46 protein-coding genes, 2 tRNA genes and 1 pseudogene (1 of these 49 only partly in view) are annotated in these 57,671 nt (G+C 43.7%); 29 read left to right on the top strand and 20 right to left on the bottom strand.

The features are described from left to right. Positions 1-11: 11 nt before the first annotated feature. Complete coding sequence (locus AAJP47_RS01845) at positions 12-671, bottom strand: YcxB family protein (protein WP_346716202.1); 660 nt, start codon at positions 669-671, stop codon at positions 12-14. 503 nt (positions 672-1,174) lie between these two features. Here AAJP47_RS01845 and serS point away from each other — a divergent pair. From serS to AAJP47_RS01825, 4 genes are all read left to right on the top strand, one after another. Beyond that, on the top strand, positions 1,175-2,461 hold the full coding sequence (gene serS / locus AAJP47_RS01840; RefSeq protein ID WP_346716201.1) for a serine--tRNA ligase: 1,287 nt from the start codon (positions 1,175-1,177) through the stop codon (positions 2,459-2,461). A 290-nt stretch (positions 2,462-2,751) separates the two neighbouring features. Next, a complete protein-coding gene (tkt, locus tag AAJP47_RS01835; protein WP_346716200.1) occupies positions 2,752-4,749 on the top strand; it encodes a transketolase in 1,998 nt (665 codons plus the stop codon). Between the two features lie 356 nt (positions 4,750-5,105). Beyond that, positions 5,106-8,843 carry a hypothetical protein gene (locus AAJP47_RS01830; protein WP_346716199.1) on the top strand — a complete coding sequence of 1,246 codons (3,738 nt, stop codon included), beginning with the start codon at positions 5,106-5,108 and terminating at the stop codon, positions 8,841-8,843. Between the two features lie 70 nt (positions 8,844-8,913). Continuing rightward, positions 8,914-9,960, top strand: coding sequence for an NERD domain-containing protein (locus AAJP47_RS01825; protein WP_346716198.1), 1,047 nt, complete (start codon positions 8,914-8,916; stop codon positions 9,958-9,960). 68 nt (positions 9,961-10,028) lie between these two features. On the opposite strand, the gene AAJP47_RS01820 is transcribed toward AAJP47_RS01825, so the two are convergent. Next, complete coding sequence (locus AAJP47_RS01820; RefSeq protein WP_346716197.1) at positions 10,029-10,985, bottom strand: LysR family transcriptional regulator; 957 nt, start codon at positions 10,983-10,985, stop codon at positions 10,029-10,031. A 317-nt stretch (positions 10,986-11,302) separates the two neighbouring features. Here AAJP47_RS01820 and AAJP47_RS01815 point away from each other — a divergent pair, with 317 nt between their 5' ends. Continuing rightward, a complete protein-coding gene (locus AAJP47_RS01815; protein ID WP_346716196.1) occupies positions 11,303-11,722 on the top strand; it encodes a nuclear transport factor 2 family protein in 420 nt (139 codons plus the stop codon). A gap of 56 nt (positions 11,723-11,778) precedes the next feature. Here the strand turns inward: AAJP47_RS01815 and AAJP47_RS01810 are convergent, their stop codons facing one another. The 8 genes from AAJP47_RS01810 to exaC all read right to left on the bottom strand — a co-directional run bounded on the left by AAJP47_RS01810 (position 11,779) and on the right by exaC (position 21,706). After that, on the bottom strand, positions 11,779-12,750 hold the full coding sequence (locus AAJP47_RS01810; RefSeq protein ID WP_346716195.1) for a peptide ABC transporter ATP-binding protein: 972 nt from the start codon (positions 12,748-12,750) through the stop codon (positions 11,779-11,781). Further along, the gene (locus AAJP47_RS01805) at positions 12,747-13,820 is read right to left on the bottom strand and encodes an ABC transporter ATP-binding protein (protein ID WP_346716194.1); all 1,074 of its coding nucleotides are present in this window, start codon (positions 13,818-13,820) and stop codon (positions 12,747-12,749) included. Before AAJP47_RS01805 ends, AAJP47_RS01810 begins: the two co-directional genes overlap by 4 nt. Before the next feature lies 1 nt (position 13,821). Next, on the bottom strand, positions 13,822-14,736 hold the full coding sequence (locus tag AAJP47_RS01800; RefSeq protein ID WP_346716193.1) for an ABC transporter permease: 915 nt from the start codon (positions 14,734-14,736) through the stop codon (positions 13,822-13,824). Positions 14,737-14,877: 141 nt separating this feature from the next. Next, entirely contained in the window at positions 14,878-15,894 is a 1,017-nt protein-coding gene (locus AAJP47_RS01795; RefSeq protein ID WP_346716192.1) for an ABC transporter permease, read from the bottom strand. Between the two features lie 168 nt (positions 15,895-16,062). After that, positions 16,063-17,703: an ABC transporter substrate-binding protein gene (locus AAJP47_RS01790; protein WP_346716191.1), complete on the bottom strand. Its 1,641-nt coding sequence runs from the start codon at positions 17,701-17,703 to the stop codon at positions 16,063-16,065. A 562-nt stretch (positions 17,704-18,265) separates the two neighbouring features. Further along, a complete protein-coding gene (locus AAJP47_RS01785) occupies positions 18,266-18,592 on the bottom strand; it encodes a DUF779 domain-containing protein (protein WP_346716190.1) in 327 nt (108 codons plus the stop codon). Positions 18,593-19,019: 427 nt separating this feature from the next. Continuing rightward, positions 19,020-20,048: an alcohol dehydrogenase AdhP gene (gene adhP, locus AAJP47_RS01780; protein WP_346716189.1), complete on the bottom strand. Its 1,029-nt coding sequence runs from the start codon at positions 20,046-20,048 to the stop codon at positions 19,020-19,022. 131 nt (positions 20,049-20,179) lie between these two features. Further along, the gene (gene exaC, locus AAJP47_RS01775) at positions 20,180-21,706 is read right to left on the bottom strand and encodes an acetaldehyde dehydrogenase ExaC (protein ID WP_346716188.1); all 1,527 of its coding nucleotides are present in this window, start codon (positions 21,704-21,706) and stop codon (positions 20,180-20,182) included. A gap of 347 nt (positions 21,707-22,053) precedes the next feature. Between exaC and AAJP47_RS01770 the strand changes: the two genes are divergently transcribed. From AAJP47_RS01770 to AAJP47_RS01760, 3 genes are all read left to right on the top strand, one after another. Then, complete coding sequence (locus AAJP47_RS01770) at positions 22,054-23,997, top strand: AAA family ATPase (protein ID WP_346716187.1); 1,944 nt, start codon at positions 22,054-22,056, stop codon at positions 23,995-23,997. 164 nt (positions 23,998-24,161) lie between these two features. Further along, complete coding sequence (locus tag AAJP47_RS01765; protein WP_346716186.1) at positions 24,162-25,340, top strand: type I glyceraldehyde-3-phosphate dehydrogenase; 1,179 nt, start codon at positions 24,162-24,164, stop codon at positions 25,338-25,340. A 62-nt stretch (positions 25,341-25,402) separates the two neighbouring features. Beyond that, a tRNA-Ser gene (locus tag AAJP47_RS01760) sits at positions 25,403-25,493 on the top strand. A gap of 76 nt (positions 25,494-25,569) precedes the next feature. Here the strand turns inward: AAJP47_RS01760 and AAJP47_RS01755 are convergent. The 3 genes from AAJP47_RS01755 to AAJP47_RS01745 form a co-directional block, all read right to left on the bottom strand. Beyond that, a complete protein-coding gene (locus AAJP47_RS01755) occupies positions 25,570-26,298 on the bottom strand; it encodes a hypothetical protein (RefSeq protein ID WP_346716185.1) in 729 nt (242 codons plus the stop codon). Positions 26,299-26,607: 309 nt separating this feature from the next. Further along, on the bottom strand, positions 26,608-26,937 hold the full coding sequence (locus AAJP47_RS01750; RefSeq protein WP_346716184.1) for a CopG family transcriptional regulator: 330 nt from the start codon (positions 26,935-26,937) through the stop codon (positions 26,608-26,610). Between the two features lie 206 nt (positions 26,938-27,143). Next, positions 27,144-27,219: transfer RNA gene (locus tag AAJP47_RS01745), tRNA-Asn, on the bottom strand. Positions 27,220-27,486: 267 nt separating this feature from the next. Here AAJP47_RS01745 and AAJP47_RS01740 point away from each other — a divergent pair. From AAJP47_RS01740 to AAJP47_RS01695, 10 genes are all read left to right on the top strand, one after another. Then, positions 27,487-27,831 carry a DMT family transporter gene (locus AAJP47_RS01740; protein WP_346716183.1) on the top strand — a complete coding sequence of 115 codons (345 nt, stop codon included), beginning with the start codon at positions 27,487-27,489 and terminating at the stop codon, positions 27,829-27,831. Between the two features lies 1 nt (position 27,832). Further along, entirely contained in the window at positions 27,833-28,396 is a 564-nt protein-coding gene (locus AAJP47_RS01735) for a TetR/AcrR family transcriptional regulator (protein ID WP_346716182.1), read from the top strand. A 38-nt stretch (positions 28,397-28,434) separates the two neighbouring features. Beyond that, positions 28,435-28,923, top strand: coding sequence for a M48 family metallopeptidase (locus tag AAJP47_RS01730; protein ID WP_346716181.1), 489 nt, complete (start codon positions 28,435-28,437; stop codon positions 28,921-28,923). Between the two features lie 158 nt (positions 28,924-29,081). Next, the gene (locus AAJP47_RS01725; protein ID WP_346716180.1) at positions 29,082-29,504 is read left to right on the top strand and encodes a tetratricopeptide repeat protein; all 423 of its coding nucleotides are present in this window, start codon (positions 29,082-29,084) and stop codon (positions 29,502-29,504) included. Between the two features lie 38 nt (positions 29,505-29,542). After that, the gene (locus AAJP47_RS01720) at positions 29,543-30,478 is read left to right on the top strand and encodes a DMT family transporter (protein ID WP_346716179.1); all 936 of its coding nucleotides are present in this window, start codon (positions 29,543-29,545) and stop codon (positions 30,476-30,478) included. A 186-nt stretch (positions 30,479-30,664) separates the two neighbouring features. Then, entirely contained in the window at positions 30,665-32,425 is a 1,761-nt protein-coding gene (locus AAJP47_RS01715) for a TrkH family potassium uptake protein (RefSeq protein WP_346716178.1), read from the top strand. 65 nt (positions 32,426-32,490) lie between these two features. Further along, a complete protein-coding gene (locus AAJP47_RS01710) occupies positions 32,491-33,192 on the top strand; it encodes a potassium channel family protein (protein ID WP_346716177.1) in 702 nt (233 codons plus the stop codon). A gap of 43 nt (positions 33,193-33,235) precedes the next feature. After that, on the top strand, positions 33,236-33,778 hold the full coding sequence (locus AAJP47_RS01705; RefSeq protein ID WP_346716176.1) for a DUF3124 domain-containing protein: 543 nt from the start codon (positions 33,236-33,238) through the stop codon (positions 33,776-33,778). A 151-nt stretch (positions 33,779-33,929) separates the two neighbouring features. Next, entirely contained in the window at positions 33,930-34,355 is a 426-nt protein-coding gene (locus AAJP47_RS01700) for a PaaI family thioesterase (RefSeq protein ID WP_346716175.1), read from the top strand. 96 nt (positions 34,356-34,451) lie between these two features. Continuing rightward, entirely contained in the window at positions 34,452-35,267 is an 816-nt protein-coding gene (locus AAJP47_RS01695) for a hypothetical protein (protein ID WP_346716174.1), read from the top strand. 259 nt (positions 35,268-35,526) lie between these two features. On the opposite strand, the gene AAJP47_RS01690 is transcribed toward AAJP47_RS01695, so the two are convergent. The 4 genes from AAJP47_RS01690 to AAJP47_RS01675 form a co-directional block, all read right to left on the bottom strand. Then, a complete protein-coding gene (locus tag AAJP47_RS01690; protein WP_346716173.1) occupies positions 35,527-36,525 on the bottom strand; it encodes a glycosyltransferase family 2 protein in 999 nt (332 codons plus the stop codon). 73 nt (positions 36,526-36,598) lie between these two features. After that, positions 36,599-37,795 carry a hypothetical protein gene (locus tag AAJP47_RS01685; RefSeq protein ID WP_346716172.1) on the bottom strand — a complete coding sequence of 399 codons (1,197 nt, stop codon included), beginning with the start codon at positions 37,793-37,795 and terminating at the stop codon, positions 36,599-36,601. 2 nt (positions 37,796-37,797) lie between these two features. Next, on the bottom strand, positions 37,798-39,150 hold the full coding sequence (locus AAJP47_RS01680) for a glycosyltransferase (protein WP_346716171.1): 1,353 nt from the start codon (positions 39,148-39,150) through the stop codon (positions 37,798-37,800). Between the two features lie 68 nt (positions 39,151-39,218). Continuing rightward, complete coding sequence (locus AAJP47_RS01675; RefSeq protein WP_346716170.1) at positions 39,219-40,886, bottom strand: glycosyltransferase family 2 protein; 1,668 nt, start codon at positions 40,884-40,886, stop codon at positions 39,219-39,221. Positions 40,887-41,876: 990 nt separating this feature from the next. Between AAJP47_RS01675 and AAJP47_RS01670 the strand changes: the two genes are divergently transcribed. The 3 genes from AAJP47_RS01670 (at position 41,877) to AAJP47_RS01660 (ending at position 46,355) form a co-directional block, all read left to right on the top strand. After that, positions 41,877-44,231 (top strand): sensor histidine kinase, encoded by a 2,355-nt coding sequence (locus AAJP47_RS01670; RefSeq protein ID WP_346716169.1) that lies wholly within the window; start codon positions 41,877-41,879, stop codon positions 44,229-44,231. Between the two features lie 36 nt (positions 44,232-44,267). Continuing rightward, positions 44,268-45,206: a response regulator gene (locus AAJP47_RS01665; RefSeq protein WP_346716168.1), complete on the top strand. Its 939-nt coding sequence runs from the start codon at positions 44,268-44,270 to the stop codon at positions 45,204-45,206. Positions 45,207-45,914: 708 nt separating this feature from the next. Beyond that, positions 45,915-46,355 (top strand): hypothetical protein, encoded by a 441-nt coding sequence (locus AAJP47_RS01660; RefSeq protein WP_346716167.1) that lies wholly within the window; start codon positions 45,915-45,917, stop codon positions 46,353-46,355. A gap of 394 nt (positions 46,356-46,749) precedes the next feature. On the opposite strand, the gene AAJP47_RS01655 is transcribed toward AAJP47_RS01660, so the two are convergent. Next, positions 46,750-47,214, bottom strand: coding sequence for an MgtC/SapB family protein (locus AAJP47_RS01655; protein ID WP_346716166.1), 465 nt, complete (start codon positions 47,212-47,214; stop codon positions 46,750-46,752). A 366-nt stretch (positions 47,215-47,580) separates the two neighbouring features. Here AAJP47_RS01655 and AAJP47_RS01650 point away from each other — a divergent pair, with 366 nt between their 5' ends. After that, the gene (locus tag AAJP47_RS01650; protein ID WP_346716165.1) at positions 47,581-47,904 is read left to right on the top strand and encodes a CsbD family protein; all 324 of its coding nucleotides are present in this window, start codon (positions 47,581-47,583) and stop codon (positions 47,902-47,904) included. A 447-nt stretch (positions 47,905-48,351) separates the two neighbouring features. Beyond that, positions 48,352-48,828: a CinA family protein gene (locus AAJP47_RS01645; RefSeq protein WP_346716164.1), complete on the top strand. Its 477-nt coding sequence runs from the start codon at positions 48,352-48,354 to the stop codon at positions 48,826-48,828. Here AAJP47_RS01645 and AAJP47_RS01640 read toward each other — a convergent pair. Further along, a pseudogene (locus AAJP47_RS01640) lies at positions 48,825-49,513 on the bottom strand (DUF421 domain-containing protein). The gene AAJP47_RS01645 and the pseudogene AAJP47_RS01640 sit on opposite strands and share 4 nt — an antisense overlap. Before the next feature lie 729 nt (positions 49,514-50,242). Between AAJP47_RS01640 and AAJP47_RS01635 the strand changes: the two are divergent. From AAJP47_RS01635 to AAJP47_RS01610, 6 genes are all read left to right on the top strand, one after another. Then, complete coding sequence (locus tag AAJP47_RS01635; protein ID WP_346716163.1) at positions 50,243-52,447, top strand: TonB-dependent receptor; 2,205 nt, start codon at positions 50,243-50,245, stop codon at positions 52,445-52,447. A 113-nt stretch (positions 52,448-52,560) separates the two neighbouring features. After that, positions 52,561-53,610: an ABC transporter substrate-binding protein gene (locus AAJP47_RS01630; protein ID WP_346716162.1), complete on the top strand. Its 1,050-nt coding sequence runs from the start codon at positions 52,561-52,563 to the stop codon at positions 53,608-53,610. Next, complete coding sequence (locus AAJP47_RS01625; protein WP_346716161.1) at positions 53,607-54,626, top strand: FecCD family ABC transporter permease; 1,020 nt, start codon at positions 53,607-53,609, stop codon at positions 54,624-54,626. Before AAJP47_RS01630 ends, AAJP47_RS01625 begins: the two co-directional genes overlap by 4 nt. Next, positions 54,619-55,656, top strand: coding sequence for a FecCD family ABC transporter permease (locus tag AAJP47_RS01620; RefSeq protein ID WP_346716160.1), 1,038 nt, complete (start codon positions 54,619-54,621; stop codon positions 55,654-55,656). The genes AAJP47_RS01625 and AAJP47_RS01620 overlap by 8 nt, the downstream gene beginning before the upstream one ends. Before the next feature lie 19 nt (positions 55,657-55,675). Continuing rightward, positions 55,676-56,518 (top strand): ABC transporter ATP-binding protein, encoded by an 843-nt coding sequence (locus AAJP47_RS01615; protein ID WP_346716159.1) that lies wholly within the window; start codon positions 55,676-55,678, stop codon positions 56,516-56,518. Beyond that, a complete protein-coding gene (locus AAJP47_RS01610) occupies positions 56,515-57,318 on the top strand; it encodes an IucA/IucC family C-terminal-domain containing protein (protein WP_346716158.1) in 804 nt (267 codons plus the stop codon). Before AAJP47_RS01615 ends, AAJP47_RS01610 begins: the two co-directional genes overlap by 4 nt. A 272-nt stretch (positions 57,319-57,590) precedes the next feature. Here the strand turns inward: AAJP47_RS01610 and AAJP47_RS01605 are convergent, their stop codons facing one another. Continuing rightward, a protein-coding gene (locus tag AAJP47_RS01605) for a RidA family protein (RefSeq protein ID WP_346716157.1) crosses the window boundary here: on the bottom strand, positions 57,591-57,671 show its 3' portion. The gene runs 312 nt beyond the window's last position; the window shows 81 of its 393 coding nt (coding positions 313-393); its start codon lies beyond the right edge, outside the window — the gene reads right to left on this strand; it ends in the stop codon at positions 57,591-57,593.

Here is a 57,671-nt window from a genome sequence, read left to right as displayed (position 1 = left end):
ACCATTTTCTTTTAAGCAGGCGGCTTTAAGTTTTCAGGATTTAATCCTTTAACAGCGACTACTTCTTGTAAATGCTGACGTACCGTATCAATCGGGAACTTTTGTGCTTTCAAACGTTTTGGTAAGATTTGGCTGCCTTGCTGACCTTTCATCTCAAACATCATAAAGATATAGTCATCTGTCTCATCCCAACTCTTAATGGCGCTCCACGGAATAACCGCTTGCTGGGTTGAGCTTGCTCGCATCTGCATACCGCGCATTTGATTGCTTTTGAACATATCAGGTTGCGCGACTGGCATTGCCATGACCAAACCGTGTTTTTGCACGCCAAGCTTCATCTGACGCATCTCATCTGGCATCTCTTGATCAGCCACCTGTTTTTCAAACTCTCTTTTGACATACCATTTAAAGCCAAGGGTGCGAACCAGCAGATAAATCACGGCCGCCACTATCATGAGCCAAAAGATAATGGTTGAATAGCCCGTCACAAAAACCAGTCCCGCAATCGCTAAGACGACAACCACTGCCATGATGATCCACTCTTTGGTTTTAATGCTTTTTAGACCAAAAGAGGGGCTAGCACTGGCAAACAGTTCGTACTGTGCTTGGTGAAATTCAGCCTCAGTGATGTTTAAGGCGACAGGTTGCAGCGTATAGGGGTACAAGGCCATAAAGGTTTCTCAAATACTTATATTAAAAGCGTTGGGGTTAAATCGCCAAATCACAGCAGCACTGCGATACTTGGCTAGAGATTGAAGAGCAGTATGCGCTTATCTTACCGAAAAGTGCTCCTAAATGAAACAGATAAGCCATTCTGATCGCCGATAGAGCGAACATTATTGCTATTAATAAGCGTAAGGAGGCAGATTGAGGACGAGGCCGACTAAAACGTGCTGTATCGTTATTACGGATTTGTTCTCAATCAAGAGCCTTGGGAGAAGACAGCTTATTTAGAAAACGCGCAAAATCTGACCAAAACATGGTCAAATCTGCTGGGTCTTGGTATGATAGCGGCTACCCTATGTTTTGATAAAAAATAGGGCAGTACGGCAAGATAATGATTGAATTAACAAGCTTAGTGGTAACGATAAGCTGATCAATGATTATCCCAACAATGTTTTAACTTTTTAATGTTTTAACTTCTTATTCACCTTCAGTGTGACAGGCAACTATTATGATTGATCCGAAACTCTTACGCGGCGATTTAAGCGATTTACAGCAACAACTGGCCACTCGTGGCTACACGCTTGATATGGAGTTTTGGCAATCGATTGAGTCCGAGCGTAAGTCTTTGCAAGTCAAGACCGAAGAGCTACAAGCGCAGCGTAATGCGGGTGCTAAGCAGGTCGGCGCGCTAAAAAAATCCGGTGAAGATGCGACCGAACTGCTCAATGAGATGCAAAAGGTGAGCGGTGATATTAAGACCGCCGAAGACGATCTGCGCACCTTACAAGAGCGACTCACGCAAGCGGCGTTACAGATTCCCAATATTCCAGCAGCCGATGTACCCGTTGGTGAGTCAGAAGATGACAACGTAGAAGTCCGCAAATGGGGTACACCGCGCACGTTTGATTTTGAGATCAAAGACCACACGCATATTGGCGAGACGCTTAACATGCTCGACTTTGAAGCAGCAGCGAAACTGACAGGCAGTCGTTTTAGTGTGCTTCGAGGACAGTTGGCGCAAATGCATCGCGCCTTGATTCAGTTTATGTTGAATACGCATACTATCAAATACGGCTATACCGAGACTTATGTGCCTTATATTGTCAATTCAGAAAGCTTAAAAGGCACAGGGCAACTGCCAAAGTTTGAAGATGATTTGTTTAAATTAACCAATCACACCAATAATGATGAGATGGATTTTTATCTCATTCCAACGGCTGAAGTGCCGATGACCAACTTGGTACGCGGCGAGCGTTTAGATATCAAGGAGCTGCCATTAAAATTCACCGCGCATACACCTTGTTTCCGCAGTGAAGCAGGCTCACACGGTCGTGATACGCGTGGTCTGATACGTCAGCATCAGTTTGAAAAGGTGGAAATGGTCAATATTGGTACGTCTGAGCAGTCCGATGACTTGCTAGAAGCCATGACTGATCAAGCTGAATATGTGCTACAGCAGCTCGAATTACCGTACCGTGTGGTGCAACTATGTACAGGCGATATGGGCTTTGCAGCGCAAAAGACCTATGACATCGAAGTATGGTTGCCAAGCCAAGACACGTATCGTGAAATCTCTAGTTGCTCTAACTGTGGTGATTTCCAAGCGCGACGTATGGGCACGCGCGTGAAGGATGGCAAACAAACCAGTCTGGCGCACACACTGAATGGTTCAGGTCTAGCGGTCGGGCGTACGCTGCTTGCTGTTATGGAAAATCATCAAAATGCTGATGGTAGCATTACCGTTCCAGAAGTGCTGCGTCCGTTTATGGGCGGTGTTGAGCGTATATCAGCGTAATAAATATCTTTATAGTAAACACTGCGAGTCGCCAAGGTTAAAGGTTACTCGCAGTTTGCTATTTACCCTTTATGATTGTTCATTGTTTAGCAGAATTGATATGAGTGATTGTTAAATACAAACAGTCTTATCATCGCATTTTTGCCTTGATTCATAGCAAATATGTTAATATTGGACTTTGATTTTTTAGCCTATCTACTGAGGACGCCCGCCGCGTTTTTGATGGATTATCCTCTGAGCAAACCCTCCTCTTATCCTCCATACCTCTTATTCGAATATTAGGACATGCTATGCCAACCCCAATTAACGAACGTAAATTAGCCAATGCCATCCGTGTACTGTCGTTTGACGCGGTTCAAAAAGCCAACTCCGGACATCCGGGTGCGCCGATGGGTATGGCTGATATTGCCGAAGTTTTATGGCGCAAGTTTTTGAAGCACAATCCTGCTGATCCGCAGTGGCACAACCGTGATCGCTTTGTTTTGTCAAATGGCCATGGCTCGATGCTGATCTACTCCTTGCTACATTTATCAGGTTATGACGTTAGTGTTGATGATCTAAAAGGCTTTCGCCAATTGCATTCGAAAACCCCCGGTCATCCTGAGCTTGGTTATACCCCAGGTGTTGAAACCACCACTGGGCCATTAGGACAGGGCATTGCCAATGCGGTCGGTTTTGCGATTGCAGAGAAGACACTCGCGGCGCAGTTCAATCGCGACGGTCATAATATCGTTGACCATCATACTTACGCGTTCTTAGGCGATGGTTGTTTGATGGAAGGTATCAGTCATGAAGTTTGTTCACTGGCGGGTACGTTGGGTCTTGGCAAGCTAGTATTCTTCTATGATGACAACGGCATCTCAATCGATGGTAATGTCGAAGGTTGGTTTACAGATGATACGCAAGCGCGCTTTGAGTCATATGGCTGGCAAGTCATCAAAGTCGATGGTCATGATACTGATGCCATCACGCAAGCAACTGAGCAAGCCATTGCAGAGACGACTAAGCCAAGTCTAATTATTTGCAAAACCACGATTGGTGCTGGTAGCCCAAACAAGCAAGGTCTAGCGGCAAGCCATGGTGCGCCACTCGGTGATGACGAAATCATATTGACTCGTGATGCCTTAGCTTGGACGCATGCGCCATTTGACTTAGATGATGAAATCTATGAAGCGTGGGATGCCAAACCAAAAGGCGATGTACAGCAGAAGAACTGGGAAGCCGATTTTGAAGCTTATAAAAAAGCGTATCCAGAGCTTGCAGAGGAATTATTGCGTCGCCTAAATGGCGAGTTGCCAGCGGATTTTGCCAGCCAAGCGCAAGCGTATATTCAGCAAACGCAAGAAGCGGGTGGTGATGTTGCCAGTCGTAAAGCCAGTCAAAACGCCATCAATAGCTTGCAGCCATTACTGCCAGAATTGTTGGGCGGTTCAGCGGATCTAGCAGGTTCAAACCTCACGCTATTTAAAGGCGCTAAAGGCATTGAGAAAGACGCTGATGGCAACTATATCTATTACGGCGTACGTGAGTTCGGTATGACCGCGATTGCTAATGGTATCGCATTGCACGGCGGCTTTATCCCTTATGTTGCAACGTTCCTCATGTTTATGGAATACGCGCGTAACGCTGTGCGTATGGGCGCATTGATGAAGCAGCGCGTCATCCATGTCTATACCCATGACTCTATCGGTCTGGGTGAAGATGGCCCAACGCATCAGCCCGTTGAGCAATTGACGAGCCTACGTACCACGCCAAACCTACGTACATGGCGTCCATGTGATGCGACCGAATCTGCTAGTGCTTGGGTTGAAGCAATCAAATCAGAAAGCAACCCATCAGCATTGATCTTTAGCCGTCAAAGCTTGCCACATCAAGCGCGTGACAGTGAGCAAGTCGCAAACATCACTAAAGGTGGTTATGTACTAGCGAAAGAACAGGGCGAGCTACAAGCAATCATCATCGCGACCGGTTCAGAAGTCGGTCTTGCGATGGAAGCACACGAGACACTAAGCCAAAATGGTGTTGGCGTCCGTGTGGTGTCTATGCCGTGTGCAGAGATTTTCATAGAGCAAGAGGCCAGCTACCGTGAAGCGGTATTACCAGCGAATATCCGTGCTCGCGTCGCAGTAGAAGCCGCGCATGTAGACTACTGGTATAAGTTTGTCGGTCTAGATGGCAAAGTCATCGGCATGACCACTTATGGTGAGTCAGCGCCAGCAGATGAGCTGTATAAAGAGTTTGGTATCACGACTGATGCTGTGGTTGAAGCAGTAAATAGTTTGGTGTAATAAACCTGACTTAGTTAGTGTTTAAAAAAGCGCCACTAGAGAAATCTGGTGGCTTTTTTTATGTGCATAGTATTAGTTTCGGAGCTAATCCTGCTTTGCGCTACTATCTACCCGTTTGAGTGAGGCGATGGCTAAGGTTTGGCGTGTCTTTTGCTCCGCGTAGCCTCGTCAAAACCAAGTACTCGCAACTCACTCAATCATGCAAGATAACCGCTGCAATCAGGGCTAAAAAACGTCTTAGAGCGACCATTAATATCTTAATCAAATTTAGTTGTAATATGAAATGTAGTGTAAGATTTGCATATAGGCATTATAAATAATAATAAAATGAATATTTTATATTGGAGGAAAAACTGATGTTAGTTAAGCCTAATTGGGACGTTTTTAAAGCTAAATTCTATAATAATCCTCAAGAATATTTTGAATGGTTTAGCTATTTACTATTCTGTAGAGAGTTTGATTTAGATAAAGGTTGGCGTGGCTATAAAGATCAACCTGCGGTTGAAAAAGAACCTATTGAAATGGGTGAAGAAATTATAAGCTTTCAAGCTAAATTCTACCAAGCTGAGTTGAGCAAGAAAAAGGCAGAACTAGTTAAAATGCTTGAAGATGCTAGGCGTCATTACCCTCAATTAACTAAAATAATATTTTATACTAACCAAGCATGGACTTTGAATTATCCTGAAAAAGTCAAAACTGTTACCCAAACTGAAAAAGATATTGAAGCTTTAGCGTCAAGTTTAAACATAGAGATTGACTGGCGTACTAATGAATCCTTTTTTCACTCACCTTTTGTATGTGTAACTAATAATGATTTAGCTAGATATTTTTTTGATGATAACGATTACAAAGGTTGGAAACGATTTGGTGACTGGTCAAGTAAAAGTACTGACATAGAAGCAGAGTATTATATAGATGAAGATGTCCAAATAATCTCACCTAATCATAATAAACTAGAGTCAGTAACTGTAATTGAGGGTTTAAATGCAATTAGAGAAAAATTAGCTCAATCAAAGGCATCTATCCGTTTGGTAGGTTTATCTGGTGTTGGTAAGACTCGCTTTGCTCAAGCTTTATTTGATAAGCGGATAGGTGAGAATGCACTCGATATTAGAAACGTCTGGTATTGTGATTTAGGTGATTTGCCTGACCCAGTTCCTCAGCACTTTATTGAGCATATGATCGAAGAAGATAAGACTACTCTTGTTATTGTAGATAACTGTGGACAAGATTTACATTCATCTCTAACTAAGACTATACGGCAAAGCGAGAAAATATCACTGCTAACAATCGAGTATGATGTGAACGATGGCTTGCCCGAAGAAACCAGCGTTTATAGAATGCAACCAACAACAATAGATCTAATAAAAAAGGTCATTGAGAGACACTATACTGAACTAGAAGGTATTAATATAAGTAAAATTGCCGACTTTTCAGGAGGTAATTACCGATTGGCGTTAGCGATTGCTTCAAATATTGATAAGTCGGATAATTTATCTATTTTGACAGATGATGAATTATTCAAAAGGTTGTTTTATCAAAAGGGAGAGCTCAACGAAGAAGCACAAAATATCGGACAGATATTTTCATTAGTTTTCTCATTTAATGTTGAAGATAGCAATGAAACAGCGTCGGAGATAAATATCCTATCAAAGCTAGCAGACGTCACACCAAGAAAAGCTTACCGATTAATAGAAAAACTACATGGCAAAGATATTGTTCAAAAACGTGGTGATTTCCGAGCTATATTACCTCATGCTTTAGCTAATAATTTAGCAAGGCAAGCAATATCAGGCGTTTCAAACGCAGAGCTTAACCAGTTATTAACAGATACACCCGAAAGGCTCCAAACATCGTTTCTAAAACGCCTCAGTTATTTACATGATAATGATAAAGTCAAAAGTCTTGTCAGAGGCTGGCTAGTACCCGAGGGTTACTTTGGTATGAAAATATTAGATGAGCAATTAACAGAAGCAGACTTAAGGAATATCTCTTTACTTACTTCAATATGCCCAGATGAATTACTCGATGTATTAAAGTTAAGGCATGAGAAAGGCAGTAGTTTTCTGTCAACTTCAAATCCAAATAATTACAGTCTAGCTAATCTACTGCGTAATTTAGCTTATTTTGATAAGAATTTTGAAAAAGCTTTCTGGCTGTTATTTGAAATTGTAAAAACTGATAAAAATCATGACTCTAAAGATAATTCACTGAAAGATTTATTTAGTTCTATGTTTCATTATCATCTATCTCAGACGGAAGCATCTTTTGCTACTAAAAAACGAGTGATTGAGCAGTTGTTTAATAATGAGAATTATCATAAACATGTATTAGATATTATCGATAATGGATTAAGCTCAGACAACCGTACAATATTTATTTATGGTGATGAGAATGGTCTGATTCAAACTTATAGCTATAGGGCAACCTATAACGAAATTTGGAATTGGTTTGATTTCTTATTAGAGAAACTGAATGATTTAGATAGTGATTACACTGATGAATGCCGTAAGATTTTCTCAAGTAATCTCAAGAGGATAATTTGGTTAAGTGGAAGAACAGATGATGTAATCAAACATCTAAGAAGTTTTCACGATAGACAACCATTCATATCAGCACTATTAGAAATTAAAAAAATCATTAAATACAATAGCAAAGAACTTAAAGATGTACCAATTATTCTAGATGAGCTACAAGCTATCGAAGGTTATCTAGAACCCAAAAAATCTGATATACAGTCTCTTATAACAACTTATATTTTTTCATCAGACTCCCATCTTTTCAGAAGTAATGTACATCATAACGATGAGTTGGGGTTGTCTTTATCCGGTTTTGCTAATATCGAAGATCTAGTTGAATTTATTAGACAAAATTTATCTATCGAAATAGTGAGAGAAAATCTAAATGAGTTTTTGACTTCAAGTAATCATTATGTGCGCAATATTGGAAATTCTGTAGCTAGTACATATTCAAACATTGATGATTTTATCTCTGACTTACAAGCCATACCATATGCAGAACAGCCACTATACAATAGGTTCTTTCTATCAGGGGTATCTAAGGCACTAATAGAAACTGATTGGATTAGTTATACTAAACTTATAAATTACCTTATATCAGTTCCATCGTTTCATATTATTACACCTAGGGTAATGGCAGAAGTAAGTACGAAGAAAGAACACTTTGAATTTATTATTGATAAGATTACTCAATATTCAGAAGTTGATTTTGATTATCTAGGTGATCAGCTAGCTTTTCAAAAACTACATCAATATATTACGCCTGAACTATTTGAATTTGTTCTAGACGAAATGATTCGCTTAAATGAATATAATATAGTGCTTGAAGCATTATTGTTCGATAGCAGGCAAAATAAGATAATTGCTGACAAATATATTGATAAAATTTTAGAGCTTCTACCCAAAGCATTAAACTCTAAAGTTTATTATGATTATAGTCATGCAATACGATTCCTGTTATCACATTCTGAGGCTACGAGAGAAAGTATCTTTATCACAGTTGAAGAAGCTATTAGAGATATGGATTACCTTATCAGTCTGAGTAGTAGTCCTGTGGGAAGGGTTATAGAAGACATGATTGAAGGTAGTACAAGAGAGTCTTTAAATTTTATATATGGCAACGAACTATTTAAACATGTTCTTAATTTTAGAGAATTTAGAGAGATTTTCTCCAAGGTTGATGAGGCTGAGGTTCTTAAGTGGATAGGTGATGACCAAGAGAAAATAGATTTCTGGTTTGCCAACTCTAGGTTTTACAAAAATAATAATGAAAAGAGTATCGAATGGTCAGATACTTTGCATAAATTGTTATCAAAAAGCAATGATTCTCAAACTCATCTGTCAGTTATTATGGCACCTTTTTTTGAAATGTATAGCTGTAGCGGTAGGCCTTCAAGAGCACTAGCTAAAAGGTTACCCTTTTTTGAAAGTCTTAAGGAGTATCTTATAAAACACGATAAGGTTGATCTTTTACCAACAGTCGAACACAAAAAGTTAGAGTTTCAAAGATTTATAGAACAGGCTCAACAAGAAGAAGCTAAAGATTTAAGGGAGCAGCAAGGCTTTGAGTGGTAAATAAATGGTCAGTTAAACTTTTCTCAGTCTCTGAGTTTTACATAATTTGATAAAAAAAAGGTAACCTTAAGTGTCCCTAAAATCCAGCTTTAAAGGTTTCCTCGGTGAAACCGTTATCAACGTCGCCATGTGGCTCAAGCTGGACAAAGAGGTCTACCATCGCCTAAACAATGTGACCTTGCCATTAGCCAATGGTGGCAGTACGCAAATCGATCACGTCATCGTCTCTGTATACGGCATCTTTGTCATCGAAACCAAAAACTATAAAGGCTGGATATACGGAAAGGAAACGCAAAAGCAGTGGACACAATCCTTCCCGAATGGGAAAAAATTCAAATTTCAAAACCCATTACATCAGAACTATTTACATATCAAAACGCTATCTGATCTATTAGACTTGGAGATGAGCTACTTTCACTCAATGATTGCTTTTATCGGTGAGTGCGAGCTAAAAACCCGTGATGAGCTACCTGAGCATGTATTGACGAGTGGCATGGCATCTTATGTGAAGAAAAAGCAGGACAAGATACTGACGGAAGACGAGGTCACATCCATTGTTGAACAAATTGAAAGTAATCGATTTACTAAGTCGTGGCGTACCAACAGACAGCACAAAGTCTATCTAAAAGACAAGCATAGCAGCCCAAGCAAGAATACAAGTGAGCCACCTAGTAGTGATGCTAAAAGTCAGTCGGTTGCTAACATTACTGATAGTCCTAAACCTGAGGCAATAGTAAAAGAAACCGCTAAGAGGACTACCCTAAAAAGCAGAGAAGTGCAGCGCTGGTCTGGTCAGACCGAGACTGAATCTGGCGATTTAACAATTGATGCTTTGAATACGCAGCAGATAGTCGCACCGCATACTAGTATGTTGCATGATATTGTGGATAAAGTATTTCTCACACCATTTGAGATTGTAGAGTCTGAGCCACAAGTGAAGAAATCTGCGACACTTGAGGCGACAGACCATGCAGCCAATCTTATCAACACACCAACTTGCCCAAAATGTAATGGTGATATGATCAAACGTGTTGCCAAAATAGGCGCGCGTCAAGGTCAGTCTTTTTATGGTTGTCGTCAGTTTCCTAAGTGTCGCGGCGTAGTCAATGTCAGCTAATAATAAACGTCAGCTTATAATAAATACCTTGTCATTTAATTATCTATTATCTACTTCCTAAAGAAAAATCATGCAAATCCCTCTAACCGATTAGAACAATCAATCAACCAATCTGCCACCGCTCTGACCCGAGCTGAGCGTCGAACATCTGGGTGCATGACCAAATAGAGCGGATACGATTGTGCCAATGGAATAGGTAGCGGTGTATCTGACTGCTCAAGTTGTAATGGCTCAGCCGCCGCGTAATTGTCCGCTGAGGAATGAGTTTCTAAGTCAGTTACGGTTTCTCTATTAATAGGATCTAGCGCTACTAGTTTTGGGTACTGACGAGCCAAAAAGTCAGGCAATAGCGCAAACCCTATTTTTTGACGAGTCGCATGACACGCCATATATAAGTCATTAGTGCTAAACGCAATCGTATAAGCATGTTGCTTTATGAGTGCCTGCGACCAAGTAAGCACTCTGGCGTTGGCTTGAAATTCTATCAGTTGCCATTGCTCAGGTACGGTGTCTTTTAGATAATCTTTATGCGCATAAAATCGGTAGGTTGAAGAGCCTAGTGTGCGAATAACCAAGTCTTCTTGGCTGGGACGGCGTGTGCGTATGGCGATATCGGCTTCTCGTTGATGTAAGTTGCTCATACTTACATCACCGCTTAATGATACCACTATATCTGGGAATTGCTGACGGCAGTCGGCGAGCGCAGGTATCAGCACCTCGTTCGCCCACACAGGCGGGGCAGATACTACAACGGTGCCTTGCAGCGCGTTTTGGTCGATTGCCATTCTCTGAAAAATAGCAATCTCATTTTTGACTGTCACCGCTTGATGATATAGGCGTTCGCCCTCGATAGTTAACGCATAGCGTTTGCCCAGCCGATCAAAAAGATTGACGCCCAATGTTTGCTCAAGATGGTCAATACGCCGAGCAACCGTACTGTGCTGTACATTCATTGCTTCAGCGCACGCGGTCAGGGTTTGTTTTTCTACCAAGCATACAAAGTAAGCCAAATCATCCCAATACATATTCGTTCTCTTATATGAATCGTCTTTTATAGCTGAGTTGCTCTAAAACGGATACAGTGCTACTGGAGTAAGTTTTTTGTAGCCTCTGTCACGCTTGCGAACAGCAAGCAAGAAAAATTTACCCAGTAGCACGTTGTTATTTACGTATCAATTTCTTTTTAAACTGACTATATCTTATCAAATTCTATTGTGCATATTTGCACAGTCGTCGGGTGGACGTCACATATTTATTTCTCATGCGTTTCATTAGACTGTACATAACTCGCAGGCCATTAAAAGCACCGCGATTTATTTCATTCACTATATTGAGAAAATTTATGCAAACAAAATCAAATACCCAAACGCTTGATCAATTTGTCACTCATGTCTTCACAGGTGAGTACGAGCAAGCCATGACGCTATGTGATACAGACGTCAAATTTGTGGTCTTTCGAGAAGAGAGAGACAGCCAAGTACCGATTTATGGCGCTCACATTGGTAAAGCAAAAGGCAGTGCGTTTTTTAAGAATCTAGCTCAAATGTTTGAATTTGGCACCTTTGAGATGGAAGACTCTATTGCAAGCGACAATTATATTGTCAGATTTGGCGAATTGGCTCACACAGTTAAGCGTACGGGAGAGGTATTCAATAGCCTTTGGACGATGATTGTACGCTTCGATGAGGCGGGCAAGATTTGCTTATATCGTATGCACGAAGACACCGCAGCGTTAGAAGCGGCGATGCAGATCACAAGATAGAGGTTAACAAAACTCAAAACCGCCATGACGGCGGTTTTTTTGATCTATTAAATACTTTACCCGTGAATTTCTTCTAAACGCAAACAAGCCACCAATCGGCCATCCCATTCGCGAAGCTGCGGCTCTATTTCGCTACATTGCGGCTTAGCATAAGGACAGCGTTTGTGAAGGGCGCAACCGCTCGGTGGGTTCAGCGGGCTTGGCAGCTCACCTTGCAATGTCAGATCATTTTTTTGACCATTCACCGTGGGTGCAGCCGCCAATAGCGCCATGGTATAAGGGTGTTTTGGCGCGTTGTAAATTTCTTCTTTGGGCCCGTGTTCGACCGCTTGACCTAAGTACATTACCATTACGTCATCCGCGACATGGCGCACGACCGACAAGTTATGCGAGATAAAGACATATGCAGTGTGGTACTCGTCTTGCAAATCCATAAACAGGTTCAATACTTGCGCCTGAATCGACACATCGAGCGCGGAGGTCGGCTCGTCAGCGACAACAATTTTTGGATTGAGCATCATGGCGCGGGCGAGGGCAATACGCTGGCGTTGACCACCCGAAAACATGTGCGGATAACGGCCCGCATGTTCGGGACGCAAACCCACATTCCTCATCATGTCGTTGATTTTGTCGCGCTTGTCTTCTTTTGACAATTTGGTATGAATGTCCAATGGCTCAGTCAATTGATAGCCGATGGTATGACGCGGGTTTAAGCTGCCATACGGGTTTTGAAAAACCATTTGAATCTCGGTACGCAAGTCTTTTAGCGCTTTTCTGCTATAGCCGGTGGTACCTTCATCGTTAATAAATAACTCACCATCACTCGGTTGTTCGATGAGCGTTAGCTGGCGGGCAAGGGTGGATTTGCCGCAGCCTGACTCACCAACGACCGCCAGTGTTTTGCCAGCGCGTAGCTCAAACGAGACACCGTTTAAGGCTTTGACATACGCTTTTGCTTTGCCCAACCCTTGTGAGACGGGGTAGTGCTTGCGTAGATTGTCTGCTTTTAAGACCACTTTATTACTCATACTTGGGACTCCAAAGTAGCAGGGTCAAAGGGAGAATTACCAGCAGGTATGCTTGGTAGATCGGTATGAATACAGCGCACCTTGCCATTGGGCGTATCTAAAATAGGCGGCGGTACTTCACATATCGGTTCTTTATAAGGACAGCGAGGCGATAGTAAGCAGCCGCTTGGACGATCATATTGACTGGGTACCACGCCCGGTAAGCTATGCAGTCTGTCCTGACCGATAGCCAGTTCAGGAATCGCCTGTAGCAATGCTTCGGTATAAGGATGCGCAGGGTTTTGAAAAATCTCTGGTACGGTACTGGTTTCAACCACTTGTCCGGCATACATGACGGCGACATCGCGTGAGTTTTGCGCGACCAAACCCAAGTCATGGGTGATAAGCACCATTGCCATTTGTTTTTCACGTTGCAAGCGACCGAGCAAATCCATAATTTGTGCTTGTACGGTGACATCAAGCGCCGTGGTCGGCTCATCGGCGATGAGAAGTTTTGGCTCGCAAGCGAGTGCCATCGCAATCATCACCCGCTGGCTCATACCGCCTGATAGCTGATGCGGATAAACCTTGAGTCGGTTTTTGGCATCGGGCATCTCGACCAGCTCTAACAGCTCTAATATGCGTGTACGTACCGCTGAGCCGCGTAAGCCAAGATGCTTGCGCAGTACTTCGCCCAATTGCATCTCAACGGTAAAGCTTGGATTGAGGCACGACATGGCGTTTTGAAAGATCATCGAGATATCTTTGCCAATAATGCCGCGGCGCTCTTTTGGGGGCATACCAAGCATGTCTTTGTTGTCAAACATCACGCGATTGGCACGGACGTTAGCATAGGGTGGCAACAGTCCCATCAACGCCATCATGGTGACGGACTTGCCTGAGCCGGATTCACCTACTATGGCGATGACCTCGCCTTGCGTCACTGTCAAAGACACATCATCGACCGCGCGAAAAGCGCGCGCCCCTTCGCCAAACGTGACCGAAAGATTTTCGATATCTAATAATAATGGCGCTTCTTTTACCAAGGAGCTGTTCATAGAAGTATGGGTATTGTTTAAAGGTTCAGTCATTTTAGGTTACCTGCTTTAATTTGGGGTCTAGCGCATCGCGTAGGCCATCACCTGTCAGGTTGATCGATAAGGCCGCTAAAAAGATAGCGACACCCGGCCAAATAGCGAGCCAAACGTTACTTTGAATATATTGACGCGCCGTACCTAGCATCGCGCCCCATTCGGCATCCGGTGGTTGTACGCCAAATCCTAAGAAACCAATTGCACCCGCTTCTAATATGGCAGAGGAGAAAATCATGGTCGCCTGTACGATAAGCGGTGCCATACAGTTGGGCAAAATGGTCACAAACAATAGTCTGAGCACACCCGCGCCCATTACTTGTGACGCAACAAAGTACTCACGTTGTAGTTCAACCATCGCGGTTGCACGGGTCAAACGAATAAAAGGTGGCGTACAGACTAGGGCAATGGTGATGATGGTATTGGTCATCGATGGCCCTAAGATTGCTGCGATAATGATCGCCAATAATAAGCTGGGGTAGGACATCAAGATATCATTGACCAGCATGACGGCTTTGCCCCATACCTTTGGCCAAAACGCTGCACTCAGACCTAAAGAGACGCCAACTAACATGGCAAGTGTTGTCGCGCTCAGACCAATAAACAAGGAATAACGCGCACCATACATGACGCGAGACAAGGTGTCGCGGCCCGCATCATCAGTCCCTAGCCAAAACATGGTATCACCGCCACTTAAAAAGGCCGGCGGCAGTTGTTCTTGACCAGTGAATAATTCATAAGGATCGTGAGGAGCAAGGGCAGGCGCGAGTATGGCAATAATAACCATCAAGGTTAATACAATAAATCCAAGTACCGCGCCTTTATTTCGGCAAAATGTCGATAAAAATAACTGCCAAGATGACGGCGGTGTGGCTGCCACAAGGTTGGCATCAGAGGGAAGAGTAGAAGACTTCATGAGCAGTTCCTATAGTGGCGAACGCGTTGAAAATGGCTAGAATCTTATTCCTAAAAAGGAGGTAGATTTTGCTAAAAACTCTAAACACCACTCAAGCGCTAATCGTCCCTATTTATAATATGAGTATTTATCAATGTTAGATTAAGAAGTATGGCGAATACGCGGATTGATTAGGCCATACAAAATATCAATAAATAAGCTAACCAAGATCAAGGCAGTGGCGACCAATAAAATACCGTTTTGTACGATTGGATAATCACGTGTGAAAAAGCCATCGAGTAGCCAGTTGCCAACGCCCGGCCAACTAAAGATGGTCTCAGTGATAATGGCACCAGCGAGCAAAGTCGCCATCTGTAAGCCAACCACGGTCACAACGGTAATCAATGCATTACGCATCACGTGTATCAAAATCACTCGGCGCGGCGATAAACCCTTGGCGCGAGCCGTACGCACATAGTCTTCATCCAACACTTCCAGCATGGCAGAGCGCGTCATACGCGCAATCATGGCGAGTGGAATGGTGGATAAAGCAATGGACGGCAAGATAAAGTGTTTGACCACATCCCAAAATGCGCCCGGTTCGCCTGAGGTCAGCGAGCCTAGCAGCCATGAGCCGTATAAGGGTTTTACATCTAAAAACTGAGCAACAGAGATCACGCCAGCGACAGGCAATAGGCCAAGATAATGGGCAAACACACCAGTTAGAATAGGCCCCAATAGGTAAATGGGCATAGAGTAGCCAGCTAGGGCGCCTGACATCAGCGTGTAATCAATCCAAGTACCGCGGCGCAGGGCGGCAAAAATACCCAAACTGACACCCACGACACTCGCAATAATAATCGCGCATAGTGCCAACTCTAAGGTTGGGACAAAATGGGCAAAAAAGTCTTGTAAAACGGGGGCGCGTGTTCGAAAGGACGCGCCAAAATCGCCCGTTAATATACCGGACAAGTAGTCCCAGTATTGGACGACAAGGGGTTTATCCAACCCAAGTCTTTCTAAGGCGCGAGCATGTAGCTCTGGATCGACCATACGTTCACCCATCATAATCTCGACGGCATCGCCAGGGACGAGACGGATCAGAGTAAAAGTTGAGAGGGTTAAGCCAAGGTAGACAGGAATGAGAATAGCAATTCGACGCAAAATATAAAGTAGCATAAGCCGCTCGACAGTTGTGGTTCGATGATTAGAGTGATAGCACTAAGGAGATGGTCCGCGACAAAGCATTTAACTCATATAAATACGGCTGGAACAGAGATTCTGAGCCAGCCGAATACAAATCAAACAATAGTGCATGTCGTACCGGACTTAATGAACTAGGTAACGCTATTCAACTTTCACACCATCGAAACGTATGGCACCAAGTGGGCTGATTTTATAATCGACAACGTTTGGTGCTGTAAATACGGTGACCACCGAATGCGCCATTGTCGTCCAAGGAAGTTGCTCTTTGAATATCTGCTGAGCTTTGACATAATCATCCACGCGCTCCTCTTGATTGGTCACTTGGCGCGCTTGAGTGACTAGACTGTCAAAGTCTTTGTTACACCAGCGTGAATAGTTGTTAGCACCAACGGCATCACAAGACAGCAATGAACCAAGCCAGTTATCAGGATCACCATTATCGCCCGTCCAGCCTGATAAGATGACGTCAGGTTCACCTTTAGCGGCGCGTTTTAGATACTCGCCCCACTCATAAGTCACCAGCGTGGCTTTGACACCAATTTTCGCCCAGTCTGCTTGTAGCATCTCAGCCATCAGCTTGGCATTTGGGTTATATGGTCGTTGAACGGGCATATACCACAAATCGATAGCAAGGTTTTCTGCACCTGCTTCTTTGATTAACGCTTTTGCTTTTTCGACATCATAAGGCGCATCTTTCAGCGATTCGTCATAACCCCACTGTGTTGGCGGCATTGGGTTGGTCGCTTTAACGCCTTCACTTTGATAAACGGCATTGATGATCGCGTCTTTATTGATCGCCATGTCTAATGCTTGACGGACTCTAAGATCGCCGAGTTTTGGTTTTTCAACGTTGTAACCGACATAACCGACGTTAAAACCTGGTTGATCGAGAACGGTGACCTTGCCAGAATTTTTGACCGAGTCAATTTCAGCAGGTTTTGGGTAAGCGGAGACATGGCATTCACCCGCTTGAACCTTTTGCGCACGAACGGCTGAATCTTTGGTGATGACAAAGACCAGATTGTCGATATGGATGTTATCTTTGTCCCAATAGTCTGGGTTTTTGGTATAACGGATTTGGGCGTCTTTTTGATAGGAAGTAAAGACGAAAGGACCAGTACCAACAGGTTTGTTATTGATATCAGGCTCATTGCCAGAAGCCATCAACTGCTCTGCGTACTCAGCAGAATCAATATAAGCAAAGGGCATCGCTAGGTTTTGTAAAAAGGGGGCGTTGACTTCGTTTAACGTAACTTTGACCGTGTAATCATCAACCTTTTCGATGTTAGAGATGATGTCAGGTAATCCCATGCCAACAGAGTACGGAAATTCAGCAGGATAGGCTTTGTTAAATTCAAATTCTGGGTCGGTAATACGTTTTAACGTAAAAACAATATCGTCTGCGTTGAAATCACGGGTTGGGGTAAAGTAATCGGTCTTACCAAATTTGACGCCTTTACGCAGATTAAAGGTGTAGGTTTTGCCGTCTTCGCTAATATCCCAGCTTTCCGCCAATCCTGGCTGAATTTCAGTACCATCTCTTTTGAACTGCACCAAACCGTTATAAATAGGATAAGCGCTCGCATCAAAATCGGTGCCGGCAGTATACTGTGCTGGATCGAAACCAGCAGGGCTGCCTTCTGAACAATAAAGTAGGGTTTTAGCTGCTTTTGCATCTGAGCTGGCAGCAGAGTCGTCAGTGGTTTTGTTGTCTCCACTACAGGCACTGATACCCAAGATAAGTGTCGCCAACATCGTCAGTTTGAAGAGTGATTTTTGCATTCTTACATCCTATGTAATGATAAGTAGTTGCCCGTGTACCTATATGCTCGTATTCAGATTGTGAATATCATTGCCGAGCTTTTGAATCCATTAAAGCCCTTGTTCATATGATGTTTTTTATGTAAAGAATAAAAAATGCGTTAGTGTGTATTAGCAGAAAATAACCTTTACAAAACATACAAATAGAAACAAGTCGTCTGAATATACTCCTATAAATAGCAATAGTGCAAGTCATATATAAAAAAGTTTTGATACACATGTGCAATAGTTTCGATAGAAAGCGATGGTTTTTGGAAGGAGTAGGTAGCGTTAGAACAGGCATTATTTAAGGATTTTTCTTGCTATTTTTTACGCAGAAAACCGCTCGACATAGCCCATTTTTACTTGAGAAAATATATTATTTTTTAATAAAAATAGGGAGAGTTATTCGTTCATCGGTACGGTTGTTCATTAACACGAGGATAAGCATGGGCACACTAAATACCAATAAATATGGTTAGTATCCATACTAGGAAAGTTGTCTGTTTGCGTGTATTTTTCGCCCTTTTAACTTCCTTTAAAGTCATACCGCGCAAACTTCTGAGCGTACAATGAAGCGCTTGCCTTCAGGGATCTCTAGCGAAAAACTGGCACCGCGTCCGTTCACCACATCAATGGTTAGATCGGTATGTTGCCAGAGTTTATATTGTGCTTTGCCCATATAAAATGGACAGCCAGCAAGTTCGCCAACCAAGACATCTTGGCCACCCACTTTAAATTCGCCCAGTGGATAACACATGGGTGAGCTGCCATCACAGCAACCGCCTGATTGATGAAACATCAGATCGCCATGTTTGGATTTGAGTAAGTCGATAAGTGCTTTGCAGGATTCTGTCGCGGTCACTTTCATGTCGATGTCCTTATCGTTAAAAGCCTGAATGTAAAAAATATAAATATTAAACGTTTTGTTTGCTAAGAAGGGTTATTTAAAAAAGCCTTTATTTGAAAATAGCCATATAATAAAAATCATCAAAAGTGGGAATATTAAGTTTAGAAAAATAAAAAGTCGCATCGTCTTCAATCACACCATTGATAGCATGAGATTGAAAACGCGCGACCTGTTCTATAGGCAGTTCAAAATAAAATCGATACGCTAACAATCGCGTGCGACTGGTATAAATTTTCCTTGCATGCTGCTAACACAGAGGCGGCAAAAAATTCATCTCAGTCTCACTGTATCGCTTTACAGTACATCGACTATATGTCAATAAACCATCTAAATAAATGAGCCAAGCCCTTAAGTCATCTCGAATGTCACAAGGCTTTACGATATACAGCTACATACTGTAGTCGATAACGATGCGACCCTCGATTTTTCCATCACGCATCCGCTGAAAGATATCATTGATGTTTTCTAATGGCTCAGCGCTAACGGTCGCTTTTACCTTGCCTGCTGCTGCCATTTCTAGCGACTCTTGTAAGTCTAAACGGGTGCCAACAATTGACCCACGAATGGTAATACCATTAATCACCGTATCAAAGATAGAAACAGGGAAATCTCCAGCAGGTAAACCATTACAGACCAAAGTACCGCCGCGTCGTAACATGCTTTGCGCCTGCTCAAAGGCTTTGGTTGATACGGCAGTTACGAGCACCCCATGAGCACCGCCGATCTCTTTTTTCAAAAACTTACCCGGATCGGTGTCTTTGGCATTGATCGTAATCGTTGCACCCAATTTTTTGGCAAAGTCTAGTTTTTCATCGTCAATATCAACGGCGGCCACATTTAAGCCCATGGCAATCGCATATTGAACCGCCATGTGACCCAATCCACCGATACCGGACACAACCACCCAATCACCCGGTTTGGTGTCGGTCATTTTCAACCCTTTATATACCGTGACACCAGCGCATAAGATGGGCGCAATTTCAACCGAATCGACACTATCAGGGATAATGGCGACGTAGTTAGCATCGGCTAGGACATATTCTGCAAAACTCCCATCAACTGAAAATCCAGAGTTTTTTTGACGCTTACACAAGGTTTCCCAGCCGCCCAAACAATGATCACAATGACCACAAGCAGAGTAGAGCCAAGGCACACCGACTCGATCACCTTCTTTGACATGATGTACATTGTCACCAACAGCCGTTATCACACCGACGCCTTCATGGCCGGGAATCAAAGGCGGATTAGGCTTAGCAGGCCAATCGCCTTCAATCGCATGCAAATCTGTATGACAGACACCAGATGCTTGCATCTTGACGACGATTTGACCAGCGGCAGGCGTCGGGATATCTACCTCTTCAATTTTCAAGGGTTCTCCGAACTTGTATAGCACGGCCGCTTTCATTTTGTTACTCACGTTATAGCTCCTTTGAGATTGTGTGGAAGTGGGTCAGGTTGCAGGGGTGATTGCACGGGTTGCGGGAACGTCACCATCATCAATGAAGCACTTCATGGTCTGACCATAAAGTGCTTTGATGCGGCACGGATTTAGAAGAACCCCATCGCTTTTGAACTATAAGAAACCAGCATGTTTTTGGTTTGTTGATAATGATCGAGCATCATGAGATGGTTTTCGCGGCCGATACCTGATTGCTTATAACCACCGAAGGCGGCGTGTGAAGGATAGACGTGGTAACAGTTCGTCCATACGCGGCCTGCTTGAATACCACGGCCGAAGCGATACGCTTTATGCACACTACGCGTCCAAACGCCAGCGCCTAGACCATACAAGGTATCGTTGGCAATTTTCATGGCCTCTTCATCATCTTTAAAGGTCGTGACAGCAAGTACGGGTCCAAAAATCTCTTCTTGGAACACGCGCATGTCGTTGGTGCCTTCAAAGATAGTCGGCTTAACATAATAACCGTCTGATAAGTCGCCGTCGTGCTGTGCTTGCTCACCACCAACCAAGACTTTCGCGCCTTCTTTTTTACCGATGTCCAGATAAGATAAGATTTTTTCTAACTGATCCGAGCTGGCTTGTGCCCCAATCATGGTATCAGTATCTAATGGGTTGCCCATTTTAATAGCTTCGACCCGTGCGATACAGCGTTTGATAAATTCATCATAAATGCTTTCGTGTACCAGTGCCCGTGATGGACAGGTACATACTTCTCCTTGGTTTAGGGCAAACATGACCAGACCTTCGACCGCTTTATCTAAGAAGTCATCGTCTTCATCCATGACATCGGCAAAGAAGATATTGGGGCTCTTACCGCCTAGCTCTAGCGTCACAGGAATGATGTTTTCACTCGCGTACTGCATAATGAGGCGACCAGTGGTGGTTTCGCCTGTAAAGGCCACTTTATTGATGCGCGGATTGGAGGCCAATGGTTTACCAGCTTCCACCCCAAAACCATTAACGATGTTGAGCACGCCTTTTGGTAAAATATCCGCGATACCGATGGTTTCTAACATAAATAAGACAGACGCAGGGGTTTGCTCAGCGGGCTTCATGACGATACAGTTACCAGCAGCCAGTGCCGGTGCAATCTTCCAAACGGCCATCAGGATAGGGAAGTTCCATGGAATGATTTGACCAACAACACCAAGCGGCTCATGAAAGTGATAGGCAACGGTGTCTTCATCAATTTGGCTGATACCGCCTTCTTGTGCGCGAATGGCGCTGGCAAAATAACGGAATTGATCAACGGCCAAAGGAATATCCGCCATCAAGGTCTCGCGTACAGGCTTACCGTTTTCGTAACACTCAGCAATGGCAATGGCTTCTAAGTTGGCTTCTATTTTATCTGCAATTTTGAGCAACAGATTGGCACGGTCTGTGACGCTGGTTTTCCCCCAAGCGTCTTTGGCAGCATGCGCTGCATCTAGCGCTTTTTCGATATCGGCTTCTTTTGAGCGGGCAACTTGGCAAATGATTTTACCGTCGATAGGGCTTGGGTTATCAAAGTACTCGCCATCGATTGGCGCGACCCACTCACCACCGATGAAATTGTCGTATTTTTCGCGGAATTGGACAGGGCTGTTTTCAGTATTGGGATAGGCGTATAACATTAACGACTCCTTGTTGTGTATTATAACGATGTGATGATAAATAGTTGGTCTTCCTAACCAAGTATCACTCTATCGTACTGAGCTTTAGTTCAGAGGAATAATGACTTTTTATAATGATATAATTTGTATCATATAACTTAAAGTTATGTGCTGTGCGAGAGGGAAAGTGATTCGCAAAGCTGATGCAGCTGTTATAATCAGGGCAGCTATTTTTGCTCATAGTCAGTACTAAAGGAAATGGTTCCATATCATTGCCACGAGTAACTGCTGCAAATTTTCTTGCTGTGCCCCACATATTATTTTTCTTGTGCTCCTTTTATTATTACTCATCTAATTGGTTTGGATATATGCGTCAATCTTCTGCTCTTGATATTCTAAAAACAGGTCAAAACGTCTTTTTAACGGGCTCAGCAGGTTCAGGTAAGACCTATACGCTCAATCAATATATTGACTATTTGCGGGCGCGCCGCGTTCCCGTTGCCGTGACTGCCAGTACGGGTATTGCAGCGACGCATATGAGCGGCACGACCATTCATAGCTGGTCGGGTATCGGTATCAAAGACGAGCTATCAGAGCGTGATTTGACCAATTTGTCACGCAAGCAGTTTTTGGCCGACCGCCTAAAAGACACGGCAGTATTGATCATCGATGAGATATCCATGCTGCATGCCAAGCAGCTCAATTTGGTCAGTCAAGTGCTCAAGCATGTGCGCAAAAATGACAAAGCGTTTGGCGGTATTCAGGTCGTAGTCGCAGGCGACTTTTTTCAGTTGCCACCGATTGGCAGTAAGGGCGAGACCAACCGTGAGAAGTTTGCGTTTATGTCAGAGGCTTGGCTCGATGCCAAGTTCCACATCTGCTACTTAAGTGAACAGCACAGACAAGTGAGCGAGGCGGCCAATGGCGGTCTTGACCTAGACGATATTCTCAATCAAATCCGTCGTCAAGAAGTGACCTTTGAAGCCATTGCGGCGCTAGAAGCAACCGTTAATCAAAACGTCGATATCAAGCGCACGCGTCTTTATACACACAATCTCAACGTCAATAAAATCAATGACACCGAGCTTGCCGCACTATCAGGTGAAATGAAGCGTTTTGAGGCCACCTCGACCGGCGATAGTAAGCTGGTTGAAACCTTGAAAAAAACCGTCCGCACGCAAGACGAGCTGATTCTCAAAGTGGGCGCTAAGGTGATGTTTATCAAAAACAACACTGAGCTTGGCGTCTCTAACGGCACGATGGGTGAGCTGATCGGCTTTGCCGCCGTTAAGGTTGAGGATAGCCAAGATAGCAGTGATGCTTTGATCGAAGAGGATGCCGATAATGCTGCTGACAAGGATGCAGAGTCAGCTAAAACGGCAAAAGACAAAAGTAAAAAAGACAAAGACAGTGATAAAAAGCAGGCAAAAGCCAAAAAGACAACCACGCAAAAAATGCCAGTGGTTAAGCTTAATTCAGGACGTGAGGTCATTGCTGAGCCTGAAGAGTGGATCATCGAAGATGAGACGGGTGAGGTGCTGGCAAGCTATGAGCAAGTGCCGTTATGTCTGGCGTGGGCAATTACCATTCATAAATCGCAAGGTATGACGCTGGACGCCGCCGAGATTGACTTGTCGCGCACGTTTGAGCTGGGACAAGGGTATGTGGCGTTATCGCGACTAAAATCGCTGGCAGGTCTACAGCTCTTAGGTATGAATGATATGAGCTTGCAACTAGATCCATTGGCACGCGGCGCAGATAAACGGTTTTTGGTGTTGTCTGAAGAAGCTGATGATAGTTATGCCATGCTCGATGAAGAAAGTATGACGCAGGCGCATGAAAAGTTCATTCTTAAGTCGGGCGGCACGCTGAGCAAATCCGTGATTGATGCCTATGCCAATCTACAAAAAAAGCGCCGCGAGCAGCAGCAAGCGCAGATAGACAAAAAACAAAAGCTGGGCAACCAAGTCTCGGATAAGTCAGACAGTACCCTCTTAGCCACCCGACTGTTATTAGAAGAGAGCTTGTCTATCGCTGAGATTTCGCAGGCGCGTCAACTTTCGCAGTCTACTATTATGCGCCACATCGGTGAGTTAAAATCGCAAGATCCCAGTTTGAGATGTGATCATCTGCGGCCAGACGATGAAGTAATGACGGCAGTGGGCAATGCGTATGTCGCTATCAAAGTCGCCAATAACCCAAATGACTTCAATGATGATGGCAGCATTAAACTTCGTCCGATATTTGACCATCTTAAGCAAACGATTGATTACAATACCATTCGCTTGGCACTTATTTTTATTACGCCCTAAGTTTATTACACCCTAAGTCTTATGATGATCTGGTCTGTGACACATCATAAAACCGTCTGTACAGTCATTTATGACGTTGTTGGTGCTGTGCCGTTGTATGGATTGGCAGCATAGCTAATTGACAGCGCCCAACTTTTTATATTCCGTTAAAGCGATTATTTGCTATGCCTGATTTTTCCAGTGCCACTTATCAATTGACGTCTGATCCAATAACTGCGACGTTTCGTACCACAGGCGAGCATACACAGCCACTGAGAGTCGCGATTAATGGCTTTGGGCGTATCGGGCGTAATGTACTGCGCGCATTGTTAGAGCGTTTTGAGGTATTGGGCCGTGCCATTCATGTGGTTGCAATTAATGATTTGGGGTCGGCAGATATTTTGCTGCATCTCTTGAAGTTTGATAGTACCCATGGTCGCTTGAGTCGACTTGGGGTCAGTGCTGAGATTGTGACCAGTCAAAGTAATCACGCAAGCAAGGCTCAGCTGTGCTTGACTAAGAACGGGTTGACTTACTGTATCAATATGCTCTCAGAGCCCAATCCAAAAAACTTGCCATGGCAGGCACTGGATGTCGATGTGGTGCTTGAGTGTACCGGGCACTTTCGCTCGTATGAGCAGGCGAGTATGCATATTGAAGCGGGAGCACGGCAAGTCATTATTGGCGCAGCGCCCTTCGATGATGTCGATGCTTGCATTGTCATGGGCGTGAACACTGATACGTTGACGCGTAAGCTACCGATTATTTCCAGCGTGTCTTGTACCACGCAGGCATTGGTACCGCTGATTGATACGCTGGATAAAGCGTTTGGCGTCAAATCTGCCATGATGACTGAGATTCATGCGGTCACAGCGGATCAGACGGTACTCGATCAAGCGCATCGTGATCCTAGACGGGCGCGGGCTTCTGGCTACAACATTATTCCCACCACCTCTAGTAGTATCGCTGCCACAGAGCGAGTACTGCCTACCATGACTGGCAAAATAAATGGTCATTCAATACGGGTGCCGACCATCGATGTGGCTGCGATCGATGTGACCTTTGTATTTAATACGCCCAATGTCAGTATTGAGTCAGTGGGTGAGTTGCTTAGGGCTGCTAGTCGCGCGCATTTGCAGGATATTATGGCCTACACCGATGAGCCATTGGTCTCAAGTGATTTTATTCATCAAACCGAGTCACTGATTATCGATGGTCAGCAGCTGATGCGAGTGGGTGATCAGTACAAGGTGTTTGCGTGGTACGATAACGAGTGGGGCTATGCTAATCGGCTACTAGATATGTGCTTGCATTTGGCCTCAAACCAGTGCTGTAGCAGCGATGATGAACTATTAGCAAATTAATTTAGTTTTTTTCGCATATGTACTTGCATTATAAAATGATATCTATATAATGATGCACCAATGGAGACGTGGCAGAGCGGTTGAATGCACCGGTCTTGAAAACCGACAAGGGTTCATAGCCCTTCGAGAGTTCGAATCTCTCCGTCTCCGCCAAATTCGAAAAACCCCGATTATTTACTAATCGGGGTTTTTTTTGGTCGCATAAAACCAATTAAGGTAAAGGTTTTTCTTACTTCACAAGCGACTGTGCAAACTCAATGGTTTGACCATCTTCTAATACAAGCGTACCTTCACTGATCTCAATCACCATGTCTTTGGTGTTTCTAATCGCACGCATGACATTGATGTCTTCAATACTACTTTCGGTGACGATTTTGCCCGATTGTTCAGGCTGAATGGGCGGATCAAAAGCGATCAAAGGGACATTAAAGCTTTTACCTTGCTTTAAGTTAGTATCTTGCATGGTTAGCGTGCCCTGAAAACTCTGAATGGCAACGGTGCCATGGTTTGAGAGCATAAATTGCAATTTGACTTGGTTTAGGCTGTCGCTATCACTGCTCTTGACAGGCAAAAGAGCCACTGGATACTGGGTGGCAGTCGCTGCTTGCTGGCTTTTAGTGACAGGGCTCTTTTTACCAGTTGGGTTATTGGGATGAAGACGCTCATATTCACGTTGCTGTAAGAGCGCTTGTTCGATAGTGGTACGCGGCATCGCGCCTGACTCATAGGCTTCACTAAGCTTCATGCGTAGCATGTATCGACTCAGCAATTGCTGGTCAGATTCGGGAAGTTGTTCCAAGGTTGGGCCAAGCTTTTGTTGCCAACGGTCGGAGTCGGTCGGTATGGTTGTTTTGGTTGGGTCTGTTTGTGGCTGCGTACAGCCAGAACCCATTGCCAAGAGTGCGACAGTGATTGCTAATAACCAAGCTTTGTTTGAACGCTGATATGAATTCATCATCGTACACCTCCCCGTAAACGTATATTAATAGTGACGACTATTGTCTTAATATACCTTGTTTGCCCGCAGGTTGTGTTTAATTATGGCTAAATTTGCCAATCAGTATCAAATAGCTGAGTCATATCTCAATATTATCGGCACTCACTGTTAAAGGCACTTAATATTAAAGGCACCTAATATTAAAGGCATTTACTAACAGGCATAAAAAAAGACTGAGTGCTCATCAGAGAACGCAGTCTTTTTTATCACAATCACTGAATATCAGGCTTGGTACAAACAAATAAATAAAGATTGTTTGATAAGGCCCGTTTAATCGTTGTCTTGAAGCTCAGATAAAGAGTGGCTTGTGCTGGTGTTGTGCGTAACGACAATCGCTTCGTCGATAATGTGCTGACTCACACCGCGTTTACGCAGCGTTTCAATAAAAACTTCATCATGTGCCAAGGTATAATCTTGATGATCACGATCAAGCCCTTGACGAATATAAAGGCGAATAAGCCCTTGAATGCGTTTAAATCCTAACTCTGTCGAAGTCGTTTCTAATAGCGCAATCATCTCTTCAGACAAACGGATGCTGACCGGACGCATGATTTTTTGCGGATGATCAGAAAATTTATTTTTTACACGTACAGGTATCATAATAAACCATTATTTTTAGTGAGTAGGAGTAGAGCACTCAAACAAAAATGCACCCAATCAAAACTAACCTTACCATACAACAAAAACGCCCAAAAGAACACCACAGCCACGCTAATATTATCGTCATCTAAAAGAATAATTATTAAAAATAAAAGTGAGGACAATAAAAAAACCTTCATCAAATAGTGATGAAGGTTTTTAGTATATGGCTCTCCAACCTGGGCTCGAACCAGGGACACACGGATTAACAGTCCGTTGCTCTACCAACTGAGCTATTGGAGAATAAGTTGTCATAACAGCAAGTCTTTTAAGCGTTAGACAAGAAGCCTATATAAGAGCAGCTGCTTGGCTTGTTTGCGTTATGTGGGGCACATTTTAGCCAAGTAGCTAGGGGCTGTCAACCTTATTATACTATTAATTATAAATATTATTGATTATATACATTATCAGTCTCACTCTATAAAATACCGACCGTATGGTTTCTTTTGATTTTCTTATTTATATATAGATTATTTAAACATTTAAGCTATTTAAAACAGGTATTTAATAATGAGTCCGACGACGATTGCTTATGGTTATTTGGCTTTTGCCATTGTTTGTGAAGTGATCGGCACCACTTTTTTAGTAAAGTCAGAACAGTTCACACGTTTGATGCCGACACTGATTATGTTTGTGCTTTATGCCTGCTCTTTTTATGCGTTGACACAAACGCTCAAAGCCGTACCGCTGGGTATTGCTTATGCGTTATGGGGCGGGCTTGGTATTGTACTGACTTCGATTGTGGGTATGGTACTGTTTAAACAACATCTTGATACCGCCGCAGTGATTGGTATTGCCATGATTGTGAGCGGAGTAGTGGTCATGAATCTATTTTCTACTGCCGTGGGGCACTAATATGCCAGAGCAAAATGCTTATAAGCGGAAAAAACAGCCAGAAGTGCTACGCCGAGCACTGCTAGATCAAGCCGCGCAAATAACGCTGGCGCAAGGGTTGTCTAAAGTCACTTTTCAAGCAGTCGCGGATGCAGCAGGCGTGACAAAAGGCGGGGTGATGCATCACTTTGCCACCAAGCAAGCTTTGATACTCGAATTGTTTAATGATGCCATGGCGACGTTTGATGCTGAAGTAACGGCGACCATGGCAAAGGATCCTGTGAGCCATGGGGCTTTTACCCGCGCTTATATCGAAGCCACCATCAGTTTGAGCGATAAAGGGCAGGACGAGTTTGACAATCAAGCGACTCTATATGTGTTGATGCTAGGCGATCAGGCGCTGCGTGAATTGTGGGCGACATGGATGAACGAGCAGTTGCAACAGTATGATGCCACTGACAATACCGAAACCTTATGTATGGTGCGCCTGGTTGCTGATGGGATTTGGCTCTCGGATTTTTCGGGCATCAATATATCGGAAAAACAATCATTACGAGATCGCTTAATCAAAATGACGCAGCAATGACGTAGCGTAATTTTGACGCATAAGCCAAGGAGTAGCGTATGACAACATTAAAATATATCGCTCATTATTCTGAGCAAATCCAGACTCAAGCTGCTTTGCTATTAAATGAGGGGCGTCTAGGAGACTATCTAGACAAAAAATATCCCCATCAGCACCAAATACAAAGTGACAAAGCGCTCTATCACTACATTAATGAGATAAAAAGCCAGTACATGCGTAATATTGGGCCACTGTCCAATGTCAGTTACAGCAGCAAATTAAAAGTACTCAAACATGCTTTAGGTATTCATACCACTCAATCTAGAGTACAAGGCAGTAAGCTCAAAGCGCACAATAGCATTACGGTTGCAAGCTTGTTCAAAGACGCGCCGCCTGAGTTTTTACGTATGATAGTCGTGCATGAGTTGGCGCATTTTAAAGAACACGACCACAATAAATCGTTTTATCAACTGTGTTGTCACATGGAGCCGGATTATCATCAATTTGAATTGGATACTCGCTTGTGGTTGCATTGGCAAGAGCGTTGATTAAATTGCTGGTATAGGTTTTCACCCCCTTTTACGCACTCTATAAAAACTCACCCTTGTCATCAATCGTGATAAGCTTGCGTGTATTAAAACTTTTGTCAACCATTCATAAAATAATCAATATATTTTTCGTCCTCTCACTAAAAACAGAGTAAAAAATGATCAATACCAAAATCTATAAAGCCATTTATACCTTAGCTGAAGATTTGCTAGAAGCAGATCGCAAAAAAGATCAAGCAGCATTTGATGCGCTATATGCCGAGCTAAAAGCCATTTGTACCGACAATGAAAACACCGACAAAGACCATCCAGAACAGTGGGAAACGCTGGCCGATTTTACCGAAGATTTGGATGAAGCCTTGGTTATCTATGACAAGGCGCTTGCAAAGGCCATCGCTATCAATTCAAAAGATCATATGTCGTCGATTGCGTTTTCGATGGCGGTTCTACAACTTGAGATGGGTGAAACAGCTGCCGCCATCAAAAGCCTACAGAACGCGAAAATCAGTGCCAATAAGATTGAAGACAAAGAGTTCAAAGTGGAGATAGATGAGATGCTTGCTAAGTTGTTAGCTGAGTAGTGGCAGATTATCTAAAAGTTCACCTGATAGGATAATTGATGAGTGATGCGTCAAAACAGCAGATAAGTAACCATAAGCACGCATGGCTTATTCCTTTTACGTGCCTATTAGTTGGTGGTGCACTGATCGGTATCTCTACCAATTTGGCAAAGTATGCGGGTCAAATAGGGATAACGCCGCTGGCTTTTCTGTTTTGGTCTATCACAGGCGCGGCTATTATTTTATGGATTGTCGCCGTTATCAAGCAAGAACTGCCGCCCTTAAATGCGCGTAGTATTGAATATTATTTTGTCGCGGCGCTTGTCAGTGTCGCAGGTTCCAACTTGCTACTGTTTTCTGCCATTCCGCATGTTGGGGCTGGTTTTGTTGCCTTGATTATCTCGTTACCCCCACTGCTGACTTATCTTGGCGCCCTGCTGCTGCGCATGGAGCAGTTTACTATCATTCGCGCTTTTGGCGTTATCGCGGCATTGACAGGCGCAGGCGTGTTGGCAGTACGTAAGATGACGGCGCCCGATGCCAGTCTCTTTTGGATTTTGATGGCGCTTTGTGGGCCTGTGCTGTTAGCCATTGGCAATATATACCGGACACTGCGCTGGCCTGATCAAGCATCCCCAAGCGCATTGGCGCCAGGTATGCTGATAGCGGCTACGTTATTGCTGCTCATGTGTGGTGCGTTACCCGATTTTTCAGTTGCCGTATCGCTGACGGATTGGTTGCCGCTTGGCGTGATTGCGGTACAAGCAGGTTTGTTTGCCGGTCAATTTTTATTACTGTTTATGCTACAAAAGACAGGCGGCCCTGTTTTGTTAAGTCTATTGGGTTCGGTCGGCGCGGTGGTGGGTGTTCCTGTCGCTGTCTTTTTGCAAGGAGAAGCGCCGCCATCGGGTTTATTGTTGGGTTCCTCGATGATAGCGCTGGGCGTGGCGTTGGTGACATGGGGCGGGGTAAGAATGGCAACAAAACCTAAGTAAAAACTTGCCTTAGTAGCACTGTATCGGTTTTAGAGTCACTCGCTATCAGAAATGTCATTTCGTTTGATTGGCAATTCTTGCGCATCAGAGTTTAATAATTGGTTACGATTATCTAGAAACATTTTTTGTGAATGGTTGGAAAAAGGAGTATAAATACCGTGGTTATTTCCATCACGGATTAAAGTTATGAATGCAGCCACGCGTTATCGATTGTTAAACAATTTTATGATCCTTATTAGTATTATTGGCGTCGCAGTTGCTTTACTAGATAGCGGTTTTACCTTACCAACGTGGCTACAACAAGTTTTTCACATCTTTTATTTGGCCATTATCTTTTTAGGTTTCACCCTAACGGCAGGACGCTATATCTATACCAAAAAACCGTTTACCTTAAATAAGGTGGCGGTTTTTGATTTTTTTACCAGCATTGCCATTATTATTTTGCTGGGCGCGCATTTTACGGATCTAATACGCTCAGGGCTGTCGGGTCCGGTAGATGGTTTTGTTGCCATAAAGATCGCGGTGTTTGTCACCTTTATCCGTGAAATGTCTGATCATGATTTTAATCTCAATCGCACGTTTCTCAACCCCGCCCAGTTCTTTATTTTGAGCTTTTTATCCGTGGTCTTGATCGGGTCATTACTACTGATGATGCCCAATGCCACGACGCAGCCCCTGTCTTTTATTGATGCGCTTTTTACCGCGACGAGTGCGGTTTGTGTGACGGGTCTTATCGTGGTAGATACCGCAACGTATTTCACCACGTTTGGGCAAGTCATTATCATGGGGTTGATCCAAATTGGCGGCTTAGGTATTTTGACCTTTGTGACCTATTTTAGTTATTTCTTTAAGGGCGGTGTCAGTTACGAGACGCAGGCTAGCATCAGTGAGATGTCCTATATGGGCGGTATGGGTGATGTGGTATCGACGCTCAAATCCATCTTATATGTGACCTTTGCCGTTGAGGCAGCAGCAGCGGCGCTTATTTATATCAGCATGTTTGGCGTCACCGACATGGACTGGTCGGAGCGGCTGTTTTTTTCGGTTTTTCATGCGATTTCTGCGTTCTGTAACGCAGGATTTTCAACCTTTAGCGCTGGGCTATACGATGATTCCTTGCGCTTCAACTATCCGCTCCAGCTAATCATTGCGATTACGTTTATCTTTGGCGGTATGGGCTTTTCTATTGTGGTCAACGTACTACGCTATTTGCGCTATCGCGCTCAACGCCTGATCTATCGTAAGGATCAGCGCTGTGTTTATCAGCCATGGTTACTCAGTATCAATAGCCGCATTACATTGATTACCTCAGGCGCATTATTATTCATTGGTCTGACTGGGGTGATGATCTTTGAATACAATAATGTGCTTGCCGACCATACCAGTTTTTTTGGTAAGCTTGTGACAGGGTTTTTCACGGCTGCCACACCGCGAACCGCAGGTTTTAATACCGTTGATATGGGTACGCTTGCGTTTCCGACCATTATGTTGACGATCTTTTTGATGTGGATTGGTGCGTCACCAAACTCAACGGGTGGTGGTATCAAAACCAGCACCTTCGCCATTGCTTTATTGAATACGTTGAGCTTGGCGCGTGGTCAGGTCAAGGTAGAGGTGTTCAAACGGCAAATCGCTGAAATCTCGATTCGCCGTGCGTTCTCCATTATGTGGCTATCGTTGCTTGTTATTGGCACAGGGGTGACGCTGATCAGTTACGATCAACCAGAGCTTGATTTGATCAAAGTGGTGTTTGAGTGTTTTTCAGCTTATAGCACGGTGGGATTAAGTTTGAATTTGACCGCAGAGCTATCAGATTTTAGTAAAATGGTGGTTTCTGTCATTATGTTTGTGGGTCGCGTGAGTATGTTGACCATCTTTATTGCACTGCTCAAAAATAGACGCCCGCGTAATTATCATTATCCGACAGAAGAGATTACGATTAACTAAGGCGTCACGCCTAGGCTGCTTGGCTCTAAAAAAGCTCAAAAAACAATGGAAAAAGGCAAAAGGTCATGAAATTTATTATCGTAGGGTTGGGAAACTTTGGTTCGTCGCTTGGGATGGCATTGACCCGTCAAGGTCATGAAGTGATTGCCATTGACAGCAGTATGCAAAAGGTTGAAGCTTATAAAGAGGTGATTTCTCATACCATTTGTATGGATGCCACCGATGAGTATACCGTTAGTGGCTTACCGATTGTCGATACTGATATCGTCATTGTGGCCATTGGCGAGGATCAGGGCGAAAACGTCATGGCAACGGCGCTGTTTAAAACCTTAAAAGCCAAGCGTTTGATCAGCCGTAGTATCAACCCATTACACCAAAAAGTACTACAAGCCATCGGTGTCGATGATCTCATTCATCCTGAAAACGAAGCCGCCAAGCGCTGGGCAAAAAGACTGGCCCTGCGTTACTTTGTGGACTCGTTTGAATTAAGTGATCATTTTAGTATTGTGGAGATTAGCATTCCCGTCGCTTTGATCGGGCAAACGGTGGATAATTTACAGCTTGAGCAAAAATTCAACATTCGATTGCTTAGTACCATGCGCTATGAGTATTATGAAGACAGTTTTGGCCGTACGCAAAGTAAGCCAAGCATTCAAGGTTTGGCCGTGCCTGAGCAAGTGTTGAAAGACAAAGATATTTTGATTATTTATGGCGCCAACAAGCATATCAATCAATTTCTGCGTAGCGTCGGTGTCAAAGTCAAATAACGGTTTGCAAGCGTTGTGCTGTTAGCAGCCAAAGGGGAAACGTATGAATAAGCGTCACATATCTGTCTTAATGATTGCTCTGGTCGCGCTATTATCAGGGTGTGATCAGTCCGCGCAAGACCCCAATGTTGTCCTATCGGAGAGTCATGAAGATCCGATTGAAGCATTAGAGATGATATCGGATGTGGATCGCAGTCAGTTTGGTTACAAACAAACCTTTTATGTGCCGATTTATTCAGACATCTATACGGACAGGGACAATCGTAAAGTCTTGCTGTCAGCGACGCTCAGCGTACGTAACACCACCTTAACCAAACCACTGTATGTCAATAAAATTGACTACTACGATACGGGTGGCACGTTAATAAAATCTTATTTACACAGTCCTATCAAGCTTCCTGCCATGGCGACACTGAATTATATTGTCGAAAAAGAAGAGGATAAAGGCGGATCGGGCGCCAATTTTATCATCGAAGTTGAAGGGGTCGATGAGACGGTCAAACCAGTGATTGAAGCCGTCATGATTGGCAACTTTAGCAACAAAGGGTTTGCCTTTAGTACAGAAGGGACGCCCGTTATACCTTGATGAGTAGTACCTTGATGAGTAGTACCTTGAGAAGTAGTGCTTTGATAAACGCTACTTTGATAAGTGCGCTCTAATAAATAAAGCACGCAATCGTTAAAGAGCCATATATAGAGAATATTGGTTAAAACGGATGAGTAAAAAAGGAGTTTTTGTGTCTGCAACCAAAGAAGAAATCACCGCCTTTCTGACATCAGAGTTTCCCCAAACCAAATGCGTGGTCGAGTCTGTCGATGAGACGGGTGCGACGTTATCGCACGCTATTGGGGTAGATGAGCTGCGTCCTGGCGGTACAGTATCAGGGCCTGTATTGATGAGCGTTGCTGATGTTGCTATCTATGTGGCGATACTTGGCAGAATAGGGATTGTGCCATTGACGGTGACCACAAGCCTTAATATCAACTTTTTGCGTAAACCCTCGGCAACGGCTCGTATCATCGCTGATTGTACCCTAATAAAGGTGGGACGCACGCTTGTCGTTGGTGAGGTGTCGCTTTATTCAGAAGGCTCAAGCGATGTCGTGGCACACGTGGTAGGCACGTATTCTATACCGCCCACTACACCACAAAAATCGCTTTAAAAAATCGGAGCAGAGCAGGTGTACTAGGTCTCATTAAAACGTACTTCTATTCCCGTTAAAGTTATATTCACAGCAAATAGGATAAACACCTCACGTATGCAAACCTCGATAGCCTCAACGAATGATCCAATTTTTAATAATCGTGAAGCCGATGTTGATGTCAATGTCATCAGTAAAGAAGCGTCTGCTTTTATGAGTCTGCCCACCAATATCCAAACGGCCTTAAAGCAAAAGAGACGAATCGTATTTATTGCCAACAATCCCTCTATTAGTACCACGCAGCTCGAAGCATTATTACAACCGGATGATGTTTTGGTATTGTTCAATCACTTTATACATGCCGATTTTTTTGCCAATCATCCACTCGTGAGCACCTTGCCTAAGTTGTTATTTTTTCGTCAAATTGGTGATAGTAAGCTTCATTTTGGCTTGCCACCTAAAAGCAACAACGTGGGGGTAATAAAGCGAATGGCAAAGTCGGCACCGTTAGGCTTATTACTTAGCAACCAATCGTACCAATTCCCTACGCCAGAGGACGACCCAAGTCCCAACGACGACCCCATCACCGATGATCGAATACTCGTCATTCCTCCGGCTGTCAAAGCATTGCTTCAAAGCACGCAGCATCATAGCGTTTTATCAGAAAGTCATCCAGTCGTGACCGATTATCCTTCTTTTAAAGAGATTCATTCATCAGCGCCTTCGTCGGGGTTTTTGTTATATCGCTTATTGCTTGCGGCGCGCGCACATTTGCAAGACATTGAGCAAACCGCGCTGCCGCTACGACTTTTGATGCTAGGGTTTAATGATAACGACAAGACGGCGCATTTTTGGCAAGGTCATAATTGGGAGTTTGAGCGTCGAGAGATGAGTGCGCCGCCGCCAGAGGTAGAAGTCATCCGTCAGTATTAAGTATGAATGACTGACCGCTTAAGACTTATTAATCAAGCTTTACTGCTTAATATAAGTCGTCCTAAATACGATAGAGACAAGTAGTATAACGCGCGATGTAAGAGACGTTTTCTTTGCTTGCTGTGCTTACGCAGACAAAGGCTGTATAAAACGTATCTCAGTCGCCTCGTATCTATCGCTAGTAAATCAACTATCTTAGTCATTTGACTGGACTGTTTTAGTTAAGTTTTTATCAGTGCTTTGTGTTTAGTCGCGTGGTTTAGACATAAGGCGCATCAGGGCAGTGCGCTTCCTCTATCTCGTTGCAAGTGGGCTGTCGTACCGACTCAATAGGGAATATTTGCTCAGCCTGCCAATGAATCAGTCCCATCTCTGCAAACGGTGACAGCCATCCTGACATCGGCCAGCACTGCCATTTATGATAAAAGCGATTGGCATTGATCACAATGCTGTCTAAATGATTGAGCGGCGGTCGATAAACGCTGTGCTGCTGATGATAAACCACATCGGCTGTCAGATAAAAATCAATGTTTAATTGACGCGCTGTAAAAGCAAAATCGGTGTCCTCTGCCCCGTAACCTGTGTACTGAGTATCAAACCCACCGATTCGATCAAACTGCTGGCGTGTGATGGCGAAGCACAAACTCCAAAAAGCACCATAATCTTGCGTTTGCTTTATCGCTGTCTGATTTGTATCGGCAGGATTGGACACTTTGTTGTCAAAATTATCGCGATAAGGATTGTAAACAGACAACGCATTTAGATGAGAGACGGACAGCTTGTCATCTCTCAGCTGTACGCTTTCCTCATCTGACAACGGTCGCGTCAGATAACGCGGTTGTCCCATCAATAGTGCTTGCGGGTGTTGTTGTACCTTTAACTTTAATTGCTCAATAAACGTGGGCGCAACGATACAATCCACGTCCAAAAATATAAGCACGTCATGCGTGGCACGCGCCGCCCCAAGATTGCGATTGTGACCAATATCAAATGCGCTTTTAGTAGATACGTCCACGTGACTATCAGCTGGTATATCAGCCGTAGTGGCAATTTGTACAATGTTTAAATCATACTCTGCCAAACGGTTGGGATCGGCGTCGTCATTGACAATGATGACTTCGTCAGGCTGGATACTGCCATTTGTTAGGCTACTTAATAGATTATAAAGGTGACGATTGCGTCCATAGCAGGTCGTGATAACTGTCACCGGAGTGTGCCCAGGAGCAAAAGGAGCTTGAGTGGTTGATTTTGTAGTCATCGGTTATTACCGTTATTTTCTTAGTATGAGCAAGGTTAAGTTTTTTTATCGAATTTTGGGACTAAAACAGAGACTAAGATTCAGGTCTCAATGTAAGCTGTGGCAGCAACCACTCGTTAAACCAAGACTTGGCTGAATGGTAGGTGGCGGTGCTGTCTATAAAAGCGGGTGCGGCAGATAAGTCATCGGTTGGCTTTTGGCGTGGTAACACTGGTTGGTCCGCATTGCGGCGAACATCATCAGCACGTATTGAGTGCTTAAATTGATCCCAGTTAAGTGCTCGTCCTTGCGTAATTAATGCTTGCGCCATCGTTTCTTGCTCTTGGTGCGGACGCTCGTCAGGCAGGACTACCAGCGGCGTTGCATACTGATAAGCTTGGGCGACCGCATTGAGACCGCAGGCCATGAGCAACCAATCACTGTGCTGCATAAATGGTGTCACGTCTTTTACATGAGTGGCAAGGTCAACATAAGGGCGCATGGCATCGCCTATAGGGCCGAGCGAGACAATAAAGGCATGGGGTAACAAACGGCGTAACTCAGGCAGTTTTGCATCAATGGCGTCATGTCCCCCGTAGCCTTTGATCACGGTGATGATTTGAGGAGGTGAAGACAAGGTATTCTGGGTATTCTGCGCCTTATCACTATTTGTCAATGTCTCACTATTTGTCAATGTCGTTAGGGTTTTGACAAAATCCTCATAACTCATACGGTCACTTGGCACGGGGTTGATAAAATCCAGATAAAGCGTTTTTTGCTTTACCCAGCTGGGCGTCATGTCAGCTTCGAGCGCGCGAGGATAGGGTGCCAGTAAGGCAAGTGCGCCAGTAAAGGCTTCAAGGTGCGGTATATCATCGCGAACGCCAGGAAGCCTGACATAGAGATAAGGCACACTAGCAGCTCGGCAAAGCATGGCGACTTCGACACTGACATCGATGATCATCATATCAATATCACGCTGAATAATGGTACTCAGTATCTGGTGGCTGCGTTTTTGAATATCGGTATTACCAACAGGGGAGTAATGGAGGCTGGCAGGTTGCCAATGCTTGCCTGCGCGACCTTTTAGCACATCCTCTGTACGCTCATCCTCTGCATAAAGACGGACGACTTGTTGCTCATCAATATGGGTAAAAGTATAAGCTTCTGAGGGCAAGCTGGTGAATATGGTCAGTTGCTGTCTTTTATCAGCTGGTAATAGGGCGGCAAGCTTATCTATTTGTCGGCAGTGTCCTGAGCCATGGTGGTGAGCGTAATAACCAATGCGCATGATTATTGCTCTCCGTAGGCGAGAGTAGCGGCTTTGCGGTCTGAACCAACAAGCGATGGGACTTTGCTATTTTGACCATTTAATACAGTCAGACTTTGGGTGATATCTGCTGGATGATGCAGACGTTGTGTTTGCTCGCGCTTATCTACCGCGGCTCGATATAATTCTAAATAGCCTTCGACCATGGCGGCGACAGAACAAAACGTTAACGCACGTGTGCGACAAGCTTGACGCGATATATTTTTAACCGTGTCGAACCCTTTTATAAAGGCAGCTTTGTCCTCTTTTGGCACAATAACACCGGTATCTGGGGTGATAATTTCTGCACTGGCACCGACGTTAAATCCAATAACGGGTGTGCCGCACGCCAAGCTTTCAGCCAATGTCAATCCATACGGCTCATCCCACGTACTGGTAAATAGCATGGCCGTCGCTCGGCATAGGTAGCGATTGATGTCATCCTTGGTGACATGCCCGACGTAATCGAACAGTGGCTGTTCATTATTTTGACCGTCTTTGGCCAACAAGGGCGCAACCAGCTCGTCAAAGTAGGCTTCATTGCTTTTGGGTCCAGCAATAATCAAGCGCTTGCCCGCTTCCAAACAGTACTGCATGGCCAAGTGCGTGCCTTTTTCAGGACAGATGCGTCCGTACCAAAAATAAACCTCATCCTCGCCATTAACGCCCTTATCATTGAGATTGCTATCAAAACCAGTCGTAGGCTCGATATTAGACGTAAAAGATTCTACATCGATGCCGTTATAAACCACGTGTGAAGGCACAAACTCTGAAAAAAGTCGCTGCTGATGCTGACTGATCGCCGTAAATTGAGTGTTGGTACCATGGCGCAATGTGAGCAGTGCCAAACGCAATTGAGGAAAGATGGGCGTGTGAAAAGTGGTAAAGAAGCGCGAACCAAAAGCCTGACCCGTCATCATTGGAATATGATGTAGGCTATGGTTGTGAACGATGTCAATCTCGCCGCGTCCGTCCCGTTCGAGAATGTCGCGCAGTGCCCTTTGATAGACCAAATATTGATACAGCTCCTCACGGCTCATGCCCAACGAGTCATGTTCATTGTCATAGACCATGGCGTCGAATTCAGCGCGAGTCAAAAACGGCACCAAGGTGGCGTCGGTTTGACTGTCTTCGTGGGCATAAAGGAGCACCTCATGCCCTTGTGCCACCATCTCATCACACAATAGCTCAGTAATCATCTCAAGCCCGCCCGCGTAGGGCTGAGCGATGGGATAGAGGCAATGGGCTATGATTGCGATACGCAGTGGTTTGGTGGGTAGAGAGGTAGAACGAAAATCGACAGCATTTGAAAGATGAGAAGGGTTAGCGCAAGACATGTGGACCTCAATGTAAAAAGAGCGGTTGGTCTCCAACAAAATAAGGACAGACCGTCATAATAAATATTTTAAGAGTTAATCGTTTTTTTATCTTCAAAAACAGCCGTTATATCGGATGATTTGATAGGTTTGATTTGCCTATGAACTGTCGTCATCGCAATCTGTGACTTAGTCATGATACGAGGCGTTTTTGGCTCGGTAAAAGCAAAGTTATCCATGGCCACTTTTGCCGCCGCTATTTTTAAGGCGCAGACCGTCAGCGCGCATACAAACAATACGGGCGAATAAAACGGAGAGAAGGGCGCGACCACCAACGCCGTTATTAAGTTCAATATCAACAGCAGTTTCGGTAACGCTGCCATGTTGGCCATCCATAACGAGCGCCGCGTTTGGATGTATTTCTGCTTTGGCGTGCATATGAAGGGCTTAGTACGTCCCCATAGCACTGGCAGCCATGTTAGCGCTCCAAGCTCCCAAAAGTTGATATGCATCAACCAAGCGCGTACTTTTGCGTCAATACTTGGCTGGTGATTGGTATCGATTTGTTTATTAAGGGGCGTTTGGTCTTGAGAGTAGGCCCATAAGCGTCTGAACAAAAATATTGCATAGCTTGCGTACACCGCATATAGCGGAGTAAGTAACGCAGTCTCAAAATTTTGCTTCAAAAGCGCTGTGCCAATTACCAATAAAGCGCAGACTTGCAAAAAGATAAAAAAGCCAGTGAAGTTTATCCAAGCGCTAAGCTGTGAGAGGTGAGCACGTACGTAAGCCGAGCGTTCACTGATAGACTTTGCGCTCCTAGCATCTGACGTTTGCGACAATGTTGGTTTTAAAGGCACTGTCGGTTTTGAAGGTACTTTCTGTGTTGGCGATAATGTGGGTTTTGATGATAGTGATGGCTTTGATACCGATACATAATCATTCAGTACTTGCATATTGCCGTAAATCCAGCGCCGACGTTGGCTCATCAAATCATTTAAGGTATTGGGCAACAAACCAGTGGCAATGACTTGTGGTATGAAGGTACTGCGCAAACCACTGTGATGCATCAAAACGCCCATTTGAGCATCTTCAGTAATAGAAGCACCTGACCAGCCGCCTAAACTTAATAGATCTGAGCGGCGAATCACCGCGTACGTGCCCGTTGACAATGCACGGTCTCTATTAAAAGGACGATATAAATGGTGATTAAAATAGTGGTTCAATTCACTACGGGCATCTACTTGACCGGCATTGCGATAAAACTGCGGGAATTGAAGAAGGGCATGATCAGGGTGGCGATGGATTGCTTCAGTGATAGCGGCTCTGGCGTGGGGCAATGCTTGATAGTCGCTATCAACCACCACAAGATGCGTACAATTGGGATTCATCAGTCCCAAAGCGAGATTCAACGCGCCCGCTTTAAAGCCCTCGACCGCGTCAATATGATAAAAATGCACTTGTCGCGTAGCGTCCAAGCTGGCACAAAAGGCCGCCAGTGGCTGATACAAAGAGGTGTTTGTATGGTTATTATCGATAATGATGATTTCGTCGTCAGGTGACTTAATAGCCAATAAAGACTGTATAGTCGCAATCACCATCTCTGGTGGCTCTGCTCGTGTCATTAACTGAAAACTCAAAGCTGCTGACGTGTTGTATTTTGCATTGTTTGCTCTTTTTTTTGCAAAACGCTCTACAGGCGTCTCAGTCGTTATTTCTAATATATTTTTATAAATTGCCTCGTTATTGGCCGCCATGTTCTGTCCCTATTTAACGTTGTCACATTTAACATTGTCACATTCAATATGTACTATTTGTTTGAATAATAGTGAAATCGCAACGTACTGTTATTTATTCAATTTTCAATGAATGCACACGTAATATGGCATTCGATATGAAAAACATCATAGCCTAGAGATTGATAAAAATTTGCTGTTTAAGTGTTTAATAACACTTAATAATGTAAGGCTAAGTAATTTTTGTAAAAAAATTACCGTTTTGCCCAGTTATTGTTGTTGTTACGCAGTCTTTTTAAAAAATACAAGGCTGGATTTATTTAAGGCATAAGACTGGTCTTAATAATGACAGAATAAAGTTAAGAAACCGTGTCAGAAGCTTATATCAAAAAACTATTTCGAAAATTAACGTCGAAAAGTCATGTTGAAACGCAGTCAGAAAAAACGACAATATTCGGTAATAGGTATTTTTGAAAGATTAGAGATAGAGCAATGAAAGAAATCCGTTATCGAAAATTTATAACTCCCATTCTCATTTTATTATATTCATTATTTGATATTTATATATTCAATTTTTAATATTGGTTTTAATACTATTCTTTAAGTTTTTGTATAGTCGATTCTAAATAAAACAGACACGTTATTTTATGACACGGAACTGATATAAGTTTTCTGACGTGTTTTGCCTTTGCAGGCAAGGGCGGCAAAAAATGCATCTCCGTTCCGCCGTAGCGTTTTTATACCGAACTCACTATACGATACGATTAATACATGCCCCATGCCTAATCAGAATGAAGAATGAAGCATATGAACCTATAGACAGTTCAAATTAAGATCGATACATTTGCTGGTTTCTGTCAATTTGTGTGACTTCTGTCACTTTGTTGTCATAACAGACTCGTATGCTTGAGCCATTATAAATAGTTGCTTCGTCAGTCTTTGTCGTCACTTGCTAGTAGGTTGTCGATACAAGATAGGGCAGAAAGTAGCACGTAAAGATAAGGTGTTTTTATGAAGGGAGCTGGGCGGCTCGGCAGTATCACCACACGTATGCTGATTATTTTAGCAGTGGCTTTTGCACTCATTATTATGATGGTGTACTGGGTCATTGAAACGCAGGGAAAGCCGCGCATATTGGCGATGACCTCAGAAACCGTGGTTGAAACGGGCAACGAAGTCATCAATAGCATCATGACGAGCATCAATCACGTGGACGGATTGGCCAAAGCCAGCAGTGCGATCGCAGGCGGGTTGCCAAAACAAGATGCCCTATATAATGTCGCTTTTGACAACCTCATGCGCCAAACCGATCAAAGAATTGTGGGCGGCGGCGTGTGGTTCGATCCCAATATGTATGTTGAGGGACGAGAGCGTAAGTCGTTCGTGTGGGCACGTGACCGATCGGGCACGATGCAGCAGACCGACCGCTACAATCAAGTCAGCCAAACGCCCAATGCCTATTATCGAGACTGGTGGTATATCCCTGCGATGTATGCCAGTCATGACCACTGTGTATGGAGCCGCGCCTATTTTGATCCGGTCAGCAATCAGCCGATGATGACCTGTGCCAAAGCGTTATATGGTAGCCGTAACCAAACCTTTGATGGGGTAGTCACCTTCAATTTGCTGTTAGATAACCTCGGTACGGCCATGCAAAAATGGCAAGAAAAGGTCGGCGGCTATATGTTCTTAGTGGATTTGGACAATCGGTTTTTAACCTTTCCTGATCAAGCCCTCGTTACCCAAACGACCAAAGACAACCCTCAAGGTGAAATGGTCACCGCGCAACAATTTGCTAATAGCAATCCCAGCTTTGCCCCTATCGCCAATAGTCTTAACAAGGTGAATGAGACGCTTATTGATGACGCGATTGCCAAAGATGAGAGTCGCTATACGCTCGCGGCGCGCAGTATTTTGAGTACCACCAATTTGGGCAAAATTAGTGAGCAAGAATCCAAACTACTCTCAGCATTACTCCTGTTAAACGTCGATCAAACCTTTAATTTGGTAGACAGCCATCTGGTTGACACTATCGATGTACCCAATGATTTTGTCCTACAACAGCCAGCGACCGCTTTCGTCTTTCGCATGCCATTTACGTATTGGAAAATGGTCATTGTCAAACCAAACAGTGACATGATGAGCGTTGCCAATGCGCTATCCAATCAGCTGATTCAGGCAATGCTATTGGGCTTTCTACCGATTTTGCTACTGACTGCATGGGTGTTCCGTCATTATTTTACGCAGCCGCTAAAGCGTATGGCACTGGCGGTAGCTGATATGGGGACTTTGGTTGAGCAAAAACAATATCAAAAACTCAGCGCCCACAAGCTGCCGCAATCCAATGTGAGTGAGATTCAGATCATTAGTGAGCAAACCAACCATCTGATTGACCGCGTCGTCGAAAACGAAGGGGCGCTTGCCGAAATCAACGTGCATCTCGAAAAGCAGGTAGCCGCTCGTACTCAAGATTTACAGCAAGCAATGGATGAGCTAAAAGCCTCGCAAGTGCAACTGGTGCGCTCTGAAAAAATGGCCACACTGGGTCAAATGGTGGCAGGCGTGGCGCATGAGGTCAATACGCCACTTGGCTATGTGCGTAGCAACATGGAGCTGGTCGGTGACAATCTGATGCGCTTTGATGAACTGATTGCTCACACTGACGCGTTATTACAAGCGTTGAAAGCGCCTCAGGCCGAGCAAGCTCAGGTGACGCAATTGATTGACCAAACTTTGCAATGTTGTGAAGAAATCAAAGAGGACGAAGTCAGTGAAGATTTAGCAGGTCTGATTAAGGATGGCTTGTATGGGGTCGATCAGATTGCAGAGTTGGTCATTAGCTTGCGAGATTTCTCCCGAATTGATGAATCCAAAGTAAAAGACGTCGATATCAACGAGTGTATCAATACGTCCTTAGTCATGGCACGTAACAATCTTAAGGGCATGGAGATGACGACCGACTTAGCCGCGCTGCCTCTGGTTCAATGCAATCCGTCTCAGATCAATCAAGTACTGCTGAATCTGTTTAATAATGCCGCTCAAGCCATCGCCCCTGATCGTAAAGGCGAGCTGCACATCACATCCTCCATCAAGGAAAAGCAGCAGCAAGTTGTGGTGCAAGTCACGGACAATGGTGAAGGCATCAAGGACAGTACTCTGGCCCGTATCTTTGAGCCGTTTTTTACCACCAAAAAAGCGGGAGATGGCACTGGTTTGGGATTGGCTATCAGCACTCAAATCATGGAGCAGCATGGCGGTAGCATCACAGCCAGCTCAGTCGTCGGAGAGGGTACTACTTTTACTATTACGCTGCCGATACAGTCTCAAGCTCGTGACAATAAAGCCGCAAAAACTTTGTTCGAATAGTGAGATATTTCCCACAACTTATTTAAAGAGAGCGTCATGCAAAAACCAAAAATTGCCTTTATCGATGATGAGCCGCGCATTTTACGCAGTTTAAAGATGCATTTTCGTCAGTCGCATGACGTATTTACGACCACAGATGCAAGCGAGCTCATGAAATACGTGAGCGAGCATGAGGTACAAGTGGTCATTAGTGATCAGCGTATGCCAGACAAGTCGGGGACTGAGGTGCTGCGTGAGGTCAAAGAGGCCTCGCCAAATACCATACGTATCTTATTGACAGGCTATGCTGATCTCAATGCGGTGATTGATTCGGTCAATGAAGGCGAGATTTATCGTTATATCACCAAGCCTTGGCAAAATGATGAGCTCAAAAAAGTCGTCAATAAGGCCACAGAAATCGCTCAGCAAACGCAAGACATTGCGCAAGAGGGCAGTGAAGCAGAGGACATCCAAAATCATACCGCCCTGAGCAGCAATACCAAACGAAACATATTGGTGCTGGATGATGATGAAGAGGTTTATCAGCAAATGAAGCAGTATTTTAAGAATACTTATACCGTCAGTTGGGCCAGCAATCTTGAGCAAGCCGCGAAGCTATTACAGAAAAAAGATTTTGGCGTCACTATTACCGATGCCATGCTCAACCAGGAAAATATCACGCCCATCGTTTATGCGTTAAAAAATATCCAGCCCAACCTAATGGTCATTATGTTGACTGAGTTTAAAGACGCGCACATGGTGATTGATTTGATCAATAAAGGTCAGGTATACCGTTGTTTGCCAAGACCGACCAACTTTTCTATCATGAGTATCAGTCTTGATCGCGCCTTTCAGCATCACGAAAAATTGGTTCAGCAGCCGATATTGGCAGCACGGCATCATGTGGACGCCGTGTCAGAGACGGAATCTTCTTTATTTTCTGACCGATTAAAAGGGTTCTTTACCAAATTTATAGGTTGGCGTTTTAGTCGATAATATCATGCAAGTAACCGCAACTCGTGGCGGGGTGTCAAACCTTATAAACATATCGTTGCCCCCGACACGATATAGTCAATCCTAAGTAAAGCCGATTCTAAATAAAACAGATACGTTATCTTATGACGCGGAACTCATATAAATTTTTTTGGCTTACTGTGCCTGCGCCGACAGAGGCCACGCAAAATTTAACTTAATCGCACTGTATTGGTCTTATCGTGAATCAATTATAGTTGGGGTTGCTATGCCGTAAAACTCTATCTATAGTTAATCTATTTTAAAAAGAGTACGGTTCTACTGGGATGAATGTTACGAAACATCTGTTACGCTCCGAACAGCCAGTGAGGAAAGTTTATACCAGTAGAACGTGGTCACTGTATGTACCACGTTTATTCTAGATTAACCATATCTTCTGTATTCACTTTTTTTCATTTGATTTTACCAATCCAGCATAAATATTCAGCAATTCATAAATGGTTACAATATAAATAATTTATATTCTTAAAAAAGAATGCATAAACCTATATAGGTATAACCCTTTACATTACTAACGTTATTATTAATAATTCATTAAAAGTTAACAAAAACCTCCTAGTAGTTATTGGCGTCAATAATTAAATTGGTTCAGGTAATTCTTAAATTTCATAACCAATTCATTTCTAATTAGAAACATTTTCGATTTAGAAAAACTTAATTAAGGACATCACAATGAATAATATAACCTCAAACAACGCGCTTCGAAGTAAACTATGGATCGCGTTAATGGTCAGTGCCATTGGTCTTAGCGCTTGTAGTAGTGAAGTAGAAGAAGCACCAGATAGCACTATCGACGCTACTGAGACACCCGTTGATACAGCGCCTACCAGTACTGAAGTAGGAACCGACACTGCGATGGGTGAAACCACAACGATGGGTGAAACGACCACGGATACGGGTATGATGGATACTGATAGCCCTATGGATCCAGCTGGCACCGCCACTACTGGTACTGCGACGACTGGTACTGCGACGACTGGCACAGCCACAACTGGTACGATGACTGGCACTACTACCGATGGCATGGCGGATGGTTCAGTAACTGATGACACGACAATGGTAAATGAAGACAGTACTACTCTAGATCAAGCGCCAGCAGAAAGTGTGCAGTAGACCATAATCGAACTATAATTATGGTAAATGTATAGTAAGAGCATGATAAAAAAGAGTCAGCGTGGCTGGGGTGAATTATTTGTTACCTGTGTCAGCAACGACATAGTGAGTAAGAAAGATTTGTTCCAGTGACGCAGTGCCATATAACGTTTTGTCTCGGTTTTATTCGTGCTGACGGTGTTTGTTATAGTAAGAAAGAGACTTTTCTTACTATAACGGGCGCCGTTTTTTGTGCTGTTTGATTCGGTATTTTAATAAGTAATCCATTTTCCTATACGGTTCTCGGTATTCTACAAAAACCTAAGCGGCTTATATTTTGCTTGCGGTTCGCCAGCGTGACAGAGGTCGCTAAAACTTATCTCAGCAATCCTGTATCGGTTTTTAATTAACTTGATTATTGCTCCTTATCCTTACTTTCATGTCTTTTGCGCCTCAAATTTGGTTTGAATGGTGTTGAAAATTGAAGGATCAAAAAACCAACGACAGACAATATAATGGCTATCTCATAACGTCCATAAGCGACGGAGATGCCAATGGCCGCGGTATTCCACAGTCCTGCCGCTGTAGCCGTGCCTTTTGCCCCATCCTCGTCCTTAAAAATAGCGCCACCACCGATAAAACCCATACCTGTGATGATGCCGTACATGATTCTTGCTTCCGCATCCGCTCCATGATAGATATCCATTCCAACCAGCATAAAAGCACATGAAGCAATGGTTACTAAGGGGAAGGTTCTAAGTCCTGCGCCATTGTCTTCAAGCTCGCGATTCAGTGCAATGGGTAATGACAACAAAAAAGCAATGCCCAATTGAAAGGCATGGTAGATCAATATTTTTAGATTAATATCAAATTCGAACATAATTTTTCGTCTATTAAAATGAAGAACCAGTAAATAATAAAAACCAATTTTTAATCATAAAATTTACCACTAAAAATTTCAATATATAAATATAACTTAATCAAAGAGGTTGGTTATTAACAGATATTTATTTATTAATAAAATTAAATAAAAAACCACTATTTTTAAAATTATCTATAACCATTATATATTAATAACATAAGTCGATTTAAAGAAACAATAACGTTATTATTTTAATAATACATTAAAATAATAAACAGTGCATATACAGATAATTGTTCATAGTTACTTTATATTGTGTTTATCAGTTAAATTTTTATAAAGACTGATATTAAAAAACCCTAATAGAGATAAAGGAAGATCGCTATGAATAACCAAGGTGTAAATAATCAAAACATGAACGAACAAACGATGGATGACCAATACAAGGACAACCAAAGAATGGACGATACCAATATGACCAATAACAACATGAACGATACCGGCATGAACAGTCAAACCTTAAAAGGTGAATGGAATCAAATGAAAGGGGCTGTGAAACAAAAATGGGCCGATCTGACAGATGACGATATGACCCATATCGAAGGTGACCGTGATAAGCTGGTTGGACGTGTACAAGAGCGTTATGGCCATTCAAGAGAAGACGCTGAGCGTGACGTAGACGATTGGCGCCGCGAAAATCAATACTAAGGTCAGCTTTTTTAATAGATCTTTTCTTATCAATATATAAGTCATATGTTGATAGAAGCGTAAGATAATAAAAGACCGCATTGTAATAAGATGCGGTCTTTTTCTCTTTAAACGGTTAAATATAGGATAAATAAGAAATTCATATTAGGTAGGTAATATAGTCTATTCTAAATAAAACAGATATATTATTTTATGACGCGCAACTACTATAAATTTTTCTGACTTGCTGTGGCTACGTGGCTACGCTGATAAAGGCATCAGAAAATCAGTCCCATTCTCGCTGTGCTTTTTTATATTGGAATGACTATATATTAAAAACCATACTGAGCTACTGACATGAGTCTCTTCTATTTTGGACTAATTATATCGATCTGTTTTTATTATCCATTTTTTTACAAAGGTATTTTGATAGACAAGGAATAGCGTTTATTTTGTTAGGGAGGGTTTATGTCTAATAGCTGTGCAAAAGTATTGGCTGACAAAAAGTTGACAGTGGTTTTTATTGAAAGCGCGACCGCCGGGTATTTGTCTCACCGGTTTTCTGTTTGCCCTTATTCAGGTGACGTATTGATGGGCGGGTTGGTGTGTTATGACGCTTCACTCAAAAAAAACGTTCTTGGTATCTCAAGTCAATTGATTGAGCAATACACCCCTGAGTCTCTAGAAGTCACTCTTGAGCTGGTTAAAAAGTCACGAACGGTGTTTGACGCTGATTTACACGTTGCATGTACCGGGTTATTAAAGCCTGGTGGTTCAGAAACTGAGGAAAAACCAGTTGGTACGTTTTTTTATTGTATTGGCTACGGGGGTGAGATTTATGATTTTCGCTGTTTTTGTAGTGGCCCCTCTGAGCAAAAACTACGCAGCATAAACAGTCTTATTTGTAAGAGCATGATTGAGGTGGTAACGAGCGCCGATGATTAGTTCACTATCTTAGTATTGAGGGCTTTAGTCCAACCGATAGAAACATCCTTACAACGACTACAAGCTTGGCTAAGCGCTGAGATGTGTTCGACATAACCGCAATGCATGCACGCATAGGGCTGGTTGGGCTCTATTGTTTTGGCTACTTGGAACTCTTTAGGGAAGATTGGCAGACCATAGCGAGTTTGCTCAGGTGGGAATAATAATATGCTAAATTCTCCATCGGTTTCGAGCAAGCCTATATGCACTTGTCCTAAATGACGTACTCCTTGTTGCCGCATTTCAGTGAAAAACTCATCATGAGACATTCTGCCTTTTTCGACATCTTCCAACACCAACAAACCATTCTCTACAATATAAGTAGGCTTGCCTTCTCTTCTAATAACAGCTCAAATAGTTTATGTTTTGAGGAAAACCACGTGCATAGTCTATAAAGTAGCAGCACAATACTCATGATGAGTACCGCTTGAATGAGCGGTAAATCCTCGGTAAACATCGGGTCGCCAGCGATAGAGCCTAATGACAAGATAATGGTCAATTCAAAAATAGTGAGTTGGCGAATGCCGCGTTTGCCTGTACATCGTAATAACAGAATAATCAGGCCAAACATGATGGTCGTACGTATGACTATTTCAGCAGCAAAAGACCACGTAGTGTCATAAATAAAAATACTCATCCAGTCCACTTTTATCCTCCTATGGTTATTTTCTTTTTTAAATCTCTCTTCTCTAAAAATTATAATTTGAGTTTTTAAAGAGAATAGAAGCCGTTCAAAAGAAAATCGATACGTTAATACTTATGGGCGACTTGGATGAATTTTTTGCCGTCTCTGTCAGCAATTCTCTGTCAGCAATAGAATAGTCAGCAATAGAACAGTCAGCTGCTTCAATAACTGCTTAAGAGATTTTAATACAAAAATTGGCAAGTTGTTTATTATTAAGTAGGAGTAAATATTTAATAATGTATTTCTATGTAATATATTCAGAAATTGTTATGAATATCAATGATTAAATAATCCTTATGCCATAGGGTATAAGATGGGTTTTTCTATTAATAAGCACTAATGAGAATTACAATTAATATACGCAAATATTTGAGAACGTTTGACAATAGTTCAATCAGAGCGGGACAGTAAGTTGTTAGGCCAGTTCTGAACATCGAACACGCAATCTCTACCATTTCAAACAATCATTGACAACACAAATAATAATGATTATTATTTGCATCAATATTTTCACTATTATTTAATTTAAGTATATGAAAATAAAGCTTTTATTTGGTACTTATCCTTAGATTTTATTTCGCTTTGCATGATCCGGTCTGGTCACACCCGCTTTTTAGCAGTATAAAAATAGCGTTTATAAACCTTTGATACATTTAATTTAACGATGACAGTTCAATTTTAGGAAGAGCGATGAGCGGTTTTACTCAAAAAAAGCAGTTTTTTTATGTCTTAAAAGACAAGAAAGTTTTATTGATACTGATGCCTTTGTTATTGACGCCAGCCGCTTATGCAGAAGACTCGGTGATGAGTGAGTCCAGCTCACAGCAAGAACAGGAACCAGAGAAAGAGCAACAGGCGTTGCCTGAAACCACATTGGCTCCGATCATCGTAACCGCATCGCGCTCAGACGTAGAACGCGAAAAATCGCCGCAGACAGTACAAATCATTGAACAAGAAGAGATTGAGCAGCAGCTACAATTGTCCTCCAATTCATCTGATGTGCTGAGCAATTTATTGCCGTCTTACACCCCAAGTAGAGGGAAGATGAATGGCAGTGGCGAGACGCTAAGAGGTCGCACGCCCCTGATTTTGATAGATGGCGTGCCACAGTCCAATCCGCTGCGACCAACAGGCAGAGAGGCGCATTCTATTGATTTTTCAATGGTAGAAAGAGTGGAGGTTGTACAAGGTGCAAATGCCACCAACGGCATGGGTGCCACAGGTGGCGTCATCAATATCATCACCAAAAAACCAAAATCTGGCACTGCCAATCAGCATGTTGGTATTCAAGCAACCGTGCCTACGGATACGGTTAACTCCGATACTTTTAGTTATAGAGCCAATTATGGCGTCAATGGTGTCCAAGGCGATGTTGATTATTTACTGTCTTTATCTTATGAAGATCAAGGCAAGTATTTAGACGGAGCAGGCCGTCAAATCGGCGTGGATAACACGCAAGGCGATTTGATGGACTCTCGCATGTACGATGTACTGGCAAAATTGGGCTATCAAATCGATGATGATCAGTACGTGCAAGCCAGCGTCAATCGTTATGAGATAAAAAACAAAAACAACTATACCAGCGTGCCGGGTAACAGAGACGCGGGTATTCCGACGACTTCTATCAAGCAAAAACCACCTGGGGACGCGCCGCATAATGACGTATGGACATCGAGCATACGATATGAAAATACTGATATCGCTGGCATGAAACTCGATGCGATGGTATTCAATCAGGAGTTTGAAGGACTGTTTGGGGCGACCAATTCACCGACCTTTCAAGACCCGAATCTTGCGCCAGAAGGCGAGCTGTATGATCAATCACGCACCAAAGCCTCAAAAATCGGTAGTAAAATCAGCGTCACCAAGGATGATCTGGTACAAGGGCGTCTGAAGGTGACGGGTGGTTTGGACACGCTCTACGATAAAGGCAAACAGGATTTGTACGGCACTGGCAGAACCTATGTACCGTTATCCACCTACACCAGTTATTCACCATTCCTCCAAACTGAAATTGCTGCCACTGATAAGTTAACGCTTCATGGCGGGGTTAGAAGAGAGATTGGGACTCTAGAAACCGATGACTATAGAACCCTGCCGCGCTATAACAATGTGCTGGTCAAAGGCGGTGAATTGGATTTTGAAGAAAATCTCTACAATGCTGGGATCGTTTATTCGCCTACGCAAGATATGTCCCTTTTTGCCAATTACAGTGAAGGGTATTCTATCCCTGATATTGGCCGCGCCTTACGAGCGATTAATACGCCAGATTTGAGTATAAATAATCTCAACCAGCTTAAGCCGATTTTGACAGAAAATATGGAGCTAGGCACACGCGTCACGCTCGATAATACCAATTTGGATTTGAGTGTTTTTGAGTCCAGCTCAGACTTTGGTGATCGCTCGCGTTTTGATCAAGAGACAGGTGCTTTTTTGATGGCTCGAGAAAAAACCAGAATTCGCGGTTATGAGACGAGCATCGCGCAAAATTTCGATGATCATAATTTAAAATTGTCTTATGCCTATACGCAAGGCAAATATGACAGCAATGATGACGGCTCTCTTGATGGCCGATTAGGCGGACTAGACGTTGCGCCGAATCGCTTGATTGCGTCATGGGGCGCAAGATGGAGTGATAAGATCAACACCTATTTGCAAGTCAATCATGCATTCGATCGCAATTTTGACGGTCAAAATTTGGACTTTGATGGTTACACCTTAGTAGATGGTTCCGTCTCCTACGAGTTGCCTAAAGGGGTTGCCAATCTTTCGGTATCTAACCTTTTGGATAAAGACTACATCACCTACTATTCACAAAGCGCCCTTGCTGATGCAGATCGCTATTTTGCAGGTCAAGGTCGCACCGTGAGCGTTGGCTATTCGGTAGATTTTTAGTTTATATAAAAGCGTATAGGGCAGTGCGTGCTCTTTAGAATATATCTCCTTTATAGTGAACAGATGATAGACAGAGTTAGAGAGAAAGCGTTTTGGCTATAAGATTATTGATAATGAACGATAGAGCAGGGCAACGCTTTTATAAAACCAATAAAGGGAGCGCCAGTGGTCTGACGAGCTTTGCTTTTATCACGTTATGTCTGTGGTTGTGTGCAACAGTATCTGCAAGCGCGTCTGCTGATACCACGACGCGTACAGTCAAACACGCGCTTGGTGAAACGGTCATTGATGGGCAACCAAAGCGCGTGGTGAGCTTGTTCCAAGGGGCAACAGATACGCTGGTTGCATTGGGTGTCGAGCCCGTAGGCGTGGTGGAGTCTTGGGCGCAAAAGCCCATGTACTCGTACCTACGACCGCAGCTCAAAAACGTCACTTATGTGGGACTGGAGACGCAGCCAAGCTTAGAAGATATTGCATTATTAAAGCCCGATTTGATTATCGCTTCACGATATAGAAGTGAAAAAATTTACGGCATTTTATCGCAGATTGCTCCCACGATCGCCCTAGAAGAAGTGTATGATTTTCGCCAAACCTTGAAGACAACCGGAAAGGCGCTTGGCAAAGAGGATAAAGCCAACCAACTGCTTACTGATTGGCAAAAGCGCATTATCGAAACCCGCCACAATTTACAAGCGCATTTTGGCCGAGACTGGCCACAAAAAGTATCGTTATTAGACTTTCGCTCTGACCATGTGCGTTTATATACGCCCAATAGCTTTTCAGGCTCTATCTTATCGGACTTGGGCTTTAAATGGCCAAAGGTGGTTGAAGACAGACAATGGGCGCCGCAAAAGTTAGTGAGTAAAGAAAGCATTCCGCTTATCGATGCTGATATGTACTTTGTGCTGATGAAAGACGATCCGGCGGTACAAAAAAACTACCAATCTTGGTCACAGCATCTATTGTGGCAGCAAACACAGGCTGCCAAAACCAACCATATTTATCAAGTGGACAACATTTATTGGAGCTTAGCAGGCGGCATCATTAGTGCCAACCATATGCTCGATGAAGTGGACACGATTTTTCACCCTCCGTATCAACGCCTAAATCAAGACTCGTATAAAGTCCCAAATCAAGGTCAATATCACGGTGCGACCAAATGATTCCTTGGTGGCAAAACGCTCAAAAACCTGTGTGGATATTAATCTTTGGAATAATATTGCTACTCATCAGTTTTGTTTTGAGTTTGTGTATTGGGTCTACCTTTATATCACCAAGCACTGCCATTCAAGCCTTGTTCAATCCTGATTTGTTAAATCTAGAGCACATATTGGTGACGACGACACGACTGTCACGAAGTGTGATTGCGCTGGTCGTTGGTGGCTGTCTTGCCGTGGCTGGCTGTCTGATGCAAGCATTAACGCGCAATCCTTTGGCGTCGCCTAGTATCTTTGGTATTAATGCTGGCGCGACCTTCAGTATCATTGTTTGCTCGATGTTTTTTCAATTGGATTCGATGCAGCAGTATATGGGGGCGGCATTGCTGGGTGCTTTTGTGGCAGGCGCGATGGTTTATGCAATAGGCACGATGGGTACAGGAAGATTCAACCCGATTCGGATTGTATTGGCGGGCGCTGCCATCACTGCACTTTTTGGCTCATTTACTCAAGCCTTATTGGTCATCGATCAAGAGGGTTTGGATAGTATTTTATTTTGGCTGGCAGGTTCGGTGGCGAATCGTCAGCTGGACACGCTTGTCACCTTATTGCCTTATATAGGCGTTGCATTGATAGGGGCGTTTTTATTGTCCAAGCCTATCAATATTTTGATGGCGGGTGATGAGATATCAAAGGGGTTGGGGCAGCGGACAGCGTTGGTTCAGATGGTTATGGGACTTGCCATCACCGTGCTCGCAGGCTGCGCGGTCGCAATGGCAGGCAATATTGTTTTTGTCGGTTTGATCGTGCCCCATATTGTGCGAAAACTGATGTCTACGTCTATTGCTCATGAATGGCTGATTCCTGGCTGTATGGTGTTTGGCGCTTTATTGCTATTGATTGCAGATATGGTGGCAAGAGTGATTATTTTCCCTCAAGAGATTCCAATAGGTGTGATGACGGCATTCCTTGGTGCGCCACTGTTCATCTATTTGATTCGGCGAGGCATGCGTCATGGTTAATACGTATGCGTTACGAATCGGCCCTTTTTCTCGCATTATCAATACTCGCACCGTGATGATCGTGAGCGCATTAATTTGTCTAACGCTCACTCATTTATTATTGTCGTTATGCATCGGCAAAATCCCATTGTCGCTATGGCAAGTCATTGGTGTGCTTAATGAGTTAGGCGTGACAGATAAAAGTGGTATTGGCTTTATCGTTGATACGCTAAGGTTTCCTCGTGTTGTCATGGCGGCTCTGGTGGGCATCGCGTTGTCTTTGTCTGGGTTGATATTACAAAGCATCGTGCGCAATCCGTTGGCGTCTCCTGATATTTTAGGGGTGACGACTGGCGCATCGGCATCTGCCATCTTTTTTATGTCTTTTTTAGCGCCTATTATGAGCATGCAATTCTTGCCTGTGTTTGCCATGATTGGGGCTTGGCTGACCGCTTTTCTCATTTATCTGCTGGCATGGCAACGCGGTATCACGCCCATGCGTTTGATTTTAGTCGGTATTGGCCTGTCCGCTGTGATGGGTTCTATAACGACGCTACTATTGGTACTGAGTCCGCTGACCTCTTCTTTATCCGCCTATGTGTGGTTGACGGGTAGCGTTTATGGCACCATTTGGCAAGATGTTCGCTATTTTGCGATGTGGTTATTGGGTTTGTTGCCTTTTTTGATGTTGGCTTCACGTTGCATCAGTTTGCATGAACTGAGCGATAGCGTTATGACGGGTTTGGGGCTTAAACCTGAGCGTGAGCGGATGTTGTTGCTACTGTTGGCGGTGGCTTTTGCTGCGATTGCAGTGGCTTATGCGGGGGCGATTGCGTTTGTGGGGTTGATTGCGCCACACATTGCCAAACATTTAGTCGCTCGCAGCTTTGCAGGTTTGGCCGTCACCAGCTCATTGGTCGGTGCCAATTTAGTCATGTTGGCTGATTTGATTGGACGCACAGCTTTTTTACCCTTGGACTTGCCCGCAGGTGTTTTTGTGGCAGTCATGGGAACGCCGTTCTTCGTTTACCTTTTACTCAAAAATAAATAAGTCCGTAAAGGAAGCTGCTATGAATCTATTACAAGGTCAGTCATTGACGCTCGCTTATCAGCAACAAGCGATTATTGAGCAGTTAGATATTGACATTCCCAAAGGGAAAATCACCGTTTTTGTGGGCAGTAATGGTTGTGGTAAAAGCACTTTATTAAAAGCGTTTGCAAGACTCATCAATCCCAAACAAGGTCACGTCATCTTGAATGGCGCGGATATTCAACAGCGCTCGACGTCCCAAGTGGCAAGAGAGCTGTCGATCCTTCCGCAGTCGCCGCAAGCACCTGAATCTATGAGCGTCTATCAGTTGGTGCGTATGGGGCGTTATCCTCATCAAAACTGGCTCAAACAATGGTCAAAAATGGATGAAGAAAAAGTCATGGAGGCGCTAGCGCGTGCCAGCTTGCTCGATCTAAAAGATCGTTCGGTGGACTCTTTATCTGGTGGTCAAAGGCAACGCGCATGGATTGCCATGACGTTGGCGCAAGACACAGAGGTTATATTGTTGGATGAACCAACGACTTATTTGGATCTTGCCCATCAGATAGATGTCTTGGATCTGCTCTATGATCTCAATGCCACTCAGCAAAAAACCATCGTGATGGTACTGCATGATTTAAACTTGGCTTGCCGCTACGCTCACTTTATGGTGGCGATTGCGGACAAAAAAGTATTTGCCAAAGGCGATCCTGCCGATATCTTGGATGCACACAATGTGCAGCACATTTTTGGATTGGATTGTCATATGGCTACCGACCCCATATTTGGAACGCCAATGTGTATCCCGTTTGGTAAAGGAAATAAACGTCCCTCGCTGGATAACAGTAGTCAAATCAATGAACAAAAAAGTGCCGTATCATGACCGCTTATCCTACCGCCGCTTTCGATAACGCTGAGCAATGGCAGCATCTCTGTCAGTCCTTTGCCTTGATGGACGCCGCTCAAAGAAATCCTGCCACCTCGGTTTGGCTGCCGCAATTGCTCGATCATGAACACTGTGAAAAACTGCTACGCCATCTGACGCCCATCATTCACTCACCCTCGCTCAAAGTCACCGCTTCTTTATTGAGTAAACGTTATGCTTACTTGGCCACGGCAGCCAGTTTGTATGCCATGACTGTCTATGATGCTGGACTTGATATGTCGGCACAAAACTGCTTTTTGGACTACACCTATAAAGATAACTTATGGCAGTCAAAGATGCCTATCAGTGATTGCCGTGTCAGCCGTCCTACCAGTAGTGATGATAGAGAAGAATGGAGAGAAAGGGTTGTCAGCAATCTTTTTGCCAATCACTTGGCCTTGCTATGGCAGGTATTGGTCGATGTGACAAAGGTTCATCCGCGCATTCTGTGGGAAAACACAGCGGTGCGGGTGTACTCGCTCTATGAGAAAAAAATCACCACCACATCTCCGATAATTAAAGAAAAAATCCAAGAAGATTATGCGTATTTGCTAAAGCAAGCTGCGCCTGAGGTATTTGGCATCGATCACAATCCATTAAAACGCTACAACGTAAAAAAAATACAACTGACTGAGGACAGTGGTTTAATTCGATTAAGAAAAAGCTGCTGTTTTTATTATAAAGCCACTGATCCGATGGAGTATTGCAGCAATTGTCCATTATTGGTGGTGAAACCTAAAAGGAAAAAAAGGGTGTAATGTTAAGAAAAAAAGGTCTGTTTTTTACCATATAGGTGATCCTAAATAACATGGATACAAGAAACGATAGAGCGTGATTGGAACCAATTTTTCTGGCTTGCTGTGCCTTTTTTATATTTAATTGACTATACCATCAGCTTGCCAACTCAAGAGTTCATTGGACAGCAAGCTTGAACATAAGCCTGTCCACGTAGACAGGCCTTTATCAAAATAAATGATTAACGTTTTTTGTTTTACGTCTGTTTGATGTTCGATTGCCAAGACGATAATCGCTAACTTGGCAGACGGGCGATTGCCTTTATTTCAAAGTCAAACCCAGCAAGCCAAGTCACGCCTACAGCGGTCCAAGCTGG

It is taken from the genome of Psychrobacter halotolerans, assembly GCF_039680845.1.
Classification (GTDB): domain Bacteria; phylum Pseudomonadota; class Gammaproteobacteria; order Pseudomonadales; family Moraxellaceae; genus Psychrobacter.
The sequence above is the reverse complement of the archived record's forward strand: the minus strand, read 5'-3'. Positions and strand labels throughout refer to the sequence as shown.

Excerpts from the sequence above, each read along its gene's own strand:
- AAJP47_RS01845 (WP_346716202.1), bottom strand. The coding sequence starts at position 671 with ATGGCCTTGTACCCCTATACGCTGCAACCTGTCGCCTTAAACATCACT.
- serS (WP_346716201.1), top strand. The coding sequence starts at position 1,175 with ATGATTGATCCGAAACTCTTACGCGGCGATTTAAGCGATTTACAGCAA.
- tkt (WP_346716200.1), top strand. The coding sequence starts at position 2,752 with ATGCCAACCCCAATTAACGAACGTAAATTAGCCAATGCCATCCGTGTA.
- AAJP47_RS01830 (WP_346716199.1), top strand. The coding sequence starts at position 5,106 with ATGTTAGTTAAGCCTAATTGGGACGTTTTTAAAGCTAAATTCTATAAT.
- AAJP47_RS01820 (WP_346716197.1), bottom strand. The coding sequence starts at position 10,985 with ATGTATTGGGATGATTTGGCTTACTTTGTATGCTTGGTAGAAAAACAA.
- AAJP47_RS01815 (WP_346716196.1), top strand. The coding sequence starts at position 11,303 with ATGCAAACAAAATCAAATACCCAAACGCTTGATCAATTTGTCACTCAT.
- AAJP47_RS01810 (WP_346716195.1), bottom strand. The coding sequence starts at position 12,750 with ATGAGTAATAAAGTGGTCTTAAAAGCAGACAATCTACGCAAGCACTAC.
- AAJP47_RS01805 (WP_346716194.1), bottom strand. The coding sequence starts at position 13,820 with ATGACTGAACCTTTAAACAATACCCATACTTCTATGAACAGCTCCTTG.
- AAJP47_RS01800 (WP_346716193.1), bottom strand. The coding sequence starts at position 14,736 with ATGAAGTCTTCTACTCTTCCCTCTGATGCCAACCTTGTGGCAGCCACA.
- AAJP47_RS01795 (WP_346716192.1), bottom strand. The coding sequence starts at position 15,894 with ATGCTACTTTATATTTTGCGTCGAATTGCTATTCTCATTCCTGTCTAC.
- AAJP47_RS01790 (WP_346716191.1), bottom strand. The coding sequence starts at position 17,703 with ATGCAAAAATCACTCTTCAAACTGACGATGTTGGCGACACTTATCTTG.
- AAJP47_RS01785 (WP_346716190.1), bottom strand. The coding sequence starts at position 18,592 with ATGAAAGTGACCGCGACAGAATCCTGCAAAGCACTTATCGACTTACTC.
- exaC (WP_346716188.1), bottom strand. The coding sequence starts at position 21,706 with ATGTTATACGCCTATCCCAATACTGAAAACAGCCCTGTCCAATTCCGC.
- AAJP47_RS01770 (WP_346716187.1), top strand. The coding sequence starts at position 22,054 with ATGCGTCAATCTTCTGCTCTTGATATTCTAAAAACAGGTCAAAACGTC.
- AAJP47_RS01765 (WP_346716186.1), top strand. The coding sequence starts at position 24,162 with ATGCCTGATTTTTCCAGTGCCACTTATCAATTGACGTCTGATCCAATA.
- AAJP47_RS01755 (WP_346716185.1), bottom strand. The coding sequence starts at position 26,298 with ATGATGAATTCATATCAGCGTTCAAACAAAGCTTGGTTATTAGCAATC.
- AAJP47_RS01750 (WP_346716184.1), bottom strand. The coding sequence starts at position 26,937 with ATGATACCTGTACGTGTAAAAAATAAATTTTCTGATCATCCGCAAAAA.
- AAJP47_RS01740 (WP_346716183.1), top strand. The coding sequence starts at position 27,487 with ATGAGTCCGACGACGATTGCTTATGGTTATTTGGCTTTTGCCATTGTT.
- AAJP47_RS01735 (WP_346716182.1), top strand. The coding sequence starts at position 27,833 with ATGCCAGAGCAAAATGCTTATAAGCGGAAAAAACAGCCAGAAGTGCTA.
- AAJP47_RS01730 (WP_346716181.1), top strand. The coding sequence starts at position 28,435 with ATGACAACATTAAAATATATCGCTCATTATTCTGAGCAAATCCAGACT.
- AAJP47_RS01725 (WP_346716180.1), top strand. The coding sequence starts at position 29,082 with ATGATCAATACCAAAATCTATAAAGCCATTTATACCTTAGCTGAAGAT.
- AAJP47_RS01720 (WP_346716179.1), top strand. The coding sequence starts at position 29,543 with ATGAGTGATGCGTCAAAACAGCAGATAAGTAACCATAAGCACGCATGG.
- AAJP47_RS01715 (WP_346716178.1), top strand. The coding sequence starts at position 30,665 with ATGAATGCAGCCACGCGTTATCGATTGTTAAACAATTTTATGATCCTT.
- AAJP47_RS01710 (WP_346716177.1), top strand. The coding sequence starts at position 32,491 with ATGAAATTTATTATCGTAGGGTTGGGAAACTTTGGTTCGTCGCTTGGG.
- AAJP47_RS01705 (WP_346716176.1), top strand. The coding sequence starts at position 33,236 with ATGAATAAGCGTCACATATCTGTCTTAATGATTGCTCTGGTCGCGCTA.
- AAJP47_RS01695 (WP_346716174.1), top strand. The coding sequence starts at position 34,452 with ATGCAAACCTCGATAGCCTCAACGAATGATCCAATTTTTAATAATCGT.
- AAJP47_RS01690 (WP_346716173.1), bottom strand. The coding sequence starts at position 36,525 with ATGACTACAAAATCAACCACTCAAGCTCCTTTTGCTCCTGGGCACACT.
- AAJP47_RS01685 (WP_346716172.1), bottom strand. The coding sequence starts at position 37,795 with ATGCGCATTGGTTATTACGCTCACCACCATGGCTCAGGACACTGCCGA.
- AAJP47_RS01680 (WP_346716171.1), bottom strand. The coding sequence starts at position 39,150 with ATGTCTTGCGCTAACCCTTCTCATCTTTCAAATGCTGTCGATTTTCGT.
- AAJP47_RS01675 (WP_346716170.1), bottom strand. The coding sequence starts at position 40,886 with ATGGCGGCCAATAACGAGGCAATTTATAAAAATATATTAGAAATAACG.
- AAJP47_RS01670 (WP_346716169.1), top strand. The coding sequence starts at position 41,877 with ATGAAGGGAGCTGGGCGGCTCGGCAGTATCACCACACGTATGCTGATT.
- AAJP47_RS01665 (WP_346716168.1), top strand. The coding sequence starts at position 44,268 with ATGCAAAAACCAAAAATTGCCTTTATCGATGATGAGCCGCGCATTTTA.
- AAJP47_RS01660 (WP_346716167.1), top strand. The coding sequence starts at position 45,915 with ATGAATAATATAACCTCAAACAACGCGCTTCGAAGTAAACTATGGATC.
- AAJP47_RS01655 (WP_346716166.1), bottom strand. The coding sequence starts at position 47,214 with ATGTTCGAATTTGATATTAATCTAAAAATATTGATCTACCATGCCTTT.
- AAJP47_RS01650 (WP_346716165.1), top strand. The coding sequence starts at position 47,581 with ATGAATAACCAAGGTGTAAATAATCAAAACATGAACGAACAAACGATG.
- AAJP47_RS01645 (WP_346716164.1), top strand. The coding sequence starts at position 48,352 with ATGTCTAATAGCTGTGCAAAAGTATTGGCTGACAAAAAGTTGACAGTG.
- AAJP47_RS01635 (WP_346716163.1), top strand. The coding sequence starts at position 50,243 with ATGAGCGGTTTTACTCAAAAAAAGCAGTTTTTTTATGTCTTAAAAGAC.
- AAJP47_RS01630 (WP_346716162.1), top strand. The coding sequence starts at position 52,561 with ATGAACGATAGAGCAGGGCAACGCTTTTATAAAACCAATAAAGGGAGC.
- AAJP47_RS01625 (WP_346716161.1), top strand. The coding sequence starts at position 53,607 with ATGATTCCTTGGTGGCAAAACGCTCAAAAACCTGTGTGGATATTAATC.
- AAJP47_RS01620 (WP_346716160.1), top strand. The coding sequence starts at position 54,619 with ATGGTTAATACGTATGCGTTACGAATCGGCCCTTTTTCTCGCATTATC.
- AAJP47_RS01615 (WP_346716159.1), top strand. The coding sequence starts at position 55,676 with ATGAATCTATTACAAGGTCAGTCATTGACGCTCGCTTATCAGCAACAA.
- AAJP47_RS01610 (WP_346716158.1), top strand. The coding sequence starts at position 56,515 with ATGACCGCTTATCCTACCGCCGCTTTCGATAACGCTGAGCAATGGCAG.